The sequence below is a fragment of the Brevibacterium sp. SIMBA_078 genome, assembly GCF_046534565.1.
GTDB lineage: Bacteria > Actinomycetota > Actinomycetes > Actinomycetales > Brevibacteriaceae > Brevibacterium.
This window is the reverse complement of record NZ_JAWRYQ010000004.1, coordinates 115,019-172,541: the sequence shown is the minus strand read 5'-3', so window position 1 is coordinate 172,541 and position 57,523 is coordinate 115,019. Positions and strand designations below refer to the sequence as shown.

The following is a 57,523-nucleotide window of genomic DNA, read 5'->3' as shown; positions in this document are numbered from 1 at the left end:
CATGATCGCCACCGTCGCCGTCGTCGTCGCCACCGGCAACCTCGCCATCGGCGTCGTCGTCGGAGTGTTCGTGGCCAGTGTGCTCTTCGTCCGGAGGGTCGCCCACTTCGTCACCGTCGAACGCACGATCGAGACGACCTCCGCCGAGGCGGTCGCCCGCTATGTGGTCCGCGGCGAGCTCTTCTTCGCCTCCTCGAATGACCTCACCACTCAGTTCCGATACACGCATGATCCCGATCGGATCGTCATCGATATGACGGAATCGCATGTCTGGGATGCATCGACTGTGGCAGCCCTCGATGCGATCGTGACGAAGTACGAGGCGCTGGGCACGACCGTGGAGATCACCGGAATGAATGCGTACACCGAGACTCTGCATACTCGGCTCTCCGGCGGGCTGGGGTAGCTGCCCGGTGAAGTCAGGCAGCTGCGCGATCCGCTGAGGTAGACTGTCCGCAATGTCACAGTCAGCCCCGGATGTCGCTTTCCGCCCGAAAGTGTGGGTTCTTCCGCACTCGGGCACCAACGGCTACATCACTTCGTGGGGCGAGATGCAGTCGGGCACACAGCCGTTCGGGCGCGGAGATCTTCCGCTCCGACCCCTGGTGTGATTCTCCGACAGATCTCATCGTCCGAGCCGACGACGTCCGCTCGAAACACGTACGTACGCTCAGCGTCGACGAACTGAGCTCTGTCTGCACATCCGCTCTTCGGGCCGAGCCATATTCTCTGCCGACTACGAACAGGATCACTGTGACCACCACTTCTGCAATCGCTTTGCCATCAGCCTCACCGACCCCTTTGGGACAGCGCTTATGCCAGGCGCTCCGCAGCGACACCGTCGGCGGTGCGCTGCTCCTCATCGCCGCAGCTGCCGCTCTGATCTGGGCGAACTCACCGGCGTCGGCCGGATACTTCGCACTCCGCGATATCGAGTTCGGTTACGAACCGTGGCATCTGCGGCTGAGCATCGGGCAATGGGCCGCCGACGGACTGCTCGCAGTCTTCTTCTTCCTCGTGGGCATCGAGCTCAAGGCGGAATTCACCCGCGGTGATCTGCGTCGGCTCCGCACCGCCGTCGTCCCGATCACCGCGGCCGCCGGCGGAGTCCTCGTCCCCGCCCTCATCTGCGCGGCGTTTCTGCTCACCCGCCCGGAGCTGCTGCGCGGCTGGGCCATCCCCACGGCTACCGACATCGCCTTCGCCGTCGCCGTCCTCGCGATCGTCGGCTCCCACCTGCCGAAGGCGCTGCGCCTCTTCCTGCTGACCCTGGCCGCGGTCGACGACCTGCTGGCGATCGCCATCATCGCGATCTTCTATACCGAATCCATCGCTGTTCTCCCCCTCGCCGCGGCGCTCGGAATCGTCATCGTCTACGGGCTCATCGCGAGCCGTTTCCGTCGCTTCTTCGTCGACCGTGCCTGGGCCGCGTGGGTCATCCTCCTCCCCCTCGGACTCACCGCCTGGGCGTTCATGCACGCCTCCGGCGTCCACGCGACCATCGCCGGAGTGCTGCTGGGCTTCACGATCCCTGCAGTCGTCGGTCGTGGCTCGAAACGCACAACCGATGCCGACTACCGCACTTCGAGAGACATCGATCCTTCCGCCGACGGCAGGTCCGGAAGCGACCTCGCCGAGGCGCTCGAACACCGACTTCGACCGCTGTCGGCCGGTTTCGCCGTCCCGGTCTTCGCGTTCTTCGCCGCCGGCGTCGATATCGGCGGAACCCCCGGTCTGGCCTCGGCGTTTTCCCACCCGCTGACCTACGGGATCGTGACGGCGCTGATCGTGGGCAAGCCTGTCGGCATCCTCCTCTCCACCTGGTTGGTCACCCGGTTCAACGGTGGGTTGAATCCGGATCTGCGATGGGCCGATCTCACCGGCATCGGGCTGCTTGCCGGCATCGGCTTCACCGTCTCGCTCCTCGTCGCCGAGCTCAGCTTCACCGCCGGTTCGGTCGAACACGATGTGGCGAAGGTCGCCGTACTCAGTGCTTCTCTGCTCTCGGCCGTACTCGCCGCGCTCATCCTCACCGTCCGCAATGCCCAGCACCGTCGCCGGTCTGAGGGGCACCCGCGCCGATCGCAGGTGTGAACGAGCTCGGTGACCAGCGAATCCGCACCAGGCGCTTGCCAGTTCCGTCACAGACTGCCGCACTAGGATTCGAAGCGTCCCTGTTCATCCCCACGATCAGCATCGACAGAGCATTCGACCAACTGAGAAGGACCCTGCCATGGCATTCGACAAATTCCTCGACAAGGCCAAGAACCTCGCCAATGATCCCAAGGTCAAGGACAAGCTCAACTCGGACAAAGCAGAGAAGGTCACCGACTCTGTCCTCGACAAGGCCGCCGGTGTCGCCGACTCCCTGACCGGAGGCAAGCACTCGGACAAGATCAAGAAGGCACGGGACGCCGCCGACAACGCCATCGGCAATGACCGTCAGACCGGTGGTGCTGATCGCCGCGACGAGCAGTCCGGCGGTGCTGATCGCCGCGACGAGCAGTCCGGCGGTGCAGGCCGCAGCGATGAAGTTCGTGAGAATGATGTCCGCGGAGATAATCGTGACGACAATGGTTTCGACAGCGGCAACGGACCTGCCGGAAACCGCTGATCTGCTGTTTCACCCGATCGAGCCCCTGCCGACTGCGGCAGGGGCTCGATCTCTGTTCGGCCGTGTTCAGCATGCGCAGCTGTGTGGCCGGCGGTGCGGCCGGCAGGATCAGATATGCGACCGTGCAGACAATCCGGACTCAGGAATCGATGCCCGGGGCCGGCATGCCTTTCGGATCGGCGTCGATCGTGATCCGTACTGCGTCGATGACGGCAGAGTCGCGCAGCAGCTCCTCACTCGAGACTGCCCACCCATCTCCCCTCTTCTCGCCACAGGACTTGCCGTGCGGAGCGAAGACCTCACAGTCGACCGCGGTGATCGGTGCCGCGGACTCGATGGCGAGGTCTCCGCGGTCCAGGGGACGGACGTATACGACGACGCCGTCGTCCTGGTCGCCGTTCACGTCTGAGGCCGGCACCGCTGCCCCGGCAACCTCGTAGTCAAGGACTCCTCGGTGAGATCCCGCAGTGAGTCTATCCGTGGAGAAGCCGATATCGACGGAATGCACCTCTGTCTCAATGGTCGCCTCCGCGGGATCCGAATCGATGGTTCCCTGCGGATTCGAATAGTGCACCCGCAGGTACGGCGGCAGCAGAGCCTCGGTGACGGGCAAGCGGAAACCATCATGGATGTCACCGCCGAATCCCCATGTCGTCTCCAGCGCCAGGTCGAGTTTCGTATCCATTCGCACCGAGTAGCTGCCGTCGGCGGCGATGCTGACTGTGTGCACCGCCGTCTTGTCCCGCAGCGGGTTCGGCGCTGCGTCTACTCCGCCTGGCGTTGCAATCACAGCCGTCATCGTCGCAGTCACGGCGAGCGCTGCCGTGATGGAGGACGCACGGCGGCGTCCACATCTCTGTTTCATCTCGCTCGTCACTGCCTCTCATGCGCGGGGATCGGGGATGCCGTCATTCCTGCGGGCGGGTTGAAGGCGATGATTTCATGGCTGTCAGTCAGGGACTCCCGCCAGACCACGCGGGTTCCGTCTCCGGCAGCGTCGCCGCTGCTGATCGCACCGCTGTCATCGAATCTCGAGAATGCTTCAGCGTCACAGCCGTCACCAAGATCGAAGTCGACGTTCTCGGCCGGACAGTACACCGGCCCGTTGGTGTCGGTCTCCAGAGTGTGCGTCTTCACTGTGTGGTGCCCATTGCCGATCGCCGGCAGGGGCACTGCGAAGAATTCTTCGCCGGACACGGTCAGGAACACTTCGTCGAGGGAATATTCGAGCTCGACGACATGACGACCTTCGCTCCACCCCACGGCCGCGCCTTGAGAATTCTGCGGACTGAGCGTGAAGTGCACCGCCGGCCGGTCGAAGCCCTGCCGACTCTCTTCATCGACGGCGATGTCCAACTGCCCGAGCGTCTTCGGCGAGGTTCGAGTCGAACCGGCTGCCGTGCTCAGTTCGACTGCGCTCAGCGAAGACACCTTCGGCATCATCGCCAGTCTGTTCTCGGTTTGCGGATTGCGACCCAAGCCCGCATCGCTGATCCACAGCCCCACGGTTGCTCCGTCCTCGGGTGGGGCCTCGAAGATCAGCCTTTGGCGGATCTGCACAGCGCCGTCCTTGTGCGGGTCCACCTCGGTGATGGTCTCCAGTGGAGTCAGCGCGTGTTCGGGCAGGCTTGTGGTCTCAGGGTGTGGAGCCGTATATCGCAGCACCAGCGCCGTCACGATCACGCCGATGACGACGACGGCGACCGCGGTGGACGCGATGCCGATGACGAGGAGCAGCTTGGGGCGGGTCATGACTTCACACTATGGCCGGGGCCCGTCACAGGAGCCGCACATTCGGTGCCAGACCTGGAACAACCTCGTCTGGGAATCGCCGCGGTCAGTGCAGGGGCCGCGCCGCGCCGAGCCCGGATCGGCCGAACCGGTGGCTCTGCTGCCGACGAACGGCAACCGGCGGAGGAGTGTGTGAGAATGGCAGTCTGCGTCAAACTACGCTGTGCCCACCGACCACGACTGCAGCAGGAGGTGCCATGCGATCGCCTATCCCGGATTTCCTCGATGAGACGCTCGAACGATTCCGACCGGACCGGTCCGGGGAGAATGCTGACTACATCCCGGGCCTTGCCTCAGCGGATCCGGAGAAGCTCGCGATCTGCATCTCCACCCTCGACGGCGTCGAGTACACCTCCGGTGATGCCGACTATGAGTTCTCGATCCAGTCGATGTCGAAACCCTTCATCTACGGCCTCGTCCTCGAGCAGGAGGGCCTGGCCGGAGTCCTCGATATGGTCGGCGTCGAACCCAGCGGTGAGAAGTTCAACGAACTCTCCCTGGACAAGAAGTCGGGCCGACCGCTCAACCCGATGATCAACGCCGGGGCGATGACCATCCACTCCATCCTCGGCGATCCCGGTGCAAGCTTGGCCGAACGCACGGAGATCGCGCGCGCCGGGCTCTCCCGCTTCGCCGGCCGTGAGTTGGCGATCGACGAATCGGTGGCCGACGGCGAATGGCGAGAGGCCTACCGCAACGTCGCCATCGCGAACATGCTCCGGTCCTACGACATCTTCTACGACGATCCCGACGACGTGGTCCGCGGCTATATCGAACAGTGCGCGATCACCGTCACCGTCAAAGATCTCGCCATCATGGCCTCGACTCTGGCCGGCGGCGGCGTCAACCCGCTGACCGGCGAACAGGTGCTCTCCCCCAGGGTCAACCGGCAGGTGCTCGCAGTCATGATGACCTGCGGCATGTACGACGCGGCCGGCGACTGGATGACAGAGATCGGGATCCCCGCCAAGAGCGGAGTGTCCGGCGGTGTCTTCGGCGTCATGCCCGGTCAGGTCGGCATCGCCACGTTCTCTCCACGACTGGACAGGCACGGCACGAGCGTCCGCGGAGCGAAGATCTTCCAGGAGCTCTCAGATCGGTTGAGCCTGCATATCATGGATGCTCCGGAACCGGCCCGCTCGATCATCCGCCGTGACCGTCGCTTCGTCGACTCGGAGGGCAAGATGGTCCGCATCTGCAGCCTGCAGGGACTCATCCAGTGGAGCGGTTCGGAGAACGTCCTGCGCACGATGGACGAACCCGGTTCCACCACGAACACCTTCGTCCTCGACCTGCGCCGCGTCAACGAGATCAACTCCGTCGCCCGGAGCATGCTCACCGAGGCCCTATCACGCATGAAGGACGATGGGATCCGCGTGGTCCTGCTCGACCCCGACGACTTGATGCAGTGCAAGGGACCGAACTCCGCGCTTCCGGGCGTGCAGATCCTCGATTCGCTCAAATCGGTCAAGGGACTCAAACGCATCCGCGACGACCGTCGCCGGGAGATGGCCGACCGCTCCAACTGACGGGGCGGTCGGCCTACGGTGATGGTTTGATAAGGTGAGCCTTACTGAACCCCTGCGCCGAGGCGGCTCCGCTCTCCGGAGCCGATCGTGAGCTTCCAGGGGCACCCCGTTTGAGAAAGGCCGCCTGTGACGACCGCACCCAACACCCCCGAACGTACCGCACGACCCGTCCGCCAGCAGGCTGTTCTCACCGTGCTCGAGACGACCGAACTCAGTCCGCACCTGATGCGGATCCGCCTCGGCGGGGACACCTTCGACAACATCGATTCGAACGATGCGACCGACAAGTACGTCAAGCTCCTCTTCGCCGATCCGGCACATGAGCTCGTCCCACCCTACGATCTGACTGAGCTGCGCGAGCAGTCCCCCGAGAAGCTGCCGAGTCGCCGCACCTACACGGTGCGGGAGATCAACCTGGACGAGAAGTGGCTGAGCATCGACTTCGTCATCCACGACGATGACGGCATCGCCGGCCCTTGGGCAAAGAACGCGAAACCGGGTGACACACTGGTCCTGTCCGGCGCGGGTGGAAAGTACGCCCCCGCCGACTCCGACTGGCACCTGCTCATCGCCGACCATTCCGCGATCCCCGCGGTGAGTTCGGCCATCGAGGCGATGCCCACCGGAGCCACCGGTGTCGTCCTGGCCAATGTCGCCGACGACGCCGATCGCATTCTGCCCGAGGCACCGGAAGGCGTCGAGGTGAGATGGGTGGACTCGGACGAGGAGCTCATTGGCGCAGTTGAGGGCCTCGAGTGGCGTGCGGGTACTCCGCAGGTCTTCGCCCACGGCGAGCGCGAGACGATCAAGGCGATCCGCAAGATCCTCAAGGACCGCGAAGTGCCTCGGGAGTCACTGTCGATCTCCGCCTATTGGGCACGCGGCCGCGCCGAGGACCAATTCCAGGCCGAGAAGCGCGAGCCCATCGGCCAGATCGACTGATTTCCCTGCCTGGTCACACCGACCGCTCGAGTTGCAATCGACCGCTCACGCCATAGGGTGAGCGGTCGACAGTCGTGTGTGGTTGGGTGTCAGCTGCGGCGGCGGGTGAGGAAGAAGGCGGCAGTGCCGATGGCGATGAGGCCGACAGCGATGCCGCCGAGGATGAGGTACTGACCGAGGTCGGCACCGGTGCGCGGCAGCGGGTCGCCGTCGGCGTCGCTGGAAGCTTCGGAGCCGTCTGCGCTCGAGCCCGCCTCGGAGGCGCTTGAGTCCGAAGCTGCATCAGGATCGGCGCTGGAGCCTGCGTTCGAGTTGGCTGCCGGGTCGCTTCCGGCGCCGGTTCCCGAATCGCTGCCCGAATCTGATTCGCTGCCCGCATCGGCCTCAGCAGTGTCGTTCGCACCGGCCTCGGAGTCGGATTCGCTGCCGGCTGCGTCGGCCTGAGCATCCTCGTTCGCGTTGTCGTCGGCACCCGCGTTGTCGTCGGCACCGGCGTCCTGATCAGTGCCGGCATCCTCATCGCCACCCGCACCATCGGCACCGGCGTTTTCATCGCCGTCGTCTCCGCCGTTCGCGAGATCGGCCACGGAGTAGAGGCTCGTCGTTCCCGAGACCTCATTGCCGACGACGAGCGCAGCCTCACCCGTCGGTGACTCATCGGCACCGAGGAAGGTGATGCCCTCGGGTCCCAGGTCTCCAGCGCTCGAGAGCAGCGCAGAAGGATCAGCGGCGTCCTCGATCTCGTCTTCGACGGAGACCGAGAAGTCCCGATTGTTGGAGTAGGTCACGAACTTCGGGGCGCCCGGGTCGCTGAGGTCGAAGGCCGCGATTCCGCCGATGCGTTCGAAGCCGACGAACGCGTAGGTCGTCTCCCCCACCTGACCGATGGTCAGCGCCTCGGGCTCGGGGCCCTTGTCATCGCTGCGCCCTTCGAGATTCGACTCAGAATGGTTGGAGTTGAAGAACTCGGGCACCGCCTCGGCGGTCAGCTTCTCGAACTCGTCCCCGGAATCGGCGACGAGCTTCCCGTCGGTCGTCCACACGGAGAACGAACGTGCGCCGAAGGCCACGAGATCCTCATAGCAGTCTCCGGCGTCGTTCAGACCCAGATCGGTGATGATGTTCAGCCGTCCGAGGTCCTCGTCGCCGAGCTTGTCCGCCAGCGGCGAGGTCTCGCAGACCGGCGCGAGGCCGTCCTCGCCGAGGTCCTTGACCCTGGCCGCATCGACGAAGTCACCCCATTCGCGGGAGTCGCCTTCGTTCGCGGTCACGAGGTAGTCGGTGCCGCCGGAGGTGAACGTCGAGATCGTATCGGGCATATAGGCGCCCTTGAGTCCCTCGTATTCCGTGATGTTCACGGTCGGAGCATCCTCGGGATCCCGGTCCGACGCATCGAGTCCGTTGCCGGCCTGGCCATGATCTTTGAGACCCAACGGGAGGATCTCCTCGACAGACGCCGAGGCGATGTCGACGACCGCGATCGCGTTGGCCTCCTGCAGGGTCGCGTAGGCCTTGTCACCGGCGACGGTGATGTACTCGGGTTCGAGATTGCGCGAGATCGGCAGGTCCTCTTCGGGTGTCGGTCCGAAGATCCGCACATCCTCGGGCAGGGTCTTCGCTCCGCCATCCTCGAACTCGTGGAAGTCCGCAGTGTGCACGTCCGAGTCCGACGGCGCGGCCACCTCGGTGGGGAGGTCGATGACGGACACCGACCCTTCGGGATCGGTCGAGAAATCATCGGCCGGTTCGCCCTCGTTCGCGACCAGGGCGTGGGCGCCGTCCGGGGTGACGGTGACCATGTCGGGCAGGGACCCGACGGGAACCTCGCCGAGGATGTCCGCCTCGGGGTTGTTCGCGTCGAAGAACATCACGGTGCCCGGCTGCGTCTTGTCCTCGTCCTCGAGGGCGATGACGCCGAGGCCGTCTTCGCGGATGGAGATCGAATTCGCCACCCCGGTGCCGGTGATCTCGGAGACCTTCTGCGGGTTCGTCGGGTCTGAGGCGTCGATGACGTCGACGGTGGCCGCCTGCGCATTGACGGTGAAGACGGTATCGCCGTGGACGGCGGTGATCTCGGCGGCGGATTCGTCGAACTGTCCGGTCTCGTGGGATCCGAGGAAGCCCATCTCGATCTGTGCGTCCGAAGCCGAGGAGCTGATCGGATCGTCCACTTCTGCGGCGTGAGCGGTGCTCGTGCCTGGTGCCGTGCCGCCGACTGTGAAACCGGTGGCCAACAGGAGGGCGGCCGCCGAGGCCGTGAGCGTCTTCGCGGACAGTGGGATCGTCATCGGTTCTCCGGGATCGATTGGGTGTCGCGGGCCGACTGAACCCGCAAACACCTATTCATAGGCACCCGGAATGGACCGCTTCCGAACCGCAGATGGACGGATGGTGAACTCGTTCACCCCGAACCGGTGCAGTTCGGAGTGAACGGCGGGGTGTCGGAGTGGGAGGCAGGGGTGAGCTCAGGCGAAGTCGAGGCTCTCGGCCACCTCGGCGACCTTGCGCTTCGCCGCGGCATTGAGATCGCGGACCGGCAGGGGCAGGCTGTCTGCACCCACGAGCCCGAGATGTTCGGCGATGGCAGCGGTCACGCGCAGGCTTCCGCCGAACTCGGTGAACAGATCCCACAGCGGCTGCAGCTCGGCCGAGAGTTCGCGGGCGAGCTGCTCATTGCCGAGTTCCGCGGCCCGCGTGATCTCGAGCATCGGCTCAGGGATGGTGCCGCCGACCGCCGTGTACCAGGCATCACAGCGGGCGATGAGGCCCTCGGCACCATGGGCATCGCCGGAGATGCCGATCGTCACCTCGCTGCCGATGGCGGCACGGATCTCGCCGATGCGTTCGTCCCATCCGGCAGGCGAGGCAGGTGCTCCGGGGATCTTGATCGAGGCCACACCCTCGAGTGCGGCCAGACGCGAGTAGAGCTCTGTGGTGAACGTGAAGTGCGTGGTACCGGGGTTGTCGTAGACGACGACGGGCAGGTCGGTGGACTCGGTGACCGTGCGGAAGAGTGCGAACACTTCGTCCTCGGTCAGCGGCTGATAGCTCACCGGTGCCAACAGCAGTCCCTGCGCTCCGGCGGCTTCGGCGGAGGCGACATTGGCCAGAACGTCTCTCGTCCGCAGTGCCCCGACTCCGATGAAGACGGGGATGTCGAGGGAGGATTCGACGCTCAGCTGCGCCACCCGGGCACGTTCGTCGGTGTCGAGGTAGGCGTACGAACCGGTCGATCCGAGCGCCGTGATGGAGTCGACTCCGGCGAGGACGAGGCGTTCGATGAGTCCGACGAAGGCATCCTCGTCGAGGGAATCATCTTTCAACGGGGTCAGCGGAAAGGCACTCAGCCCGGTGAACAGGGACGGGTCGGGGGTGTTCGTCAATGATCCTCCTCGGGTGGACGTGGACCACCGATGGCGCGAACCTCCGGTGGCGACGACGAGCCTCAAGTGGCTGCGGCAGATATGGGCGGCCTGGGGCCAGTCTGCCAGGTCAGTCGAGTGTAGGCAGGTACGTCTCGAACGGGTCGAACTCCGGCTGCGCCGAGGCGACTTCCACGGCCGCCGCACCCACGGCGTTGGCCGCCCTCAGTGCGAGCTCCGGTTCGAGTCCGCTGGTCAGGCCGATGGTCAGCGCCGCGCAGTAGGCGTCTCCGGCACCGACTGTGCTCACGGGGTTCGCGGGGACCGCCTCGGCGAAGGCGATCTGCTCACCTCTCCGCAGCAGCGCCGACCCTTCCGCCCCGTAGGTGACGGCCACGAGTTGCGCGGTCTGCAGCTGCGGCAGCTGGGAGTACTCGTATTCGTTGACGATGATGAGGTCGGCACGGTCGACCACCTCGGCGGGCAGCGAAAGGGCGGGAGCCGCATTGACGGCGAGGAACCCGGGCACGCGGTCGGCGAGCTCGACAATGAGGTCGAGGGAGATCTCGAGTTGGGTGAGCACGGCCTCGTCGGCACCGAATTCGATTCCGTCGAGGCTGACCTCGGCATTCGCTCCTTCGCAGACGGCGATCTGATTCTCACCGTGGGCGTCGACCATGATGAGCGCGGTCCCGGTCTCGGCGGTCGCCTCGGCGATGTCATCGGTTAGGACGCCGGCAGAGCGAAGGGCGTCGAGCATCGCACGGCCGTCGGAGTCGGTGCCGACCGCACCGATCATGCGGGTCCGCGCACCGAGGCGGGCGGCAGCGGCGGCCTGGTTCGCCCCCTTACCGCCGGGAGAACGGGACAGTCTGCCTCCTCCCACGGTCTCGCCGGCGGCGGGAAGTCGGGAAGTGGTGGCGGTGATATCGGCGTTGATGCTGCCGACGACCGTCAGGGAGCAGTCGATGGTCATGGCCCCATTATCGACGATCGAGAGAAAGCAGGCTGTCGACGATCGGGGTCGGGCGGGTGTGGGCAAAACATGGGCACACGGCGGACATGAGAGAAGCCCCGTGATCCATCTGCACAGATCACGGGGCTTCCCGATCGGGGTGAGTAACGGGACTTGAACCCGCGACATCCGCGACCACAACGCGGCGCTCTACCAGCTGAGCTATACCCACCACATGCGCTGCACCATCAGGCGCAGACAGCAAGATACATCTTAACCGCACCCGCTTGACCCGGGCAAACCAGAACCGCCCACGTTTCCCGATGAGACGCAGATCTCATTACATGCAACGATTCAGTAGCGATCTATAACGGTTTCGGAAAACTGGTAGGAGCGACCCTCGACATTCATTAGTATTGACTCGGCCCTGCCCTCGATAGCTGTCAAGGAACCCTGTACATGCCTCGTGCGTTGATCTCCGTCTCCGATGACGGGTTCACCTACACCACCCTCAACGGGGCGACGAGTCGCTATTCGGACACCGGACAGGCCATCTCCTACCTCGGCGACTATGCCAAGGAGACCGCGACTCCCCTGACCGTGACGATCGACGACGGCACGAAGACGACCGAGATCGGCATCGATGAGAATGGCCGAGTCGGGGCGGTTCCCACATATGACACCGGCGCCGAGGAGGTCGCGGACGAATCGTCGAACGCTCCGTCCCCGGATGGGTCGGCTGAGCCGACCGGAGATTCGGAGAACGCCGACCAGAGCACAGACAGCGAGAACGCGAACGGCCGGACCGCCAGCGGACAGAACGGCTTCGCAGCCCAAGACGACTCATCAGGCTCGAACGGCGAGGCCTACCCGATGGGTACGCCGTTCTCCGGACCAGCCACACCGGCCGCGCCGACGGTGAAGAAGACACCGGTGCGCAGACGATCGGCTCGCAACCGCCCGCAGCGGCTGAAGAAGATCACCGTTCCCGGGCTCGTGCTCATCGGTCTGGCGATCCTCATGATCGGCGCATTCGTCGTTCCCAATATCGTCCCCGTCGACTCCCCCGACACCCCGCAGACGATCGGTTCGGAGCAGCAGGTCAACCCCGCCTCCGAGCTCTCCGTCGACAAGACTCAGGACATTGTCCCCAGCTACGACAATTCCCCCACGTGGGAAGCCGAGGTGCCCAAGCGCGCCTCGGTGACAGCCTCCGATCGCGGCGTGCTCCTCGTCAACGACGGCCGCCTCGAAGTCCTCGACGCCGACACCGGCAAGACTCGGTACAAGACGAAGATCGATCAGTCCCCGACCTTCGCCGTCGACACCGTCATCGACGGGCGCCCGGCTCTGCTGTGGCAGGCGGGCGACACCGCCGAGGCACTCTTCGACGGCGAGTCGGAGCCGAAGAGCTACCAGCTGCCGGAGAAGGCCCGCATCACCTCGGCCGGCAAGAGCGTGCTCATCAAATCGGGCAACAAGCTCTCGACCTTCAGTGCCGATGGCCTGGAGAACGTCCCCACCCCGCAGGCGGGTTCGACACCGATGGCCATCGACGACGATGAGCTCTTCAGTTCGGACTGGAATGGTCCGGTCACGGCGAAGAACATCAAGTCCGGCGACGAACGCAGCATCGATCTCGAAAGCCCTGGCGACGAACTGAAGATCATCGACTGGATTTCGGCCGGCCACGGCAAGGCGATCACACTGTGGGGCGAACAGGGTGCCTCGACGAACTCGGGACACAGGATTCAGCTCGTCGTCCACTCCCTTGAGGACGGGTCGATCCTCTCGACCGTGACCACAACGACCGACATCGTCGGTGAGAAGTCCTGGGTGCGCGGACAGGCCGGAGAACGCGCCTATATCGGCCCGTACCTCTTCGACCTGAAGTCGGGCCTGCTGCTCATGGATGTCTCCAGTCGTGACATCCATCTCTCCGAACCGCGCGGAACCATCGTCCCCTGCACGATGGACACGAACACCTCGTGCCTGCTCGCCGGCAAACAGGCGTTCAAGACGGATACCGATCTGCTTGCGGTCGTCGACAAGGGCAACAGCGCCCTGGTGCTCGGCGATGATTCGACCGTTCGGGCCTATCCGAAGAAGTCCGAAACACAGGATCGCTGATTACGCGCCACGGCGAAACACGCCTACGGCTTTAACACATCTGGCCGAGACATTAAGATGGTGCCCGATGTGTCTGAACGTCATGTCCCCTTGACCCAATGAAGTCGGAATCCCCACCGCGAAGGAACGTAGTGCCAGTCTCACACAGGTTCAGCCGCAGAGCCGCCGCAATCGGCTCCGCGCTTGCCCTGGCAGCACTACCGATCTCGGCGACATTCACTCCTGCATTCGCCCAACCGAGTCCCAGTCCCACGGCCGAAGCCAGTGCGAGCGCCGAGGCCGGCGCTCCCGCCGGAGCCGATTCATCTGCCGGCGATGATGGAGGGTCGACGGCAGACGGCACAGACGGTGCCGACGCGGATTCGAGCGGTGCCGATAACGGAATCATCGAGGTCGACGCCGACGACAACTCTGATCCGGATCCCGGTCCTGATGAAGAAGGTGACAAGGCCTGCGCGGATCCAAAGTGGACCTCGGCCAAACCGTGCGCGATCGACGGTGCACTCACCGCCGATTGGAAGATGATCGGCCACGAGCTTTCGGTCAAGCCGAACGACAATAAGCCCGGAACCCTGCCGAAAAGCTGGGTCGGAAAGCCTTTCAAAGCCCCCAAACAGGCAATGAAGCGCATTCCGGCACAGTCGTCCGACACCGATTCCGCGGATTCGACCGCGAACGGCTCGGACACTGACGACAGCGGACAGTCCGTCGCCGAAGCGACCGCACAAGCTTCTGTCCCGAATACCCTGATGTTCAATGAAAACGGCGAGATCGTCGACCCCGACGATAAAGAGAAAGAGCCAGTAAGCTTCGAAAACTTCGATGACGTCAAAGGGCCGCAGCCCAAGTGGAAATTTGGAATCAAAAAGGTCGACGGCGAGAACCAGATAGTCGTCACCGATGGGCAACCGTACCCTGATGATGCCGGAGGCGGGGCAGACGCATCCACCGACCCGGACGGTTCCACTTCGGACGACTCGAATTCCGGTGCTGATAACGGGACGACCGACAACGATTCCTCCGCTTCTGACGATGGCGCAACCTCTTCCGACAGCGCCACCGCCGACAGCGACGCGAGCGGCGGCAAGGCAGCCAGCAAGGGCGGGGTCACCTCCGACGACGGCTCAGCGAGCGGCAGTGAAGCCGACAAGGACGGGTCGTCTTCGGACAGCGACGCCTCTGACGACAGTTCTACCTCGACCGATGGCGGCAACTCTTCGGATTCGGGGTCGAAGGACCGTGCGAATATGTCTGGCAACAAGGACTCCGACGGCCGTGATTCTGACGCCGACACCGGTTCAGGTTCCGACGGCTCTCGCAGCAGCGACTCCGACGGCTCGGGATCGGACTCGGGTTCCGGCAAGGACGACGAGAAGGATTCGGACGACAACGGTTCCGGCTCATCGGTCGGCACCTCCGACGCCGACGGCACAACCCCCGACCCGGCGACCGGCAACGGATCCCCCGACGACGAACGCGAAACCATTCCCGGCAACGCAGGTGACGAATTTCTGCCCGGAGATGACGAGGGCGCAGAACGCCCCGACTATTCGGATCCCGTGCCTCGCAACCCCGATGAGCAGACGCCCAAAGACGATACTGACCTCATCACAGGTGGCGATCAGCCGTCTCCGCGAGCCAATCAGAATCCGGCGACCTCGTTCGGCGAATCCATTATCTCCACGATCGTCAGCTCCTGGCCCATCTTCGTCCTCGCCGCCTCCGGTATGGCCGCGGTCGGGTTCATCATCTACCTCATGGGACGACGCGGAAAACAGGAATGAGGCCGCGTGGACCTATTCGACTCCGAACTGCGAGTCATCGCCGCTGCCGAGCAGCTCGTTAGCGGACTCGGCAGCGATGACAACCACAGCGTTGCCGCTGCCGCGATGGACACCTCCGGTCGCATCTACACCGGCGTCAACGTCTTTCACTTCACCGGCGGACCCTGCGCGGAACTCGTCGTGATCGGTGCCGCCGCGGCAGCGAACGCCGGACCACTGGTCACGATCGCTACGGTCGGCGACCGGAACCGCGGTGTGCTGGCCCCGTGCGGACGCTGCCGTCAGGTCATCCTCGACCTCCATCCCGACGCGCTCGTCGTCGTACCCGACAACACCACTGGCCAGACGTCGATCGCCCCGATCCCCGCCCTGCTCCCCCACTCCTACCGACATCCGGATTCTGATCCCAAACGGCTGCTGAGGTTCCACGCTAGATACTTCGAGGCCGTCGCGGACGGGACGAAGACACTGACGGTGCGGTGGAACGAAGGCCACCGCACGGGTCCGGCTCTGGCGTACTTCGAGAACACCGCGCATGGCACGCTCCCCGTGGAAGTCGCCTCGGTGATGGTGAAGCGACTCGACGAACTGCGACCTGAGGATCTCGACCTCACCCGCCCGAGTGGATTGGAGCGGTATTTCGCCAATCTCCGCGGGCACTACCCGACCATGCCTGCGGACGCGAGCGTCGAGATCGTAAGATTCCGTCGAACCGCGGCCGATATCTGACACTCACAGTGCCCAGCCGCTAAGCTGGACAGCGAAGCACTGTGGCACAAGGTCACAGACGCAGCAAAGCATTCTCGACCGGGAGGACTCGACCCGATGACTGACAACGTCTACACCTCAGATGTGACCGTCGACCAGGCGACAACCGCGCAGCTCGCGGAGTCGATCCGACTGCGCGAGGAGCGCATCGCCGAGAACATCGACGAGCTCGTCGGCCGCATCCACCCGAAGGTGCTGGCGACGCGGGCAGTCAACAAGGCGAAGTCCGAGGTCGTCGAGGAAGACGGCTCCCCCAAGCCCGAGATCATCGCACTCGGTGCCGGTGCCGTCCTCGGTGTGGCCGCCCTCATCGTCGGACTCTCCGGTCGCAAGCGTGGCTGATGCCGCACTACCGATCCGGATGCTCCATGACCGGATCCTGCTCGAACCCAGCGCGGAAGCCGGGGAACGCAAATCCTCGGCGGGCATCGTCATTCCCGCCACCGCCAGCATGGGCAGACGCCTCGTGTGGGGCAAGGTCGTGGCAGCGGGCCCGCATGTGAGGCAGGCCAACCTCGGCGACACCGTCCTCTACGATCCCGAGGAACTCGCCGAGGTGGAGCTCGAGGGACGCGCGTATGTGCTGTTGCGCGAACGCGACGTCCACGCGATCTCCGAACCGGCCGAACAGTCGAGTTCCGGGATGTACCTGTAGGGATCCTTTGGGGTTCGCAGCCCCACGGAAAGGGACTCTGACCTGGGGCTTGCGACCTTCATCACAAAATTGAATATGGGCCGATCTCGGTTTGCATGATCGGCCGACACCTGAGTAATATTAATTCTCGTTGCGCGGCATGCGCGGCACGCACCTCTAGCTCAATTGGCAGAGCAACTGACTCTTAATCAGTGGGTTCCGGGTTCAAGTCCCGGGGGGTGCACAGAGAACTGAGAACCGCCATTCGGATCATCCGGATGGCGGTTTTCTGTTCTCTTTCCCGCGAAGAGATCGTGGGCTGTAGGCCAAGATGTGGGTCTGGACTGGACGTGTCAGCCTCGACACTGCTTTCGGTCCCTGAGAAGCCGATCGTCTCCTCGCAGCCCATCTTGAGTTTCGCCACCTTCGGGGCCCCACTCCATGATAGCCAGGCCCAGGGACTACCGAACAACCACTGGTCCTCGGGTGCCTCGGTATGAAGATACAACAGCAAGTTCAGATAGACTCCCTCCATGCAGAACTTCGCTGACCGTAAGCCAGGTCTCGGTCAAATCGTACGCAGTCTACGAACAGAGTCCGGATCGGCGATGTTTCTGGCGCTGGTCACAGTATTGGCGCTTGCGTGGGCGAACTCGCCGTTATCTGAAAGCTATGTCGCGCTCTGGCATCAGGAGGTCGGCTTCGATGTCGGTCCCGTGGGCATGCATATGACTCTGCACCACTGGATCAACGACGGACTCATGGTGATCTTCTTCTTTGTTGTCGGACTAGAGGTGCGGCAAGAGTTCGCGCACGGATCTTTGCGCGATCGAAGTCGTGCTCAACTCGCTTTGATAGCTGGCGTCGCAGGCGTCGCTCTCCCGGCTCTCGTGTATGCGGTTGTCGTCAGCTTGTCCGGCGGCAGCGGACTTGGCGGATGGGGAGCTGTCGTCGGAACGGATACAGCGTTCATGCTCGGCGCTTTGGCAATAGTGGGTCCACGACTGTCAGGTCAGTTGCGTGTCTTCCTCCTCACCCTGACAGTGGTCGATGACTTCCTGGCAGTATCGATCATTGGCATTGTCTACAGCGATGAGATCAAGTTTGTCCCATTGTTGATCGCTCTAGCCTGCCTCATCGGCTTGTGGGCGCTTGGCCGTTCACGACAGTGGATTACGGGGCCTTATGTGATCATTGTGATTGTTCTGTGGTTCGCCACTGTCTCTTCCGGGGTTCATGCTTCACTCGCGGGCATGATAGCCGGGCTGCTCATCCCCGCCTACCCTACCCAGCGCCACGAGGTAGTTGCTGCCCGCCAGCTTTTCCGTGACTTCTGGCAGTCGCCCAGCGCCGCCTCGGCGCGCGGTGTCAACCGCGGCCTCGCACGGGGGATCTCGGTGAACGAGAGAATGCACGAAGTCCTTCGCTGGCCCACTGCGCTGCTTGTCGTGCCGATCTTCGCACTCGCCAATGCCGGCGTCGACCTCAGAGGTGGATTGCTCGCTGATTCCCTCGGCTCTTCCGTAACCTGGGGAGTCATTGCCGGCCTCGTACTCGGTAAGCTTCTTGGAATTGGCTTTGCCACTCTGCTGGCTGTCCGGATGGGCCTTGGCCGACCGCCAGAAGGGGTGGGAATGGGCAGCGTCTTCGGCGGTGCAGCGCTTTCAGGCATCGGGTTCACCGTCTCTCTGCTCGTCATCGGACTTGCCTTCGGCTCGACAACTGATCTTGGGAGACAGGCGACTGTGGGTGTCCTGGTCTCCATGGTGCTCGCCGTTGCCCTGGGCTGGTTGATTTTCAAGATCGCTGCCAAGCGCTGGGGTGAGGAGACTGCAGATCTGCCGATGGTGCTCGATCCTACGGTCGATCCCGAAGTCGATCACATTCGCGGCCCGCAGGACGCCAAGCTGACACTGGTCGAATATATCGACTTCGAGTGCGAGTACTGTGCACACGCCACTGGCTCCTGGGAGGACCTGCGCGCGCAATTCGGCGACGATCTTCGTTACGTAGTGCGACATCTTCCCCACCACCCACACGGGCCATTGGCTGCAAAAGCGTCTGAAGCAGCTGCAAACCAAGGCGAGTTCTGGCGATGGCTCGATTTCGTATTCACACACCAGGACGCGCTCGAGCGGGAGCATCTCCTTGCCTATGCGGAAGAGCTCGGGCTGAACGTCGATCGCTTCATCCAAGACATGGACAGCGAGGATGTCGCGCAACGAGTCAACCGCGACCTCGTGAGTGCCGAGGCCAGCGGTGCTCATGCCACCCCAACGTTCTTTGTCGAAGGTCGGCGCCTGTTGGGCGACTATGACGCCCGGACGTTGACTGCGGCGCTCGAAGCGAGGAGGCGCGGCACACGTACCCAGGAGGTATCCAGCTGAAAGGATGGTGAGGGGGTCGGCGACTACTACCGAGGCCTGTCAACCCGCGGGTTTCACAGAGGCTCCTATTCTGGTCTCCTTGGCAGCCGCGGGTTCTGTCGCGGACTGGTTGATCCACTCCGAATGGACCTCGAGTGGCGGGCGGCACCCTGTCGCTGGGTGCAGTCGGGTCTTGTTGCACCAGGCCACGACCACGTATTGCGTGTTTGCCCCGTTTGCGACGTCCAGATCGGCCTCGGCACGGACGACGCGCTCGACGGCACGATCCTTGAACTCGTCGGTGTATTTCACTGGCAACAGAGAATCCCCTTCCTCCCATCTCCCTGCCTCTGTTGTCCCTGGGGCGATTCAACTAGGCTGAACCAGCAGGCGAAAAATAAACGCTTTCGCATGCAAGTTCCAGCAGAAAGCTGGATGGGAAAATTATGGAAGGATGCGAGAATAATGGCTGATGGCAATCGCGCAGTAGTGTTCGCAAATCCGCAAGACATGCAGGTCGAAAATCTCGATTTCCCAAAACTGGAGATGCCCGACGGAGCAAAAGCACCGCACGGGGTCATCTTGAAAATCGTCGCTACGAATATATGCGGAAGCGACCTCCACATCTTCCGTGGCTCCTTCCCAGTGCCCCAAGGCATGGTCATGGGACACGAAATGACAGGCCAGGTAGTTGAGCTCGGATCCGACGTCACTTTCCTCAAGGAAGGCGATCTCGTCTCGGTGCCGTTCAATGTCGCTTGCGGCCGGTGTCGCAATTGCCGGGCGCGCAGGACGGAAGTCTGCGAGACTACGAATCCAGATGGCCCCTGCGCAGCCTACGGGTTCAACCTCGGCAATTGGCAAGGTGGACAGGCGGAATACCTGTTTGTGCCCTATGCCGACTTTCAGCTGCTCCGCTTCCCAGACAAGGACCAGGCCATGGAGAAGATCCGCGACTTGGCCCTGTTATCAGACATTCTTCCCACTGCATTCCACGGACTCATGGAGGCCGGCGCCAAGCCAGGCTCGACAGTCTATATTGCCGGTGCAGGACCTGTCGGCCGGTGCGGGGCAGCGGCAGCTCGCCTCCTCGGAGCGTCATGCATCATTGTCGGCGACTACCACAAGGACCGCCTCGATCTGATGAAACAGAACGGCTGCGAGACCATTGACCTCAACGAGGATGTTCCTCTGACCGATCAGATCGAAGCTATTCTAGGCGAGCCCATGGTGGATTGTGCGGTGGACTACGTCGGCTCGGAAGCACATGGAATCGGTCGTGAGGCCGGAGATATGGATCCCGCGCACGCGATCAATCAAGTCATGGACGCTACCCGACCTGGCGGGGCTACTGGCATCATCGGAGTGTACGGACCCGATCCGCTTGCAGAGTCGAAAGCAGAGCAGGAAGGAACTTTCCCACTCGACTTCGGCAAAGCATGGATCAAGTCACCTCGAATCTCGGGCGGCCAGGCACCGATCATGCACTACAACCGCGAGTTGATGATGGCCATTCTCTGGGACCGCATGCCGTACCTCAGCGACATGCTCAACACGAAGATCATCAGTCTCGACGATGCTCCAGACGCCTACGCAAGCTTTGATAAGGGTGTTTCGGACAAGTTCATCATCGATCCGCACGGGCTCATCTCAGCCTGACCTGATCCACCCTCCAGGAGGGTTGCAAGCTTCATTCAACGACATCTGAGAACGGGTTCGGGTGCCACCTTTGGTGGCACCCGAACTGCACTAACTGTCCGATCAGTCTGTCTTCACATCGGTTGACACGTCTTCGCGCGAAGCTAGGTGGTGTCGTGACCTTAGCGAGCCAACTCTGCCACCCGCCAGATTTCAATCGGCCAGCTGGTCAACTCCGAAGAGCTCAAGGAGTGATGATCCAGACTACTGGCAGCACACTCGTAAGCAGGCTTACCTTGGTGTCTCCAACGGCCCCTTCTCATCTAAGCTCAAAGGCACGTCCAAGCTGACTCCTCAGAACGACCGCTGTTCGCAGCTCGAGGTGTCATCGAATCCGGTTCGATAGCACTCAAGAGCCTCAGCTTCCCAATTCAGTCCTGACCGGCGCGGGCATAGGCACCGAGAACCTGTCTCTCCGAATCCCCGAGGTAGACGGCAAGCCTAGCAGCGGCGGCCCCCGGCCCATCAGAGCGATAGATCTCGACCACCTCGCGGTTGCGCTCAATGAAGGGCGCATGGAGGAAGTCGAGGACCTCAACCTTGAGGAAGGCCAGGCGCAGCTCGGCGAGCACATTGGCAAACGAGCGCATCAACCGCCTGCTGTCCGACAGCGAGACGACTGCATTGTGGAACCCCATGTTCGCCGTGCCGACTTCCAGCCAGTTCTCTTCGGCTGCGAACTTCTCGGCAGCCTCGACGGCCGCCTCCATCCTCACCGCGTTCGGGTGATTGCGCGGGGCGTGCTCGAGCACCGAGCACTCGACATGATGGCGCACCCGGTAGATGTCGACGACATCGGCGGTGCTCGGTGACGCCACTGAGACGCCTCGGTGCGGGATATGCGTGACCAGGCCCTGCTCCCCGAGGACCCGGAACGCCTCACGCAGAGTATTGCGCGAAACATCGAATTCCTTCGCCAGCGCGGTTTCGGACAGCCGCTCACCTGGGCGCAGCTCTCCAGCGATGAGGCGGTCAGTGAGCCTGTTGACCAGGGACGAATCGTGATTCACCTCTCCATCCTACTGAAACAGCACCCCGAACTCCCATCCGTCCGTCGACAAAGCGACGAAGAAAAGTGTGACTCCCGTCTATGTTTGTTGAACAATGAGTGCTAGATTGTTTACCACTTCACGTGCGCCAGGACACAGACATCGCTGTCCTCACCCCATCGGCGCACACGAAGGAACAACTGACCACCAGACAGTCGGAGACTCCCATGTCACAAGCACCGGAATCCCAACCGCCGGAATCCTCTTCTACGGATGGGGGCGCCTCGGGCCTTGACAATGCCAAGAGCGAAATCGGATCCAAGATCAGCCGCAGCGCGATCATCGGCGCCATCTTCCTCATGGCCACCTCGGCGATCGGTCCGGGCTTCATCACCCAGACAGCCACATTCACGGCTCAGATGGGTGCGGCCTTCGCCTTCGCGATCTTCGCGTCGATCCTCATCGACATCGCCATCCAGCTCAATATCTGGCGGATGGTGACCTCCTCGGGCAAACGCGCAGCACAGCTGGCTTCCTCGGCCGTGCCGGGTTCGGGCATCCTCCTGTCCGTCCTCATCGTCGTCGGCGGACTGGCCTTCAACATCGGCAACATCGCCGGTGGCGGCCTTGGCCTCAATGCGCTGCTGGGCATCGACCCGAAGCTCGGCGGACTGCTCACCGGCGTCCTGGCGATCGGCATCTTCCTGTTCAAACGCGCCGGAAAGGTCGTCGACGCCGTCGTCCTCGTCCTCGGCGTCGGAATGATCATCCTCACCTGTGTCGTCGCCATCGTCTCGAACCCGCCGGTCGGTGAGGCGCTCAGACAGTCGATCGCGCCCGACACCATCAACTTCGCCACCGTGACCACGATCGTCGGCGGCACCGTCGGCGGCTACATCACCTATTCCGGCGCCCACCGCTACCTCGACTCGGGCAAGACCGGACCGGAGAACGCCGGTTCTGTCATGCGCTCGGCTCTGTCGGGGATCCTCGTCACCGGAATCATGCGCTACGTCCTCTTCCTCGCCATCCTCGGCGTCGTCGCCTCCGGCGTCGCACTCGACCTCGACTCGAGCGTGGCCAACCCCGCCGGCCAGGCCTTCGCCGCAGTCCTCGGCGATGCGGGAATGCGCATCTTCGGAGCGATCTTCTGGGCCGCGGCACTGAGCTCGGTCATCGGCGCCGCCTATACCTCGGCGACGTTCCTCTCGGCGTTCTCCAAGCGTCTCGAAGGCGGTTGGCCGCTGCAGCTGGCGACCGTGTCCTTCATCGTCGTCTCGCTCGTCGTCTACCTCGTCCTCGGCACGGCACCTGCCACACTGCTCGTCTTCGTCGGCGGCTTCAACGGGCTCATCCTGCCGATCGGTCTGACGATCTTCATGTACATCGGCTGGTTCAGGCCGCGCCTGCTGCGCACTGACTCGTACCCGAAGTGGTTGCTCATCATCGGCACCGCGGCAACACTGGTCACGTGGTACACAGCCACACAGTCCATCGGCCCCATCTTCGCCATGATCGGAATCGGAGGGTGACATTGTCTGTCAACAGCGAACTGAGAATCGACCTCAACTCTGACCTCGGGGAGAACGTCCCCGACCGTGTCGTCAGCGACGATGCCGCCATGCTCGGCCTCGTCACCAGCGCCAACGTCTCCTGCGGGTTCCATGCGGGCAATCCGGAAGGCATCCGCGCCACCGTCGGGGCCGCCACGAAGGGCGGAGTCGTCATCGGGGCCCATCCCGGATACGACGACTACGAGGGCTTCGGCCGCCGCGCCCTCGACGTTCCCGCTGCCACCCTGCAGGCCCAGGTCGAATACCAGATCGGCGCGCTCATCGGCCTGACCACTGCCGTCGGCGGAACCGTCTCCTACGTCAAACCCCACGGCGGTCTCTACAACGCGATCGTCCATGATGAGGCGCAGGCGAAGGTCGTCGTCGACGCCGTCAAAGCCGTCGATGACTCGCTGGTCTTCCTCGGACTCGCGGGCAGTGTGGCCAACCGCGTCGCCGCCGAGGCGGGACTGACCGTTGCCGCCGAGGCCTTCGCCGATCGGTCCTACAACCCCGACGGTTCCCTGGTCTCCCGGTCGGAGCCGAACGCGGTCCTCCACGACCCAGAGGCCGTAGCCTCCCGCGTCCTGCGCCTCGTCCAGACCGGGCAGGTCGAAGCCATCGACGGCAGCCACGTCGACGTCGATGCGCAGTCCATCTGCTTCCACGGCGACAGCCAGGGATCCATCGACATGGCCCGGGCCGCCCGTGATCTCCTCGAATCCGAAGGCGTCACGATCGCCGCCTTCGCCGGAGTCGGCAAATGAGCGCTGCAACCACGACCGCCACTGCCACCACCGGCGCCACCGCCATGGACACGATGCGGGCTGCCGGCGCGGAAGCCCGCGCCCGCATCCGGGAAGGATTCGACGGCCCCACCTCGGGGATGGCGCCGGGACTCGTCCAGGCCAACCTCATCTCCGTGCCCGCGGACTGGGCTTTCGACGTCCTCCTGTTCACCCAACGCAACCCGAAGCCGTGCCCGGTCGTCGACGTCCTCGAACCCGGGCAGCTGTCGTCCGCACTGGCTCCGGGCAGCGATATCCGCACCGACATTCCCGGCTACCGGATCTGGGAGAACGGCGCGCTGACCGGCGAGGTCACCGATGCCACCGAGGTGTGGGAGCAGCATCCGGACCTCGTGTCCTTCCTCATCGGCTGTTCGTTCACCTTCGAGAACGGCCTGACCGAGGCGGGCATCCCGATCCGCCACCAGGGGGCCGGTCGCAACGTGCCGATGTACCGCACGTCGACGGCCTGCCTTCCGGCCGGTCGGGTCAGCGGCGACATGGTCGTGTCCATGCGCCCGATCCCGGCCTTCCAGGTCGCCGAGGCTGTGCGCATCACCGACCGCTTCCCCGCCGTCCACGGTGCACCGATCCACATCGGCGAACCCTCCCAGATCGGCATCGAGGACCTCGATGCCCCGGATTTCGGTGACGCCCCGGTCATCGAAGACGGCGACATTCCCGTCTTCTGGGCCTGCGGAGTCACTCCGCAGGCAGCCATCCAGGCCTCGGGAATTCCTTTCGCGATCACCCACTCACCGGGGAAGATGTTCATCACCGACGAACCGGAAGACACCTACCGCCAATGACCTCGACACCGCCGGCTGACTCCCTGACCTTCCATACCGCATCCAGGCGCCACCTCCTCGCCGAATGCGCGGACCTGGGCGCGACGATGGCGCTGCACCACAGCCTCGAAGCCGCCGATCTGCCCGGCGTCACCGAACTCATCCCCGCCGCCCGAACAGTGCTGATCAGTTTTGATCCCGCACGCACGGACGCCGAGTTCCTCGCCGAGGCGGTGCGCGGACTCGGGCGCACCGAGTCGGCCTCGGATGCGACCCGTGAGGTGACGATCGATGTCCACTACGACGGGGACGACCTCGCCGAGGTGGCCGACCTCCTCTCCGTCTCCCCCACCGAGGTGATCAAACGCCACCAGGTCGCGACCTGGCAGGTCGCGTTCGCCGGGTTCGCGCCCGGCTTCGGCTACCTCGCCGGCGACGACGAGCTCTTCAACGTTCCCCGCCGCTCGTCCCCACGCACGCGAGTGCCCGTGGGATCGGTGGCATTGGCCGGCGAGTTCACCGGCGTCTACCCCCGCTCCTCCCCCGGCGGCTGGCAGCTCATCGGACGCACCGATGCGAAGCTGTGGGATCTCGAACGGGAACCACCGGCCCTGTTCGTCCCCGGCACGATCGTCAAATTCGCCGAGGCGGGGCGCGAGACCGTCGAGGTCGCGGGCTCGAGTGCGGGGTCAGGTTCGTCAGGTGCGGCAGGTTCGCCAGGTGCGGCAAGTTCGGCGTCGGATTCTGCGGTGGATTCAGCAGCGGATTCGGCGTCCGATTCGGCGGCTGCTGCCACCCACTCCCTCGAGGTGCTGCGTCCCGGGCTGCAGCTGCTCATCCAGGATCTCGGTCGCCCCGGTTTCGCTTCGATGGGAGTCTCCGCCGCCGGTGCCGCCGATCGCACCGCCTTGACGACTGCCAACCGTCTCGTCGGCAATGCCGAGTCTGCTGCCGGCCTGGAGAGCTTCGGGGGCGCAGTGCTCCTGCGCTCCACGGGTGACGGCGTCGCCGCTGTCACCGGGGCCACCGGAGCGATCACCGTGACCGCTGCCGATGGCACGGTGCTCACGCCCCGCCTCGGCGAGGCCTTTGCCCTGGCCGACGGGGACGAACTCGAGCTCGGACCAACCGAGCGCGGAGTCCGCCGCTACCTCGCCGTGCGCGGTGGAATCGCTGTCGAGACGGCTCTCGACAGCAGCTCCGCCGACACCCTGGCCGGGCTCGGTCCGGCTGCTGTCGACAAAGGCACCACGGTGGAAGTGCACGATCCGCGGACGGCGCCCCACCTCGTCGATCCCAATCCCACGCAGCCAAGGGACCTGCCGCAGGCGGGTGAGACCGTGACCCTGAGCGTGACGCTGGGACCGCGTGAGGACTGGTTCACCGAAGCCGGGATCAAGACTCTGCTGTCACAGGAGTGGACGGTCACCCACGAATCCGACCGGGTCGGGCTGCGCCTGAACGGTGAGGTTCCACTCGAACGTGCCCGAACCGGAGAGCTGCCCAGCGAAGGCGCGGTCACCGGTGCCCTGCAGGTTCCGCCGAACGGTCAGCCGGTGCTCTTCGGACCCGACCACCCGCTCACCGGCGGCTATCCGATCATCGCCAGCGTCGATGATGTCGACCTCGCCGCGCAGCTGCCTCCCGGCGTGAAGCTGCGCTTCACCACCTCTGCCCGACCGACGTCGAACGCCCTCCCGGCCGAGGCGTCCCGCACCGCAGCAGGATCCCGCACCAACGAGAACGAAGGCTGAACAATGTCGAGAATCCTCATCGCCAACCGCGGCGAGATCGCCGTCCGCATCATCCGTGCCTGCGCCCAGCACGGGCACACTTCGGTGGCTGTCTACGCTGATCAGGACGCCGACGCCATGCATGCCCGGTTCGCCGACGAAGCGTTCGCTCTGCCTGGGACGACAGCGGGTGACACGTACCTCAACATCGATGCGATCCTCTCCGCAGCGAAGTCCGCCGGTGCCGATGCCGTCCACCCCGGTTACGGATTCCTGTCCGAGAACGCCGACTTCGCGTCTGCCGTCGAGGACGCCGGCCTCATCTGGATCGGTCCGACCGCGGACACGATCACGGCCCTCGGCGACAAGGTCACGGCCCGTCAGCTCGCGCAGAAGGTCGGCGCTCCCCTGGCACCGGGCATCGACCGTCCCCTGGAGAACGCGGCCGAGGTCGAGTCCTTCGCCGCCGAGGCGGGACTGCCGATCATCATCAAAGCCGCCCACGGTGGCGGCGGACGCGGAATGAAGATCGTCCACGAGCTGACCGAGGTGGCCGGTGCCTTCGAATCGGCGACCCGTGAGGCCGTCGAGGCTTTCGGTCGGCCCGAGTGCTTCGTCGAGAAGTTCCTCGAGCGTCCCCGCCATGTCGAGGTCCAGATCGTCGGCGACGGTCAGGGTCGGGTCGTGGCCGTCGGTGACCGCGACTGCTCCGCTCAGCGGCGCAATCAGAAGCTCATCGAGGAAGCACCCGCCCCGGGACTGACGGATGAGCAGCGTGAGCGCCTGCACCGTTCGGCCGAAGCCATCTGCGCCGAGGTGGACTACCGCGGTGCCGGCACCGTCGAGTTCCTGCTCGCTGCCGATGGGACCATGACGTTCCTCGAGGTCAACACCCGACTGCAGGTCGAACATCCCGTCACCGAGGTGACCTCAGGGGTCGATCTCGTCGCCGAACAGTTCCGCATCGCCTTCGGACAGGGACTGTCGCTGGAGTCGACCCCGCAGCCGGTCGGTCATGCGATCGAGCTGCGCATCAACGCCGAGGATCCCGGCCGCGGGTTCCTGCCGACTCCGGGACGCATCGATGTCCTCGACGTGCCCGGGGGCCTCGGCGTGCGCTGGGATTCCGGTGTGCGTGCCGGTGACACCGTGCAGCCGGCCTTCGATTCCCTCTTCGCGAAGCTCATCGTCCACGGTCCCGACCGTGAGCAGGCGATCGCACGCACCGTGACAGCGGCGAAGGAACTCCATGTCGAGGGTCCGGCCACGGTGGTGCCGTGCTCCCTGGCGATCCTCACCGATGAGGCGTTCACCGGTCTCGGCGTCGACGGTGTCGACGGCATCCACACGCAGTGGATCGAGGCCGAGCTGCTGCCGCGCTTCGAGACTCAGGACCGCCCGGCCCCGGTCGCCGATGGCGAGATGCAGCGGATGTCGATCGAGATCGATGGGAAGCTCACCACGATTGGACTGCCCGCCGGACTGGTCGCTGCCCTCGGCTCGGTCGGTGGGACCGGTCAGGGCGGCACGGGTCAAGGCGGCGAGGCCGGTGGCGCCGGAAACGGTGGAGCCGCCTCGGCGAGTGCCGGAGATGTCACCGCACCTGTGCCGGGCAGTCTTGTGGACTTCCTCGTCGAGGATGGCGCACAGGTGGCGGCCGGTGACGAGGTCGCGGTGCTCTCTGCGATGAAGATGGAGACCCGGGTCGAAGCACCGGTCGCGGGAACGCTGCGCCAGGTCGCGGCGGTCGGCGACGTCGTAGCGGTCGGGCAGGCCATCGCACGGGTCGACTGAGACGGCGAGCCGCCTCGGCGAAAGGATCGGTCGAGGCGGCTGTCTGCATCGGCCTGAGCATCGGGCTCGGCAACGGAATAGAGTGGTGGTCAGCAATGGTTGTCCATCACGGAGACCACCCCAATCAGGAGGAGCATCCATGTCACGTCTGTCGGTCGGCGACACCGCCCCGGATTTCACCCTCGTCAACCAGGACGGGAAGTCCGTCAGCCTCAGCGATTTCCGAGGTCAGCGGGTCGTCGTGTACTTCTACCCCGCCGCTATGACCCCGGGCTGCACGACCGAGGCCTGCGATTTCCGGGACTCGCTGTCGGCACTCAAGGCCGCCGGAATCGCCGTCGTCGGCATCTCCCCGGACAAGCCGGAGAAGCTGCAGCAGTTCATCGAGAAGGAGGGTCTCAACTTCGACCTCCTCTCCGATGAGGACAAGACGATGATGACCGAGTGGGGCGCCTTCGGCGAGAAGAAGAACTACGGCAAGGTCGTCCAGGGCGTCATCCGCTCGACCGTCGTCGTCGATGCCGAGGGCAAGGTCGAACTCGCCCAGTACAACGTCAAGGCCACCGGGCACGTCGCCCGCGTGCGCAAGGAGCTCGGCATCGACGCTGCCTGAGTCGGCTGCCGTGTGGGCGTCGGGCGGTCTGAACTGCCCGTGCTCAACGTGAGCACTGGGGCGGTCCGAGTTTTCAACAACTCGGGCCGCCCCTGCTAATCTTGAGGACGTTGTGGCCGCGTCTGTGGCAGCTTCGGCGCGAGTGGCGGAATTGGTAGACGCGCTGGATTTAGGTTCCAGTGTCTTCGGACGTAGGGGTTCAAGTCCCCTCTCGCGTACGACACGACTGGCCCCTGACCGTGAGCTCCTCAGCTCCGATCAGGGGCCTTCCTCATGCCGAGACCGCCGGCTCAGACTCTGATTGCGGGGTAGCCCGCAGCGCCAGAGCAGTGAGGACGAGGCCGAACAGTGCGAATGCGGCGCCACCGAACCCGCCCCACTGCAGAAGACCTGCAGCAACGGTGAAGCCGCCGAGGGTGGAGCCGATGGCATTCGCCAGGTTGAAGGCTCCGACGTTGACCGCCAGCGACAGCGTCGGCGCAGCACCGGTGTGACGCATCACCAGCGATTGCAATGGTGCAATGGTCGCCGTCGACAAAAGGCCCAAGAGGAGAACGAGGGCGATCATCGGCACCGGGAGCCTTGCAAACAGGGGGAACGCGGACAATGTGATGATGAGTGCGCAGAACACTCCCACCAAGGTTCTGCCGAGTGAGAGATCGGCGAGACGCCCGGCAATGAGGTTACCGACGAAGCCTCCGACCCCATAGGCCAACAGTAGTCCGGGAATTGCGGCGTCGGTGATGCCGCTGATGTCCGAGAGGAGCGGCACCAGATAGGTGAAGACGATGCTCACCCCGGCGAAACCGATGACCGTCGTCGCCACGGCCAGCAGAACCGGCCCTCGCAGGAGGGTTCGAATCTCGTCTCTGACCCCGGTCGCAGGGGCCGGAGTACGCGGCATCGCCGCTGCCAGCAGCCCCACACCGATGATTGCGGCGACGGCCACGAAGACGAACGGAATCCGCCAGTTCGTGTTGCCGCCCAGCAGGGCCCCGAGCGGCACGCCGAGCACGGTTGCGACGGTCAGTCCGGAACCGACGATGGCAATCGCCTGACCCTGCCGGCCGGGTCCCATGATCTCTGCGGACGCGGTGAGCCCGATCGCGAACAGTGTGGCCTGACTGCACGCGGACAGCACTCGACCGATGACAACCAGGGCGTACGTCGGTGCCAGGACTGTCACCACCGTGCCGGCCACAAAGAAGAGTCCCAGGCAGAGAGCGAGTCCTTTGCGGGGGAACTGTGCTGTCAAGACGGTCACTATGGGGCCGCCGATCGCAACTCCGAGCGCATAGGCGGTAACGGTCTGTCCGGCGGTCGCGATGCTCACGTCCAGATCGGCGGCCAGTTGCGGCAGGATACCGGCAACGAGGTATTCAGCAGTTCCGGTGCAGAATACCAACAGGACGAATCCCGCCAGGATGAGAATCGGCCGTTTGAGGAGGTATGCATTTGCTGTTTGTTCGACATTCATACTGATAGGCTGATCCTTCACATCGATGTGAAGGCAAGTGGCTGAAGCAGAAAGGCCGAAACGATGAGGATCTCTGACGTCGCCGAACGAACAGGCATTCCATCCCGATTGCTGCGCTATTACGAAGAAAGGGACCTTCTGGTCCCCTCCCGCAATTCCTCGGGATACCGCGAATACAGCGAACAAGACGTCGCAATCGCGACACACATCCGCCAGCTGCTCGATGCCGGAATGAGCACCGCCGCAATTCGCACTGTCCTCCCCTGCCTGAGGGACAAGGCCGGTCAGCTTGCACCGACCTGCTCGGTCACCGTCGCCGATCTCGAACGCGAACGGGCGCGGATAGAAGCATCAATCGAGTCTCTCACTCAGTCGCGTGATGCCATCAGCCGAGTCATCAGCGCGGGCTGACAAGATCGAATAAGGATTTCGCCCGAAGAGTGCTGCAGGGCCACCTGATGGGCATACTGTGAAATGCAGACTCCGTCCTTGGGCAGCAGCCAGCAAACAGAGAGGTCATACGCGCATGACAGATTTCCAGTCACTCTCCGTCCGCCCCACAGCGCCCGCCGATGAGGCCCGGTGGAAGGAGCTCTTTCGCGCCTACCGGGAGTTCTACCACCTCGAGGAATCTGAGGAGATCGTCTCCCGCGTGTGGTCGTGGCTGACCGACTCCGCCCATGAGTGCCAGGGACTCGTCGCCGAGGCGGACGGATCGATCGTCGGAATCGCCGACTATCGTCGTTTCTCGCGTCCCTCGACAGGCAGCGTCGGCATCTGGCTCGACGATCTCTTCACCGATCCCGAGGCGCGCGGCCGAGGTGTCGGCCGTGCCTTGATCTCCCGGCTGCAGATGATCGCCGCGGCCGAAGGCTGTTCGGTGGTCCGGTGGATCACCGCCGACGACAACGCTCAGGCTCAGGTGCTCTATGACGATGTCGCAGCGAAGACGAACTGGCTCACCTACGACGCGAAGCCGACGGAGTCGTGAGCACGGAGTTGCCGAGTGAGGAGAGGCCGAGCTCGGTGAAGCCGGAAGAACAGGCAAGCTCAGCGAACGCCGGTGCTGACCGCGAGGTGCTGTTGTGCTGCCTGCTGTGGGCGCGCGAAGGACAGGCCGAGGCACTGACAGCCTACGAGAACGGTGTTCTCGCGCTCATCTCCGAGCACGGAGGGCGCGTCGTCAATCGTGCCAAGAGCGACGGGGCTCAGGGGCGTCCCAACGAGGTGCAGTTCTATCGGTTCGAATCCACGGAAGCGCTCGATTCCTACCTCGCAGATCAGCGACGTCAGGCGCGGGCCGCCGAACGCAATCGCGTCATCGCCAGGACGGAGCTGTTCCCGGTCAGCTTTCTTCCGACCGAGTGAGGTCCTGCGCGAAGAGCTGCTGTGCGAGCAGGACCAGCGCCTCGAGCAGCGGTCGGCGCAGCACGCTGCCGAGGACGACTCCGCGGATCCGCTCCTCCAGACTGACTGCGTCGCTGATCGCGTCGAGGTCGGTGCGACCGACGTCTTCAGCGGCCTCGACATAGGCGTCGAGCCGGTCGAGGATCGGAGTCAGGTTCTCCGCAGTCAACATGGCAACCGCCTTCACAGCCGCCCGATAGGCCGGTGATGAGGTCGCACAGCGCCATCCTCGCGCGGTGATCGCGCGGTCGAGTATCGCCGAGGCGGCTGTATCGTCCGTCTCGGCCTCGCCGATGAGCGCGTCCTGGGTGACGCCCATCGCTTCGACTTCCGAGGACGGCTCGTTCACCGCGTCGACGACGGCTCGCGCCTTCGCCAACGGCAGTCCGGCCACCGACGTCAGCGCCCTGATGAGGCGCAGCCGCTCGAGATGAGTGCGATCATAGACGGCTTGATTCACGCTTGTCCGCCGTCCTGGCTTGAGCAGTCCTTCGCGCAGGTAGTACTTGATGGTCGGCACGCTGAGCTCCGAACGGCGCGAGAGCTCCGCCATCCTCATCTCCGACTTCTCCGCGGACTCCGACAACCCAGCTCCTTTTCTTGTTACGGCCGCCGCAACCGCGCGCCTGTGCTCATTCCCTCCTTGCTCGACCCTAGCAGATACCTCTACTATCTATTATCGATAGTTCAGCTACCTATTAAGAGGAGGGGCCATGGATGCCTTGACATTGGCTGCGGTCCTCGCCACCGGCTTCGTCGGTTCAGCGGAATCCGGGTCGGCCGCCTTGGTTCATCCCGTGATCCGTCAGCTGAGGACGGACGATCAGCTGATCATGGAGAGGGGCCTGCTGAAGACGTTCGGCCGGGTGATGCCGGTGGGGATGACCGCGGCGACCGCGCTGGCCATCATCATTGCCATCGATGAGCCCAATACATGGCTGGTTTCGGCCGCAATCAGCCTCGGCGTCGCTCTCGTCGTGACGATCGTCGGGAACGTCCCGATCAATTCCCGGACGGGACGGATCACCGAGGAGACCGCTTCCGAGGGCTTCATCGCCATGCGCAGACGGTGGGATGCCTTCCAGATCGTGCGCGCTTCACTGCAGCTGATCGGATTCGTCCTGGTGGCGGTCGGAGTCGTCGGGTTCGGCTGAGCACCCGTCAACGTTCATCTCGTCGTCAGGGCTGTTCCGGCACGCGCGTCGCAGTGCTCCGACCGCTGAGGTTTCAGTCCATCCGTCGCCAGAGCTCGGCGACTCCGCCGCCCGTCAGCTCTGTCAGTGATTCCGGTCGGCCGGCCATGGCCATGACGAGGTCGAGGACACGACCGGTCACCTCCGGCCCGCTTCCGGTTTCGAAGTCGGCGTCGGCAGCGCTGAGCTTCAGCCCTTTGACCAGGGTTTTCGAGTTCACTGCGAAGTCTTTTGCGGCGAAGTATCGGGCCACCTCGACGGTCGCCTCGGCGCCAGGGGTCAGGTCGAGTTCCAGTGGTCGTGCGATGTCCTGTCCGTGGACGATGACTTCGCCGAGGAAGGCTGCGAAGTCTTTGGTCGGGGCGATCGTCAGAGCGGACGAGTCGCGGAACTTCGCCAGGGTCTCCTCAGGTGAGCCACCGAGGCGGCGCTCGAGCAGTCGCGCGTTGTGCTTTGCCGGGTCGAATCCCGCCCGAACGATGCTGCGGATCCAGGCCCACTTCCCGGTGTTAGCTGCGGCTGTCAGGTGGGCGACGACCTGCTCGACCGTCCAGTCTGCACACAGAGTGGCGAGCGCCCACTGCTCCGTTTCGAGCGTGGAGAGCAGATCGGCCAGGCGCGCGCGTTCCGCGTGGAGGAGGTCCCAGTATTCGGCTTCGTTCATGTGCTCGTCCCCTGTGATTCGTCGCCGGAGACGCTGACGCACCCCTCGTCTTCTCCGTCGAACAGCAACCGGAAGCGTTCGCACACGACCGGCATCTCGAACGAGAACCCGCGCCGGCCATGCTCTTGCCAAAAGCGCTCATGGATCTCGCGCCAGGCGGCCAGGGTTCGGTCGCCCTCCCCTTCCGAATGGGCATGCTCGGCGGTCACCTCGCAGAACGGAACGATGTCGATCGCCGTGGTTTCAATGAGGGCTCTCGGCCGGTCTCGGCCGTCGAGGATGATGCTCAGTTCGCCCACCTCGGGGACGGATTCGTCGTCGGCTTCGATGTCCCACAGCGCCGAGGCGGTGCCCGTCTTGGTCCCAGCCAGCACGAGAGCGAGGAGGTCGTCCGCATGCTCGGGAGTCGCGCCGAAGGCCCATGCTTCAGGCATCCTCTCCGGAAGGTCTGGATTCCGAGTGCGGACCCGCACCCAGAACGAGTCGAGTGTGACATCGAGCCTTGCCGAATGACTCACGACAAGGCCTCAAGCCGATGCTTCAGACCTTGGATCAAGCTAGTCAGCCCAAACTCGAAGGACGCCACCGCTGACGAGTTCTCGCCGAATCGAGGATCCAGCGCACCTCGAATCTCCGCAAATCTGTCTCCGGCCGATTCTTGAGTGATGAGGTCGACCGGAGCGACGATGTCCAGAGCGGAACCGAGGACATAGGCCTCAACGGACCGCATCACCGCCACAGTCCGACCCTGCGGCCACCCCCCTCGACGAAGTCCACCGATCACTGAGTCATACATTTCATACGTTGAGAGGTCTCGAATCGAGGTCGTGGCCAACAATCGAATGAGGTTCGGATGGTCGGCAAAGGCCCTAAGATACGACCGGGCCCACAGCTCCAGAGCTCTGTCCCACGGCACGCTCTCCGACGATTCCTCGATCCCAGAAAATACTTGAACGTCGATTCCGGCCACGATACGTGCGCGCATCAATTCGATGAGTTCACCTCGGCCGGAGACATGGTTGTACAGAGAGGACACCTGCCTGTCGACGCGAGCCGCCAGAGTTCGCATAGACAATGACTCTTCTCCGAGGTCGTCGACAAGCGCGAGCGCGGCATCAACCAGCCGATCCTGATTCAATCTCACAGAATGCTCGCTCTCAATTTCGCACTTCCCTCCATCTTTCGAGCAGTGTATCGTGTTCCCAGTCACACACGAACACTGTTCGTGTAAACGCCGGTGCGACCGGCCATACGCAATGGAGCAGGAGGACGGCGGCCTTGACGACACAGCACTTCCACAACGGCACGGTCTGGCTAGGTGCCGGTGCCGAACCTGCAGACTCCCTGGTGACCCGAGACGGCATCGTCGTTGCCACTGGTTCACACGCGGTGGCTCCCGTCCTCGATCGCGTCTCGTGCCACGACGGCGCAGAGTTTGAGTCCATCGATCTCGACGGCGGGTTCCTCATGCCGTCCTTCGGCGACGGCCATGCTCATCCGATCTTCGGTGGCATGGAAGCAGAGGGCCCACAGGTGAGATCGTGCACGAGCGTCGAAGAGATCATCGCCGAAGTGAAACGGTACGCGGAGGCTCATCCCGACGACGACTGGATCACTGGTGCCTCATATGACGGCAGCCTCGTACGCGACGGACTCTTCGAGGCCGAATGGCTCGACAGAGCCGTGTCCGACCGACCGGTCGTCCTTCGTGCTTGGGACTACCACACCGTGTGGTGCAATTCTCGAGCATTGGAACTCGCGGGAATCACCGCCGCAACCCCGGAGCCGCAGATAGGCGAGATTCCTCGCCGAGACGACGGCTCGCCGCTGGGCACTCTGCGTGAATGGGGTGCAGTTGATCTGATCGACGCCGTTCGTCCGCCACGCCACGATTCCGTCCGACTCCGCGCTCTCGATCGGGCAGCCGATTATTACCTGGCTCGAGGCGTCACTTGGGTCCAGGACGCCTGGGTGGAGCCAGCCGATGTCGAGACCTATGTGTCCGCCTCTCAGCAGAAACTGCTCAAACTGCGATTCAACCTCGCGTTCTACGCCGATCCCCGCCGCTTCACGCAACAACTGCCCGAAATGCTCTCTGCGCGCCAAAGGATCGAGGAGCTTTCGGATCCATTCCTGACCGCTCAGACCGTGAAGTTCTTCGCCGACGGAGTCATCGAGAACGAAACCGGTGCGCTCATCGAGCCCTACTGCTCCTCCCTTCACAACCACGGCATGCGAGTCTGGGAAGGAGATTCGCTGGCAGAGGCGGTCTGCGAGGTCGACGCGGCAGGTTTTCAGATCCACATCCACGCCATCGGCGACGCGGCCGTTCGACAGGCATTGGATGCCATCGAGTACACAATCCGGCACAACGGTGCCCGTGATCGACGACCGGTGATCGCGCATGCCCAGATCATCGACTCTGCCGACCTGTCCCGCTTTGCTGAACTCGGCGTCATCGCGAATATGCAGCCTCTGTGGGCCCAGCTCGATGACCTCATGACGGTACTCACCGTCCCCCGGATCGGCAGCGAACGCGCCGTGGCGCAATATCGGATGCGCAGTGTCCTCGACAGCGGCGGGCACCTTGCGTTCGGTTCGGACTGGCCCTGCACTTCAGGGGCGCCGCTCGAGGGTCTCACCGTTGCCGTGAGCAGACAGACCGACGACGGTGAGCCCGACGGCGGGTGGACTCCCGAAGAGATCCTCGACATCGAACGCTCTCTCGACGCTTATTCGACTGCGGTGGCCCACCAAGCATTTGCAGACCATAGATCCGACGAGTGGGGAGTGATCCGCCCGGGCGCGAGCGCCGACTTCATCGTTCTCGATTCGGATCCTCGAACATTGCTTCCACAGGAACTCTCTGCCGCCCCAGTTCGCCGCACATACCTGCGCGGCGTGGCCGTCCATTCAGCGGACTGAATCGAAAGGACAATGATGTCCCATTCCAATCACAGCGCCACCGCTCAAGACACCTCCGAGACCCACCTGAAGCGTGCGCTCGGAGTACCTTCACTCGTCTTCTTCGGTCTCGTCTATATGGTTCCGCTGACAGTCTTCACGACCTACGGAATCGTCACTCAAGTCACCGGCGGCCGCGTCCCAGCTGCCTACGTCATCACGTTGCTGGCAATGGTGTTCACCGCCAGGTCATATGCGAAGATGGCCGCCGCGATGCCCTTTGCCGGTTCGGCATACACGTACACGCAGAAGAGCTTCGGAGCTGGAATCGGCTTCGTTGCCGGCTGGGCGCTGCTTCTCGACTATCTGTTCTTGCCGATGATCAACTATCTGGTCATCGGCATCTACCTCAGCGCAGCATTTCCAATGATTCCGGCCTGGGTCTTCGTCGTCACTGCCATTGTTCTCGTCACGGTCCTCAACGTCATCGGAATCGTTTCCGTTGCGCGGGCCAACATCGTCATCATCGCCGCTCAAGCTATTTTCATCGTTGTCTTCGCAGCACTGGGCATCGCTTCATTCACCGGATCCGGTTCTGTCGACCTAGCGGCGCCTTTCACCGGTGACGGCTCTGCACCCGGATTCGACAACGTCATGGCCGGCGCAGCTATTCTGTGTCTGTCCTTCCTCGGCTTCGATGCGGTCTCGACTTTGTCCGAGGAAGCCAAGGACGCGAAGAGAGCAGTCCCCCGCGCGATCGTCATCGCCACTGTCACCGGCGGCCTCATCTACATTGTTCTGTCGTACCTGGCTCAGCTGGTCTATCCGTCGAATCAGTTCGCCGATGTCGATTCAGGCGCGCTTGACGTCATGGCGGCGGCCGGCGGCGAATTCCTCACCGCCTTCTTCACCGCCGCCTATGTCGCCGGAGCATGCGGCTCAGCTCTGACCTCGCAGGCATCAGTCTCACGCGTTCTCTTCGCGATGGGTCGAGACGGCGTGCTCCCGAAAAGCTACTTCGGCCGCTTGTCACCGCGCTTTCACACACCCACGATTGCGACTCTCACAGTCGGCGGAGTCTCTCTGCTTGCGCTCGCCGTCGACCTCGCATTCATATCGGAGATGGTCAGCTTCGGTGCTCTGATCGCGTTCTCAGCAGTGAATCTGTCGGTCATCAAACACTTCATCATCGACGAGAAGAATCGTGGTTCACGTGCTGTTCTCAGTTCGATCGTTCTACCGGGAATCGGATTCTGTCTGACCCTGTGGCTGTGGACGAGCCTGTCTCCGCGAACTCTTCTCATCGGCGCAATCTGGCTGATTCTCGGAATCGGATACCTCGCTTTCGTCACACGAGGTTTCCGTCGGCCGACACCGATGCTCGACCTGGCAGACTGACGCCTCCGCACCCAGCTTTCCGAATTCGCCGTTGACTCCGCCGACTCCGAACAGCCGGAGGTCATGGCACGGGCCTGACGCAATCGCGCTTCGTTGATCGCCTGCGGGACCGGGACTTCACCGTCCAGACCCCGCAGGCGATGACTCACCCGGCGGCCATCCACGCTCCTCACACCTGCCGGGCTGTGGGGACATCCAGCAGTCCTGGAAAGCAGCATCAGCACCGCAGAAGCCTCTGCCGGGCGCGGCCTCAGGTTTGGTACACCCTGCTCCAAAATGCCCCCCGAGGGACCTGATCAGCTGAGAGGAACCTATACAAAAACGGCTGTCGACGCCGGTGGTCTGCCGTCACGTACGCTGCACCGTGTATCGCCGTGCCGCTCACCATCCCGCAGAAAAAATACCCCGCTTCTTGTAATAGTGTGTGTCACACACTATCGTGTGATACATGAACGAGGATGAAGACAAGGCACTGGCCACCCACGAACAGGAGCTGCGACGCGGCACCGTGGTCTTCGCCAGCCTCGTCGCCTGTCGACGGCCGCAGTACGGCTACTCGCTGCTGACGACGCTGACTGAAGCAGGCATCGCCACCGAGGCCAACACCCTCTACCCCCTGCTGCGACGGCTCGAGAAACAGGGCCTGCTCACATCGGTTTGGAACACCGAACAAGCCCGCCCCCGCAAGTACTACACACTCACCGACAGCGGCGCCGAAGTCGCCGCCGCACTGCACAGCCACTGGCTCGAACTCAACTCCAGCATCACCCAGCTCTGGAAGGACGGCACACCATGAGTGCGCTCACCGAAATCTACGTCGACAACGTCACCCGCCACCTCCCCGAAGACTCCCGGCCCGACATCGCCGCCGAGATCACCGCCACGATCGACGATATGGTCGACGCCCGCCTCGGCGAGGATGCGGACACGTCCCCGGATCACACGGCCGCCGTCGAACGCGATGTCCTTGAGGAACTCGGCGACCCCGTCGCGCGGTCGCGGGAGTACTCGAACTCGCCGCAGCACCTCATCGGCCCGAATTCCTACCCGGTCTTCGTCTGGGCGCTGCGCTGGGTCCTGCCCGTCGTCGGTCTGCTCGCCGTTCTCACAAACGTCGTGACCACCATCGCCATCTCCCCCGGAGTCCAGATCGGAGAGATCATCGGCAAGGCGGCGGGCAACACGGTCATCGCCCTGTTGACCGCATTCGCCGCGATCACGATCATCATCGGCCTCGGCGACCGCGGAATGGACGGCGGCGCAGCCAATTCGCTTCGGAAACGGAAGCCGGGCACGTGGACGGTTGATGATCTCGACCGACGTGATTCCCACGGCAAGCAGATCCGCGCCGAGGCGGGGCTCGGGCTGGTCTTCATCGTCGCCCTGGCAACGGTCCCGCTCATCCCGACGACCCTGCTCTACGTCGGTCACCTCAACGATGGGGAGACGTTCATCAACCCCGATCTCGGCGTCGGATGGTTGGTCGGCTACTGGGCGTTCCTCGCGCTCATGGCCGTGGTCGAGATCATCAAGTTCACGACCGCCTCGGCGAAACCGACCGTGGCCCTCTTCGGCGGAATCGTCGACCTCGCGATGGCTGTCTTCCTGACCATTGCGCTGCTCACTCAGCCGGTCCTCCACCCCGAGCTCACGAACACCGCGAACGCCGACGTCCAACAGATCATCACGGTCATCGCGATCTGGATCATCACCGCCTGGGACCAGGTCAGCACCTGGCGAATCTATCGCCGCAATCGTCGGTGAGGTTGTGCGATCGGGACGGACACCAGCCCACCCGATCGCGCAGCTGCTGAGAGATCTCAGTCGCGGCGACTGGCGATGACCGTGAACTTCTTGTTCCGGGCCAGCTGCCGACTCGGTCCGATGATCGATTCGAGACGATCCCGGTAGCGCAGGTGCGAATTGAACACCGTGAGCACCTGCCCGCCCGGAGCCAGATGTTCGGCGGCCGTGGCCATGAGCGCCGCGGCCGTCTCGGTCTCGATTGCCGTTCCCTGATGGAAAGGCGGATTGAGCAGGATCAAATCGAATTCGCCCAGGCCAGCGAGCGCCGGCTCCCCCGAGTCCGCGGCATCGCTGAGGATGATGTCGACGTCGACCCCGTTCGCCTCCGCTGTGGCCCTCGCCGAGGCGACCGCCGCCTTCGACACATCGATGCCGAGTCCCGTATTCGCTCCCGAGGCCCGCATCGCTGCTGTGAGCAGCCAGCCGTTGCCGCAGCCGAGGTCGAGCACGGATTCCGGCGCCTCGTCGTCAAGCAGTCCCAGCAGTGAGTCGATGAGCAGCGCTGAGCCCTCATCGCTCTTCGTCCCGGAGAAGCAGGCCCCATGTGCACGGACTTCGAACTCGCCGACGCCGCGATGGGAGATCACCCCGCGGCGTGGGAACTCCGGCAGGCTCGGCGAGGACAGGGGGCGGCTGCCGATGATCATCCGGTGCTTGCCGACCCCGGGCGAGACATCGACTCGGCCGAAGCCGCGGGCAAGTTCCTTGTTGACGCCGCGACTCATCGCATCGCTGCGGCCGATGACGATGATGGTGCTCACGAATGGCTGCAGCACCGCGATCGTCTCGGTGAGCGCATTCGTCGCCTTCGGAGCGTTGACGACGGCCCACGTCTCCCCCACACCGAGTTCGGCCAGTCCCGCGATCTCACTGAGCTCGCTCACCGCCAGTACGGGGGCCGCCTCGGTGACGGCCTCCCCGGCGAATTCGCCGGCTCCGGCCAGGGACTCGACCGCCGCGGCCAAGGTACGTGCCTCGTCGAGACGGTCGTTGTATGTGCATACCTGAGTCAGACGGCTGAGCAGGGTCGCCTGCAGACCGTGCGCATCGTCGACGAGGATGAGGTTCTCGGGGACCTCGGCTGAGAGTTCGGCGGCGACGAAGGTGCCTTCGGTGTCTCGGCCCGAGACGTCGAGGGCTCCGCAGCGACGACCGATGACGTAGTCGATGAGCATCCGCGCCTGCGGCAGACCGGGCAAGTCGCTCAGCTGGGGGAATTCCGCCAGCAGATCCCGGCTGCGGTGGGCGGCGGCAGAGTCAGAGGGCAGCAGGGAGGCGGACATTCGATCAGTCTAGACTGAGCGGACCGGTCGCCGCCTCCTCGCGGGTGTGCCGCTCAGCCTTCGGCGTCGTGGTCGGTCTCGATGAGCTGCTTGAGGTCGGCCAGTGCTTCGTCGGCTCCGTCACCCTCGGCGCGCAGAACGACCTTCTGACCGTATTCCGCGCCGAGGCCCATGAGGGAGAGCACGCTGGCCGCATCGAGGGCGTCCTCGGCCGGTTCTCCCTCCAAGGCGATAGTGATCTCGAGGTCATAGTCTGCGGCGGCCTCGGCCAGCAGTGCTGCTGGACGGGCGTGCAGGCCGACGGTGCTTCCGACTGTTGCGATGGTCTCTGCCATGAGTTGTCCTTCCTGATCAGACCGGCCGTGGTTCGGCCTGCCCGGTGTTTCGGCGTTTCCTGTTGGTGGTGTCTGTGGTGGTGCTGAGTATGTCACGGGGTCACTCCCCCGACGGCCGGACTCACAGGCCGAGCTCGTCGAGGATCGGCAGCTCGGCTCGCACCGCGGCCTTCGCCTCGCTCGGGCTGCGCGCCGCAAGTGCGCTGCCGGCGATCTGCTGTGCCCGCTCCAGGGAGACACCGGACAGCACCTCGGCGACGGCAGGCAGCGCTCGGGGCGCCATGGACAGGCTGGTGACTCCGAGACCGACGAGCACGACGGCCAATGCCGGATCGGCTGCGGCCTCTCCGCACACGCCCACCGACTTCTCCGCCGCAGCTCCTTGGGCGGCGGCCATGCCGATGAGCTGCAGGACTGCCGGCTGCCAGGAGTCACTGAGTTCGGCCAGACCGCCGAGCATGCGGTCGGAGGCCATGACGTACTGGGTGAGATCGTTCGTGCCGATGGACGCGAACTCGACTTCCTCGAGGATCGTGGCCGCCTGCAACGCTGCTGAGGGAACCTCGACCATGACACCGGCAGTGGGGAGTCCTGCCGCATGGACGAGTTCGGAGAACTGCCGGGCCTCGTCTGCGGTGGCGATCATCGGAGCCATGACGTGGACGGTCACCGCATGCTTCGAGGCCGCCAGCGCGATTGCCTCGAGCTGACGTTCGAGGACGCCCTGAGCCCTGCGGTTGGTCCGGAAGCCACGTACACCCAGGGCCGGGTTCGGTTCATCGGAGTCGGTGAGGAACGGCAGAGGTTTGTCGGCTCCGGCGTCGAGGGTGCGCACGACGACCTTGTGATCGTCGAAGGCCGCGAATACCTGCCCGTAGGCTTCGGCCTGTTCTTCGACGCTGGGTTCGGTGTCGCGATCGAGGAAGCAGAACTCGGTGCGCAGCAGACCGACGCCTTCGGCACCGGCGGCCGCCGCTGCCCGTGCTTGAGCGCCGTCTCCGACATTCGCACGCAGCGGAATCCGTGTGCCGTCGCTCAGGAGACAGGGTCCGGTGAATGACTGCAGCCGACCGGCTGTCTCCGTCCACGCCTCGACGAGGCCGGTCTCTGTCGCACCGGGTTCGGTGCGCAGGACGCCGGTACCGCCATCGAGGAAGACCGGTGTGCCGCCGGTGATGTCGCGGACGCCGGAGGCCGCCACCACGGCGGGAATGCCCAGCGACCTGGCGAGGATGGCCGTATGGCTCTGCGGTCCGCCCTCTGCGCAGACGAGTCCGACGACCAGCTCCGGTTCGAGTGTCGCGGTGTCGGCGGGAGCGAGATCCGTGGCGATGAGCACGAAGGGCTCGGCCGCGTGTGGAATCCCGGGTGCGGGCACTCCGCGCAGATGGGCGACGAGGCGGGCACGGACATCGAGGACGTCGGCTGCGCGTTCGGCCATATAGCCGCCGAGCTTCTCCAGCTGCGCGGCGGTCTCGGCGGCCACCGTCCAGATCGCGGTCTCCGCGTCGGTCTCGGACAGGCGTTTGATCGCCGTCTTCACCAAGGTCGGGTCCTTGGCCATGAGTGCCGTGGCTTTGAGCACGTCACGGGCGTCTCCGGTGACGGATTCGGCTCGCTCACGCAGTTCGGCGTGGACGGCGGCCGAGGCCTCACGGATCCTGTTCGCCTCCGCCTCGGGATCGGCCGGAGCCGGCTTCGCCACGGGTGCGGACACGGGGTCGGGCATGGTCAGCGCCGGGGCGATGACCCGTCCGGGTACGACTCCGATGCCTGAGAACTCTGCGGACATCCCCATTCCTTCCTGTCTTGCCTCTTCGGTGAGAGCGGTCAGACTCGTGTGGCGTCAGCGTTCGACGATACCGGTTCGGCCTGCTCAGCCTCACCGGCCGAACCGGATCCGGTGGTCGGACCGGTCGACGCGGCTGCAGTCGTCGCCGATGCGGACCGGTCGGCCGCCTCGGCGAAGCCTGCCTTCCCGCCCTTGCGGACGAAGATCTTGAGCGCGAGCACCAACACGGCGCTGATGAGCGTGCCGACGACGACGGAGAGCAGGAACAGCAGGAACGAGTCGATGGCGAAGAAGACGAACACTCCGCCGTGTGGGGCCTGGCTGGTGACGGAGAAGGCCATCGTCATCCCGCCCGTGACGCTGGCACCGACGACCGACGCGGGGATCACGCGCAGCGGATCGGAGGCGGCGAAGGGGATCGCGCCTTCGGAGATGAATGCGGCGCCGAGCAGCCAAGCGGCCTTTCCGTTCTCCTTCTCAGCTTGAGAGAAGATGCGCGGGCGGACGGCGGTGGCCAGTGCCATGGCCAGGGGCGGAACCATGCCGGCGGCCATCACCGTGGCCATGATCTCCCACGGCACGGGGTTGTCGACGGAGCCGGCGGCGAGGCCGGCGACGGCGAAGGAGTACGCGACCTTGTTGACGGGGCCGCCCAGGTCGATGGCCATCATGGCGCCGAGGATGAGCCCGAGGACAACGGCGGCGGTTCCGGTCATCGAGCTCAGCCAGCTGTCGAGGCCCTTGGTCAGGGCGCTGATCGGTCCGCCGAGGACCATGAACATCAGGCCGGAGGAGACGAGGGAGGCGACCAGCGGGATGATGACGACGGGCATGAGTCCGCGCAGCCACCTCGGTGCGGCGAAGGAGCCGATCCAGTGGGCGATATAGCCGGCGAGGAGTCCGCCGATGATGCCTCCGATGAACCCTGCGCCCATGAGCACGGCGACGGCGCCGACGGTGAAGCCGGGAGCGATTCCGGGGCGGTCGGCGATGCCGTAGGCGATGTATCCGGCCAGGGCGGCGACGAGGAAGCTCATCGACAGGTTGCCGATCTGGAAGGCCACGGCGCCCAGGTAGGCGCCGACGGGTCCGAGTGCCAGGTCACCGTATTCGGTGGGCAGGTTCCACAGGGAGTTGCCCAGGACGATGTCCTCGGCGTAGTCGGGGATGTCGAATCCGCCGAGGAGGAACCCCAGTGCCATGAGCAGTCCGCCGGCGGCGACGAAGGGGATCATGTAGCTGACACCGGTCAGCAGCACGCGTTTGAGGTGGGCGCCGATGCTTTCGCGAGAGTTTCCTGCCGAGGACGATTCGTCGGCGGAGGCGTGAGCGGCGGCCAGCCTGCGGCCGTTGGGGGCGTCCGCCTCGGCGAGGGCTTTCGTGATGAGGCCCTGCGGATCATCGATTCCGGCCTTGACCGGCACCTGCACATAGGGTTTGCCGGCGAAGCGGGCCTTGTCGCGGACATCGACGTCGACGGCGAAGACGACGGCGTCGGCGGAATCGATGACGGACTGGTCGATCGGGGTCGTGCCGCTCGATCCCTGGGTTTCGGTAACGACGTCGATGCCCATCTCGGACCCGGCCTGGGCGAGGGCGTCGGCGGCCATATAGGTGTGGGCAATTCCCGTCGGGCAGGCCGTGACGGCGACGACGCGGCGAGGGTGGTCGGTCGAGCCTGCGGTGGTCTCAGTGGGTGCCGCCTCGGTGCTGGCGGGGTCCGCAGCGGCACCGGCGGTGGATGCGCCGGTGGGGGCCGCCTCGGTGCCGGTCTGCTCTTCGGTCGTCTCTCGCAAGCCGAGGGCGGTTTCGACGAGGTCGACGACTTCCTGCTCGGTCGTCGCCGCGCGCAGGGAGGCGACGAAGTCCTTCTTCACCAGCGACCGCGCGAGTTTCGACAGGAGCTTGAGGTGGTCCTTCCCGGCGCCCTCCGGGGCGGCGATCATGAACACGAGGTCGGCGGGGCCGTCCTTGGCACCGAAGTCGACCGGCGGGTTCAGGCGGGCCATTGCGAGGCTGGGTTCGGTGACCGCCTCGGTGCGAGCGTGCGGGATGGCGATACCGCCGGGAACGCCTGTCGGGGTCTTCTCTTCGCGGGCGATCGCCGCGGCCGCCAATCCGTCTGCGGAGTTCGCGCGGCCCTGTTCGGAGATCGTGGCGGCCAGGGCGCGGATGACAGCGGACGACTCCGTCCCCTGATCCGCGTCGAGGACCACCAGGTCTGTTGTGATGAGCGAAGTCATCGTGCCTCCTCGGCTTCGGGGGCTGTGCCCTCATGTCGGTGGGAAGTGTCGTCGGAATGCGTGTCTGTAAGTGCTGTGGGACTGCCTGCCAGCGGTGCTGCGGGTGTCTCTAGTGGCGTCAGGGTCACCGCGTCGGTCCGGGCGTCCGCCGGGCTCGGCACCCCGGTTCCGCGCAGACGGGCGGCCGCAGCTCCGTAGGCGACGGCTCGGGCCAGGGCCGCCTCGGGTTCACGGCCGGCGGTCAGACCCAGCAGATACCCGGCAAGGGTGGAGTCGCCCGCGCCCACGGTGCTCACGACCTCCATCGGCGGATGCTGGGCATGCCAGGCGGTGTCCGGCTGGGCGAGGACTGCGCCGCCGGCGCCCAAGGTCGCAAGGATCGACCGCGGGCGGGAGCCGCGCGCGTTGAGCAGGGTCGATGTGGCGCGGGCCGCGAGCTGCGGTGAGGATTCCAGCCGGTCGGCGATCATGTGCAATTCGCCGGTGCCGAGGGGTTCGACGGGTTGGAACGGCTCGGCGGCGTCGCGTGAATCGGACGCACCGCAGTCGCTGTGCGCTCTGGCATCATCGCGGATGCCGGCGGCGTGCAGGAGCCCCGCGGCGTTGAGGAGCTCGGCGAGTTCTTCGGCGTTCGGTTTGATGAGATCCGGTGAGGCCATCAGGGCCGCAGTCAGAGGAGCACCGGAGGTGTCGACGGCGATCAGCGGCGGACTGTCCAACTCGCGGATGCGCTCGATCGCGCGGGCGTAGAAGTCATCGTCGACTCCAGGAGGCAGCGAACCGGCCAGGACGACCCAGCTCGCACCGGCTGCCTGCTCGGCGACGAGGTCGAGCAGTGCGTTCTGAGTCTGCGAACTCAGGGGCGAACCTGGTTCGTTGATCTTCGTGGTCGTACCGTCAGGTTCCGTGACAGTGATATTGGACCGCAGCGGTGTGCCGGTGGGAACGGAGCGATGGGCCAGTCCGATCGCGTCGAGTCCGGTGAGCACCGGGTCGTCGAGGTCTCCGGGCAGGACCGCGAGGGTGTCACGGTCGGCGGCCGCCACGGCACGGGAGACATTGACTCCCTTGCCGCCGGGCTGCTGTCCGGCCCAGACGGCACGCTGTACCTGGCCCCGGAGAACCGGTCCGGACAATTCGATGGTCCGGTCGAGGCTGGGGTTGGCTGTGAGGGTGAGGATCACGGAGTGACGACCTCGACTTCCGCGGTCTCCAGATCGGCCGACAACGGCTCTTCTGGCGTCTCATCGGTGATGAGGACATCGATCTGGTCGAGTTCCGCGAATCGCACCAGAGAGACGGCATCGAACTTTGCGGAGTCGGCGAGCACAGCGACCCTGCGTCCGGAGGACACAAACGCCGACTTCGTCGCCGCCTCGTCATGGTCGGGCGTGGAGACGCCGTCACCGCTGAGTCCATTGGTGCCGAGCACCGCGAGATCCACTCGATGGCCTTCGACGGCCGAGATCGTCTGTGGTCCGACCATGGCCCGCGTGACCGGGCGGAACCGGCCGGGGAGGACGAAGATCTCGACGCCGGGCGCACCGGCCAGACTGTCGATGGCGGACAGGGAGTTCGTGATGACACGCAGCTGTCGCGGCGTCTGTCCGGCGACGAGGCGGCCATGGGCTTCGTCGGCGATCGCACGGGCGAAAGCCGCGCAGGTCGTGCCGCCGTCCACGGAAATGCTCATCGTCTCCTCCAACAGGCTCAGCGCGGACCGGGCGATCGCGGTCTTCGCATCGAGATTGTGGATCTCACGATCGTCGAAGGTCGGCTCTTCGAGGCTGTGGGGACGGCACGGCACCGCGCCCCCATGGACGCGCTGGAGGACTCCGGCCTTTTCGAGGGCGGCGAGGTCGCGTCGGACGGTTTCCGTGGTGATGTCGAAATCGGCGGCCAGGTCGGTCACATTGACCCTGCCCGCTTCGCTGACCAGCTCAGCGATGCGGCGTTGCCGTTCTTCAGCGAACACGTCCGGCCTTTCCCTTCGCGCGGCGCATCGTCGATTCGGACGAATAGCCACGTGGCTATCTGTTGGTTTGATCGATCTTAGGACTCTATTCACACACCGTCAATCACATTCCAACATTTTTCCAACCATTCCCACATCGGATTGTGGTCGACCGGGCAAGGAGGCTCACCCGAGGCGGGGAGGCCGATGAATGACGAGTGCCCCGGAACTCAGCGTTCCGGGGCACTCGTCGTTCACGGTCAGGGTGGGCCGCCTCGGCGATAGGGGCAGCAGTAAAGCGATCAGCTGCCGATGCGTTTGTACGCCGAGGAGTCGGCGTTGTCGATCGTCGAGTGTTTGCGGTTGTCGTGCATGAAGGCCACGGCAACGAAGCCGACGATCGCGATGACGACGACGTAGACGGCGAACCAGGTGCCGATTCCCGCGTTGCGGAACCACAGCGCGACGTACTCGGCGGAGCCGCCGAACAGCGAGTTGCCGACCGCATAGGTGAAGCCGACGCCGATTCCGCGGATGTGGGCGGGGAACATCTCGGCCTTCACGATTCCGGAGATCGAGGTGTACATGCTGATGAACGCCATGGCGATGACGATGAGGATCCCTGCGGTGAGGACGGAATCGGCCTTGCCGATCATGCCGAGCAGCGGGATGGGCAGCGCGATCATTCCGATGACGAAGATGAGCATGTTGTTCTTGCGGCCGATCTTGTCCGAGATCTTGCCGGCGATGGGCTGCATGACGACGAAGATGAGCAGGCAGATGGTCATGAGGTCGGCAATGGAGCCCTTGTTGAACACGGCTTCACCCGGGGTGCCTTCGTTCTGCAGCAGCAGGAACTTCTGCATGTAGGTGGTGAAGACGTAGAAGACGAGCGATCCGACGCTGGTGATGCCGAGCACGACGAAGAAGGCGCGCGGGTGGCGCAGCACTTCGCGGAAGCTGCCGGAGTTCTCGTCCTTGCGGGTGTCCGCCGAGGTGGTCTCCTCAAGACCGCGGCGCAGCCACAGGGAGACGATCGCGGCGGCGGCGCCGATGGCGAAGGGCAGTCGCCACCAGCCGGCTTCGATCTGATCGGTGCCCAGAGTGTGGGTCATGATGACGGCCAGCAGGCTGGCCAGCAGCTGACCACCGATGAGGGTGACGTACTGGAAGGAGGAGTAGAAGCCTCGCTTGCCCTCGGTGGCGACCTCGGACATGTAGGTGGCGGTGGCGCCGTATTCGCCGCCGACGGCCAGGCCCTGGATCATGCGCACGATGAGCAGCAGGATCGCGGCCCAAGAGCCGACGACCGCGCTCGTGGGCAGCAGCGCCATCATCAGCGAGCCGGCGCACATGAGCAGAATGGAGATGAGCATCGAATTCTTGCGCCCGAGGCGGTCGGCGGCGCGACCGAAGATATAGCCGCCGATGGGACGCATGAGGAAGCCGACGAAGAAGACGCCTGCGGCCTGCATGAGGGACAGCGCCTGGTTGTCAGCAACGAAGAACTGATCGGCGAAGTACACGCTGAAGAAGGCGTAGATGTAGAAGTCGAACCACTCGACGAGGTTGCCCGACGATGCCGCCATGATGGCCTTGACCGTCTGCCATTCCGACTTCTTCTGCGTTGGGGTCTCACCGGCTTCTGCCTGGTCGAGATGCGTATTCTGATCTGTCAATGCTTCTTCTTTCTCGCTCGTACACGGCGCAAAAGCGCCCAAGTCACCTTACTGCCGCATCGACGGAACCGACGATTCGGTCGGTAATTGAGATCTGCACTCGGATGGCCGATTCCGCGAGGTTTTCGCGCGATTTCCGCGCGGTTACAGAACAGAAATCGTTCGATGGTGACGGGCCCACTTGTGGCGAGGTGAGGAAGATCTCAGCCGAAGCTCCCCGATTTCCTCGTCGCAGAGTGAGCTGCCGCCCGTCCGAACAGGGCGGATATGCTACTAATTGAGAGAGCTTCGTCCAATGTCGCACCAGGAGAGATCATGACAATCCTCGTCGGTTATTCCCCCTCGCCCGAAGGCAAGGCCGCTGTCGAATTCGGCATCGAACAGGCCCGCGCATTCGACGATGTCCTCGTCGTGCTCAATGCCGGAATCGGTGAGACTCCCGACGAGCGCGGCGTCGCCACCAGCAAAGACATCGAGGAACTCAAGGAGACGCTGAAGTCTTCCGAGGTCTCCCACGAGATCCTTCAGTTCCTCCGCGGCAATGATCCCGTCGAAGAGCTCCTGGCGCTGGCCGAGGCGACCGCCGACACCCGCATGATCGTCATCGGATCACGCCGCCGCTCCCCCGTGGGCAAGCTCATCATGGGCTCGACGGCCCAGCGCATCATCCTCGACTCCGACGTCCCCGTCGTCTCCGTCAAGGTCGACCGGAGGAAGAAGTAGTCGCGCGCCGGTTCGCTGGAACGAGAATGCCCCGCACTGTCGTCAGTGCGGGGCATTTTCGATGGGATCGCTGCTTGGGTCGGCGTTCAGCCGGGCCCGCAGTCGGTTCGCCGACCGACTTCAGTCATCAGCGCGAACCGGTGCGTCCCATGCGTCCAGGTCGGATTCGCTCCAGTCGCCGTAGGTCGGATTGGGTAGGACGATCCATTCGGTGCCGAACTTCGCACGGTTCTTCTCCACCAGTTTCCTCTGCTCGTCGACGGACGCATCGGCGAATGCGCCATCGAAATCGTGCAGGGTGTCACCGAGCTGCATGAGCAGGGTGTGGTTCGCCTCGACATTCGCACGCCGTTCATCCTTCGGCGGGCCAAGCAGCATCACGTGTTCGTCATCGGCCTGGGGCAGGCCCAACTTGGCAATGGCTTCGACATTCTTCGCCCGATTCTCTTCCGTCCGGTCCGAGACGTAGTAGATGTCAACTCCGAGCTGGTCGGCATGTTCGAAGAATTCCAACGCACCGGGGATCATTGTCGGCTCCCCGTTCTCCTCCCAGTCGTCCCAGGTGTCCCAGCCGCTGAAGTCATGGCACTTGGCGATATCACGAGCCAGCAGCTTCGAATTGTCGATGGCAGTCTCGTCGAGGTCGGTCATGATAGCCAGATCTTCCCCGTCCGGGGCCTTGGAAACGGCCTTGTCGAGCTGACGCGCAGCCATCTCATAGGTCTGTCCCTGCAGTGCCATCGCCTCAGCGCTCTGCTGCTGCCACTTCACACCCATGGTGTAGGCCGAGACGTCGCAGTCATCCGCCGCTTCGTCGCCCGATACCGGACCCGAATTGAGGATGTATCCGATCACCCCGACGATGAGCACGAGCAGAATCGTCAGGGCAGGAACGAGGGCTTTCTTCATTCATCTTCTTTCTTCAGTGTTCCTCTCTGCGGACAATTGTCAGTTCAGGCGGTTATCAGTCGTCGTGGCTGGCACGGCCGCTCGACGGTTCCGCAGCCTGGGAGCGTCGGATCAGTCCCCTGCGATGGCGGCGACGAGGGCGTCGACGTCCTCGGTCGTCGTGTCGAAGGCGCACATGAGGCGGACGATGTCCTTCTCCAAGGGCCAGTCGGCGAAGGCGAACGTCTGTCGGGCACGGGCGGCCACCTCGGCGGGCATCCGGACGAACACGACGTTCGACTCAACTCTCTGCACGATCTCGATGCCGTGGACACGGCTCTGAGCGACCGCCTCGGCGAGGCTGTCCGCGAGATACAGCGCCATCTCGTTCGAGCGGGAGGCGGAGTTCCGCCACAGGTCGCCTTCGTACAGGGCGTTGAGTTGTGCGGAGAGGAAGCGCATCTTCGAGGCCAGCTGCAGATTCATCTTGCGCAGGAAGCGCATTCCGTGGCCGATGTCGGGGTTGAGGACGACGACCGCCTCTGCGCCGAGCAGGCCGTTCTTCGTCCCGCCCAGGCTGATGATGTCGACGCCGACCGCGGTCGTGATGTCGCCGAGTCCGACGCCGAGGTGGGCGGCGGCGTTGCCCAACCGGGAGCCGTCGACGTGGACGATCATGTCGAGCTCATGAGCGGTGGCCGCGATCGCGGCGATCTCGTCTGGGGTGTAGGTCGTGCCCCATTCGGTGGATTGGGAGATCGATACGGCCAACGGCTGCGCATTGTGTTCGTGGCCGCGACCGATGATCGCACCCTTGATCGTCTCGGGGGTGAGTTTGCCGTTCTCGGTCGCGACGCCGACGATCTTGAGTCCGCCGACCTTCTCCGGGGCCCCGGTCTCGTCGTAGTTGATGTGCGCCGAGGCGGCTGTGATCACCGCGGCCCAGCGCGGCAGCGCCGACTGCAGGGCAAGAACATTGGCGCCGGTGCCGTTGAAGACGGGGAACGCCTGGGCCTCGGGCCCGAAGTGGTGGGCCATGATGTCGTGGAAGCGCTGTGTCCAGGGATCTCCGCCGTAGCCGGGAGTGTGGCCGACGTTGGCCTCGGCGATGGCGGCGATGACCTCGGGGTGGACTCCGGCCCAGTTGTCGGAGCCGAAGTTGCGAGGGTGCGCCTCGGGGCTGGTGTCGACAGGTGGGGCGGCGGTGCCGGTGTCGGGGAGGATGTCCGCGGGGTTCGTCGACTGCGCTGTCTGATCAGATGTCTGGGAGTTCACGATCTCAGACTAGTACGTGGACCGCGACGCGTGCAGTGCAGTCCGGGCACGCTAATCACCGGCGGTTGTACTCAACGCCGGGGATTGCGCTCGTCACCGTCGGCCGTCGTCATCATCCGCTGTCTCTGGACCTGGGCGATGGCTTCGGCCCGTTGGAACCCGTTGCCCCCATTGTCGACGTGCACCACCGTCGCACCGGTCCACCGGCAGTCGACCGCCGATGCTCGAGTCCAGAATTCGTCCCAGTTCTCGAGCTTCCAACGATCACGCGAGAGCCCGCGAGCCTCGACCCTCCGGCGCACGGACTCTCCGTCGACAGCCACTCGCACGACGATCCACTCCGCATCCGGCCACTCGTGCGCACCGGCGTTGGCTGTGAGGAAGTCGGCATCTGGCAGGTACCGGCCGAAGGGTGCATCGAGGACGACGCTGTGCCCCAGACGCAGATTGTCCCCCGCGATCGCCAACAGCGTCTGATATTCGAGGTCCATCACCCGGTCCTGATAGACAGGGTTGTCGTCACGCCCAGCTGGATCGGTGCCTGCAATCTCGAGGAGAGCCTCGGTGAGTGGCCCGCAGACCACGTCCTTATCGAGGAAGACGGCCCCGAATTCGGCGGCAATTGCCTTACTCACGCTCGACTTCCCACTGCCGGCAGGACCGATGACGATGAAGATCTGCGGCCGCTGTGACTGACTCAATGCGCCTCCCGGCTGCGGTCCTTGACGAAGAAGCCATAGGAGATCGCACCGACGATGAGCAGAATCGCGCCGACGAGGAAGACCGAGTTGAAGTTCCCCGTCGTGTCGACGAGCCAACCGGTGACGACCGGGGCGAGGGCCGCGCCGATGAAGCCGCCGAAATTCTGGATCGCACCGAGGGAGGCAACCTGTTCGCTCGGCGCCACATCCGAAGCCAGCGTCCACAGGCAGCCGATGGGCACCTGGGAGAAGAAGTAGCCGAGGCTGAGGAGCGCGATGATCAGCGGCACGTTGTCGAGGTAGGCCGTTGGGAACACCGAGGCGGCTGCGAGGACCGCTCCGCCGACGATCGGCACCTTCCTGGCCACAATTGCGGGGCTGCCCCGACGGATGAGGACTCCGGAGAACCACCCGCCGGTGAGCACGCCGAGGACGCCCATGAGGAAGGGCAGCGCGGCGAGCCATCCGGTCTCCTGCAGGCTGAACCCGAGGTCAGTCTCGATGTAGCTCGGCAGCCAGGTGAGGTAGACCCAGACCGTGTAGAAGATGCCGAAGGCGCCGATGATCATGAAGTAGGTGTTCGGCTTGGTGAACAGCGTTCCCCAACCGACCTTCTCAGCTCCTTCGACAACGGTGTCAGCCTCGGCCGTTGTGGCCTCATCAAGCTGTTCAGCGATCTCATCGGCGGAGGCATCTGCAGAGTCGTCACCCTTGAGAATGTGTTCCTCACGCAGCGTCGGATCCCGGTAGATGCGCAGCCAGATCAGCATGACGATGATGCCCAGGGCACCTACGACGATGAACATCCCGCGCCAAGACATGGTGAGCAGCAGGAAGGTCAACAGCGGCGGGGCCAGGGCATTGGCGATCTGAGAGCCCGTGTTGACGAGTGCGATGGGGAATGCGCGTTCCTTGGCAGAGAACCACCGTTCGTTGACCTTGAGCCCGGCAGTGAAGAACGGAGACTCGGCGACGCCGAGCGCGACTCGAAGTGCGTAGAGCAGGCCGAAGGAGTTCGCGGCCGCAGTGACCATACCGACGAGCGACCAGGCCCCGGAGGCGAAGGCGAACATCTTCTTCGCCCCGAACTTGTCCACGAGGTAGCCGGCCGGAAGATTGGCGATCGCATACGGCCAGGAGAACGCCGAGAGCAGCAGACCCATCTGGGTGGCACTGAGATCGAACTCCTCGGCGATGGTGGAGTTGCCGATGCTGAGCGTCGACCGGTCGAGGTAGTTGACGATTCCGCCGATGACGAGGAGGGCGACGAAGATCCATCGGATCCGGCGCGGGTTGCTTGACTTCGCCGTGCGGCGGGGGCTGGCCACGGCGCTCATCCCTGATCTCCGCGTCCGCGCGCCGAAGCGATGGCCGCGAGCATAGTGCGGGCAGCGGTGGTGACGTCACCGTAGTCTCCGCTGCTGCGGGCCGCCTTGGTCACTGAGCTGCCGACGCCGATCGCCGCGGCACCCGCGTCGATCCACTCTGAAACGTTCTCGGGGGTCGCGCTGCCTGCGGGCAGGATCGGCGCTTGGGCCAAGGGGGCGCGGACGGTCTTGAGATATCCGGGACCCGAGATCTCGGTCGGGAACAGTTTGACGATGTCAGCACCGGCGCTGAGGGTGTCGACCACCTCGGTGGGGGTGAACGCACCGCTGATGCTCACCGCCTGGTAGCGGTTGGCGACCTCGAGCATCCCGCTGTCGAGGTTCGGGCTCACGAGCATCTGCGCACCCGCCTCGATGCAGCTGTAGGCCGACTGCGCGTCAAGGACGGTTCCTGCTCCGATGACGACGCCCTGAGCGGAGTACTCTTCGCTCAGCGCTGTGATGATGCGCTTGGCGCCGGGCACCGAGAGCGTGATCTCAAGGGCACGGATTCCGCCGGCGATCGCCGCATGGGCGACGGCGAGTGCTTCGTCTTCGGAATCGAGTCGGATGATGAGCACGGCTCCGGTGTCATGGATGGCTCGGAGGGCCTCGAACTTCGTTAACATATTCACGCACGCTATCACATATATTCACATGTCTTGGGAATCGATGTGAACATGTGTGCATTGTTGGTACTCTAGAATCGTGCCCCCACATCCGAAGCCCTCCGCCCCGCTGATTCCCGATCAGCGACAGCACGAGATCGTCGAGCTGCTCCGTGCCTCCGTGGCGCTCAGCGTGCGTGAACTCACCGAGACGATGAACGTCTCACATATGACGGTGCGTCGCGATATAGCGGCACTCGAAGAGGCGGGTCTGGTCGAATCGGTCCCTGGGGGCGTCCGGCTGATCGGCTCTCCGCGCCAGCAGACACCCGTAGAGCGGGCACCGCGCACCGAGCTCGAGACGCCGGCGAAGCAGGCGATCGCTCGAGCGGCCGCCGCTCATGTCCGTCCGGGTTCGACGGTCTTCCTCGATGCCGGGACCACCTGCGAAGCAATCGTCGAACGCCTCCTGACGATCAGCGGTATCACCGTCGTGACCAACGACTTCCTGTCGGCCATGCGGCTCATGGCCGAAAACGTCATGGCGATCCACACCGGCGGCACCATCGACAGCAACAGCGGCTCCTCGAGCGGCCCCCTGGCAGCTGCGACACTGGACGCGCTGTCGATCGACGTGGCCTTCCTCAGCGCTGGCGCCTGGGACCTCGCCCACGGGCTGACCACCTCGGAGACAGACAAGCTCACCCTCAAACGCGCGGCGGATCAGGCGGCGGAGCGCACGATTCTAGTAGCCGATTCGTCGAAGTTCGGCACTCATGCCAGGTTCAGGGCCCTCAACCTCGACGAACTCGACCTCATCATCACCGATGGCCGTCTGCCCGAGAAGGAACGCACCCGCCTCGAGGACTCCGGAATCCACCTCGAGTACGCCTGAGACCTGCGCTCCTCGGGCATCACCCACCGGCAGCTCCACAGACTCCCGTTGCACCGGGGTGTTCCGCCGCCGCCGAGACGAATTGTGCCGAATGCGGCGTTCTGCCTCCAACGGTGTGGGGCGCTCCCCACAAGTGAGGTTTGCTCCCGGTCCGGCTCAGTGCCGGAAGCAACAGGCACGAACCGATCAGGCACGGGCCGACATTCGGGTCCGAACGCGCTCGGTCCGGATGAACTCGGCCCGAACACACAACAGCGCGCCAGGAGTGCCTCCGTACATCACTTCTGACGTACGGAGGCACCTCTGGCGCGCTGGTCTCAGCTTCGACCGGACCGCGCCGGTGTCAGCCTCGGCCGGTTCGCACTGGGACTCAGCCGAGGAGTCCGCGCATGAGCTCGGCGGTCTCGGTCGGGGTCTTGCCAACCTTGACACCTGCAGCTTCGAGGGCTTCCTTCTTGGCCTGAGCGGTTCCCGAGGAGCCGGAGACGATGGCGCCGGCGTGGCCCATTGTCTTGCCCTCGGGAGCGGTGAAGCCTGCGACGTAGCCGACGACCGGCTTCGTCACGTTCTCCTTGATGAAGGCGGCTGCGCGCTCTTCGGCGTCTCCGCCGATCTCGCCGATCATGACGATGGCTTCGGTCTCCGGGTCGGCCTCGAATGCTTCGAGCGCATCGATGTGCGTGGTGCCAATGACCGGGTCTCCGCCGATGCCGATGGCGGTCGAGAAGCCGAGGTCACGCAGTTCGTACATCATCTGGTAGGTCAGGGTGCCGGACTTCGAGACGAGGCCCAGCTTGCCCTTCTTCGTGATGTTGGCCGGGATGATGCCGGCCAGCGACTCACCGGGGGTGATGATGCCCGGGCAGTTGGGTCCGATGATGCGGGTGGCGTTTCCGGCCGCCTGCGCACGGGCCCAGACCTCTGCCGAGTCCTGCACCGGGATGCCCTCGGTGATGATGACGAGCAGACCGATCTTGGCGTCGATGGCCTCGATCGCGGCGTCCTTGGAGAATGCCGGCGGCACGAAGGCCACGGACACGTCGGCACCGGTGGCTTCCATCGCCTCGGCGACGGACCCGAAGACAGGGAGTTCGACCTCGTTGCCGGCCTGGTCGTTGTGCTTCACAGTGGTGCCGGCCTTGCGGGCATTGACACCGCCGACGACGTTCGATCCGGCGGCGAGCATGCGGGCGGTGTGCTTCGAGCCCTCTCCGCCGGTGATGCCCTGGACGATGATCTTCGAATCGGAATTCAGGAAGATAGACATTGTTGTAAAGACCTTTCCTTACTTGGCAGCAGCCAGTTCGGCGGCCTTGTCGGCTCCACCGTCCATCGTGTCAGTGAGCGTGACGAGCGGGTGCGCGGCCTTCTGGAGGATGGCGCGTCCCTCTTCCACGTTGTTGCCGTCGAGGCGGACGACGAGCGGCTTGGTGGCCTGGTCGCCGAGGATCTCGAGGGCCTTGACGATGCCGTCGGCCACGGCGTCACAGGCGGTGATTCCGCCGAAGACGTTGACGAAGACGGACTTCACCTGATCATCGCCGAGGATGACGTCGAGTCCGTTGGCCATGACCTCAGCCGAGGCGCCGCCTCCGATGTCGAGGAAGTTCGCGGGCTTGACGCCGTTGTGGTTCTCACCTGCGTAGGCGACGACGTCGAGGGTCGACATGACCAGGCCCGCGCCGTTGCCGATGATTCCGACCTCACCGTCGAGCTTGACGTAGTTGAGGTCGAGCTTCTTGGCCTTGAGCTCCAGCGGGTTCTCTGCGCTGATGTCGCGCAGCTCCTCGTGCTCCTTCTGGCGGAAGTCGGCGTTGTCGTCGAGCGAGACCTTGCCGTCGAGGGCGATGATGTCACCGGCACCGGTCTTGACCAGCGGGTTGACCTCGACCAGGGTGGCGTCTTCCTTCTCGAAGACGGTCCACAGGCTGGTCAGCACGGGGGCGACCTTCGCTGCGGTCTCGGCGTCGAAGCCGGCCGCCTCGGCGATCTCTGCTGCCTTGGCATCATTGATGCCGTCGATGGCGGAGACGGGGATCTTGGCGAGCGCTTCCGGACGTTCCACGGCCAGCTGCTCGATCTCCATGCCGCCTTCCTTCG

At 64.4% G+C, this 57,523-nt stretch carries 54 protein-coding genes and 3 tRNA genes (2 of these 57 cut by a window edge); 31 read left to right on the top strand and 26 right to left on the bottom strand.

Annotated features, from left to right (window positions below):
* The 4 genes from SB749_RS15650 to SB749_RS15635 form a co-directional block, all read left to right on the top strand.
* A protein-coding gene (locus tag SB749_RS15650; RefSeq protein WP_410711121.1) for a SulP family inorganic anion transporter crosses the window boundary here: on the top strand, positions 1-406 show its final stretch. It extends 1,115 nt beyond the left edge of the window; only the last 406 of its 1,521 coding nucleotides appear in the window; its start codon lies beyond the left edge, outside the window; the stop codon is at positions 404-406.
* Between the two features lie 52 nt (positions 407-458).
* Positions 459-611 carry a hypothetical protein gene (locus SB749_RS15645; RefSeq protein WP_410711120.1) on the top strand — a complete coding sequence of 51 codons (153 nt, stop codon included), beginning with the start codon at positions 459-461 and terminating at the stop codon, positions 609-611.
* 142 nt (positions 612-753) lie between these two features.
* Positions 754-2,094, top strand: a complete 1,341-nt coding sequence (gene nhaA, locus SB749_RS15640; RefSeq protein WP_410711119.1) for a Na+/H+ antiporter NhaA — start codon at positions 754-756, stop codon at positions 2,092-2,094.
* 139 nt (positions 2,095-2,233) lie between these two features.
* Complete coding sequence (locus tag SB749_RS15635; RefSeq protein ID WP_410711118.1) at positions 2,234-2,614, top strand: antitoxin; 381 nt, start codon at positions 2,234-2,236, stop codon at positions 2,612-2,614.
* Positions 2,615-2,753: 139 nt separating this feature from the next.
* Here the strand turns inward: SB749_RS15635 and SB749_RS15630 are convergent, their stop codons facing one another.
* Positions 2,754-3,479 (bottom strand): hypothetical protein, encoded by a 726-nt coding sequence (locus SB749_RS15630; RefSeq protein WP_410711117.1) that lies wholly within the window; start codon positions 3,477-3,479, stop codon positions 2,754-2,756.
* A gap of 8 nt (positions 3,480-3,487) precedes the next feature.
* Positions 3,488-4,366, bottom strand: coding sequence for a hypothetical protein (locus SB749_RS15625; RefSeq protein WP_410711116.1), 879 nt, complete (start codon positions 4,364-4,366; stop codon positions 3,488-3,490).
* 236 nt (positions 4,367-4,602) lie between these two features.
* Between SB749_RS15625 and SB749_RS15620 the strand changes: the two genes are divergently transcribed.
* Both SB749_RS15620 and SB749_RS15615 read left to right on the top strand, forming a co-directional pair.
* Positions 4,603-5,934 carry a glutaminase gene (locus SB749_RS15620; protein WP_410711115.1) on the top strand — a complete coding sequence of 444 codons (1,332 nt, stop codon included), beginning with the start codon at positions 4,603-4,605 and terminating at the stop codon, positions 5,932-5,934.
* A 126-nt stretch (positions 5,935-6,060) separates the two neighbouring features.
* Entirely contained in the window at positions 6,061-6,876 is an 816-nt protein-coding gene (locus SB749_RS15615; RefSeq protein WP_410711114.1) for a siderophore-interacting protein, read from the top strand.
* Between the two features lie 89 nt (positions 6,877-6,965).
* On the opposite strand, the gene SB749_RS15610 is transcribed toward SB749_RS15615, so the two are convergent.
* The 4 genes from SB749_RS15610 to SB749_RS15595 all read right to left on the bottom strand — a co-directional run bounded on the left by SB749_RS15610 (position 6,966) and on the right by SB749_RS15595 (position 11,425).
* Positions 6,966-9,164: a choice-of-anchor I family protein gene (locus tag SB749_RS15610; protein ID WP_410711113.1), complete on the bottom strand. Its 2,199-nt coding sequence runs from the start codon at positions 9,162-9,164 to the stop codon at positions 6,966-6,968.
* A gap of 177 nt (positions 9,165-9,341) precedes the next feature.
* Positions 9,342-10,259 (bottom strand): dihydrodipicolinate synthase family protein, encoded by a 918-nt coding sequence (locus SB749_RS15605; RefSeq protein ID WP_410711112.1) that lies wholly within the window; start codon positions 10,257-10,259, stop codon positions 9,342-9,344.
* Positions 10,260-10,368: 109 nt separating this feature from the next.
* Positions 10,369-11,214, bottom strand: coding sequence for a PfkB family carbohydrate kinase (locus SB749_RS15600; RefSeq protein WP_410711111.1), 846 nt, complete (start codon positions 11,212-11,214; stop codon positions 10,369-10,371).
* A 138-nt stretch (positions 11,215-11,352) separates the two neighbouring features.
* A tRNA-His gene (locus SB749_RS15595) sits at positions 11,353-11,425 on the bottom strand.
* Between the two features lie 227 nt (positions 11,426-11,652).
* Between SB749_RS15595 and SB749_RS15590 the strand changes: the two genes are divergently transcribed.
* The 8 genes from SB749_RS15590 to SB749_RS15555 all read left to right on the top strand — a co-directional run bounded on the left by SB749_RS15590 (position 11,653) and on the right by SB749_RS15555 (position 20,534).
* Positions 11,653-13,323 (top strand): hypothetical protein, encoded by a 1,671-nt coding sequence (locus tag SB749_RS15590; RefSeq protein ID WP_410711110.1) that lies wholly within the window; start codon positions 11,653-11,655, stop codon positions 13,321-13,323.
* Between the two features lie 131 nt (positions 13,324-13,454).
* Positions 13,455-15,107, top strand: a complete 1,653-nt coding sequence (locus SB749_RS15585) for a hypothetical protein (RefSeq protein WP_410711109.1) — start codon at positions 13,455-13,457, stop codon at positions 15,105-15,107.
* 6 nt (positions 15,108-15,113) lie between these two features.
* Complete coding sequence (locus SB749_RS15580; protein WP_410711108.1) at positions 15,114-15,836, top strand: ASCH domain-containing protein; 723 nt, start codon at positions 15,114-15,116, stop codon at positions 15,834-15,836.
* Positions 15,837-15,932: 96 nt separating this feature from the next.
* Positions 15,933-16,217, top strand: coding sequence for a DUF3618 domain-containing protein (locus tag SB749_RS15575; RefSeq protein ID WP_062862037.1), 285 nt, complete (start codon positions 15,933-15,935; stop codon positions 16,215-16,217).
* The gene (locus SB749_RS15570; protein WP_039209700.1) at positions 16,210-16,530 is read left to right on the top strand and encodes a GroES family chaperonin; all 321 of its coding nucleotides are present in this window, start codon (positions 16,210-16,212) and stop codon (positions 16,528-16,530) included. The genes SB749_RS15575 and SB749_RS15570 overlap by 8 nt, the downstream gene beginning before the upstream one ends.
* Before the next feature lie 150 nt (positions 16,531-16,680).
* Positions 16,681-16,753: transfer RNA gene (locus SB749_RS15565), tRNA-Lys, on the top strand.
* Between the two features lie 289 nt (positions 16,754-17,042).
* Positions 17,043-18,896: a Na+/H+ antiporter NhaA gene (gene nhaA, locus SB749_RS15560; protein ID WP_410711107.1), complete on the top strand. Its 1,854-nt coding sequence runs from the start codon at positions 17,043-17,045 to the stop codon at positions 18,894-18,896.
* Positions 18,897-19,340: 444 nt separating this feature from the next.
* Positions 19,341-20,534 (top strand): alcohol dehydrogenase catalytic domain-containing protein, encoded by a 1,194-nt coding sequence (locus tag SB749_RS15555; protein WP_410711349.1) that lies wholly within the window; start codon positions 19,341-19,343, stop codon positions 20,532-20,534.
* A gap of 410 nt (positions 20,535-20,944) precedes the next feature.
* Here the strand turns inward: SB749_RS15555 and SB749_RS15550 are convergent, their stop codons facing one another.
* Positions 20,945-21,583 (bottom strand): GntR family transcriptional regulator, encoded by a 639-nt coding sequence (locus SB749_RS15550; RefSeq protein WP_167197760.1) that lies wholly within the window; start codon positions 21,581-21,583, stop codon positions 20,945-20,947.
* Between the two features lie 206 nt (positions 21,584-21,789).
* On the opposite strand from SB749_RS15550, the gene SB749_RS15545 reads away from it, so the two are divergent.
* From SB749_RS15545 to SB749_RS15515, 7 genes are all read left to right on the top strand, one after another.
* Entirely contained in the window at positions 21,790-23,094 is a 1,305-nt protein-coding gene (locus SB749_RS15545) for an NRAMP family divalent metal transporter (protein ID WP_410711106.1), read from the top strand.
* Between the two features lie 2 nt (positions 23,095-23,096).
* On the top strand, positions 23,097-23,882 hold the full coding sequence (locus SB749_RS15540) for a LamB/YcsF family protein (protein WP_410711105.1): 786 nt from the start codon (positions 23,097-23,099) through the stop codon (positions 23,880-23,882).
* Between the two features lie 44 nt (positions 23,883-23,926).
* Positions 23,927-24,712 carry a putative hydro-lyase gene (locus SB749_RS15535; protein WP_410711348.1) on the top strand — a complete coding sequence of 262 codons (786 nt, stop codon included), beginning with the start codon at positions 23,927-23,929 and terminating at the stop codon, positions 24,710-24,712.
* A complete protein-coding gene (locus SB749_RS15530; RefSeq protein ID WP_410711104.1) occupies positions 24,709-26,445 on the top strand; it encodes a carboxyltransferase domain-containing protein in 1,737 nt (578 codons plus the stop codon). The genes SB749_RS15535 and SB749_RS15530 overlap by 4 nt, the downstream gene beginning before the upstream one ends.
* Positions 26,446-26,448: 3 nt before the next feature.
* Positions 26,449-28,218 (top strand): biotin carboxylase N-terminal domain-containing protein, encoded by a 1,770-nt coding sequence (locus tag SB749_RS15525; RefSeq protein WP_410711103.1) that lies wholly within the window; start codon positions 26,449-26,451, stop codon positions 28,216-28,218.
* Between the two features lie 139 nt (positions 28,219-28,357).
* Positions 28,358-28,831, top strand: a complete 474-nt coding sequence (gene bcp / locus SB749_RS15520; protein ID WP_135808734.1) for a thioredoxin-dependent thiol peroxidase — start codon at positions 28,358-28,360, stop codon at positions 28,829-28,831.
* 136 nt (positions 28,832-28,967) lie between these two features.
* Positions 28,968-29,049, top strand: a tRNA-Leu gene (locus SB749_RS15515).
* 53 nt (positions 29,050-29,102) lie between these two features.
* Here the strand turns inward: SB749_RS15515 and SB749_RS15510 are convergent.
* The gene (locus tag SB749_RS15510) at positions 29,103-30,308 is read right to left on the bottom strand and encodes an MFS transporter (RefSeq protein WP_410711102.1); all 1,206 of its coding nucleotides are present in this window, start codon (positions 30,306-30,308) and stop codon (positions 29,103-29,105) included.
* 63 nt (positions 30,309-30,371) lie between these two features.
* Here SB749_RS15510 and SB749_RS15505 point away from each other — a divergent pair, with 63 nt between their 5' ends.
* The 3 genes from SB749_RS15505 to SB749_RS15495 all read left to right on the top strand — a co-directional run bounded on the left by SB749_RS15505 (position 30,372) and on the right by SB749_RS15495 (position 31,676).
* Entirely contained in the window at positions 30,372-30,719 is a 348-nt protein-coding gene (locus tag SB749_RS15505; RefSeq protein WP_135808732.1) for a MerR family transcriptional regulator, read from the top strand.
* A 115-nt stretch (positions 30,720-30,834) separates the two neighbouring features.
* The gene (locus tag SB749_RS15500; protein WP_410711101.1) at positions 30,835-31,299 is read left to right on the top strand and encodes a GNAT family N-acetyltransferase; all 465 of its coding nucleotides are present in this window, start codon (positions 30,835-30,837) and stop codon (positions 31,297-31,299) included.
* Positions 31,296-31,676, top strand: coding sequence for a hypothetical protein (locus SB749_RS15495; protein WP_410711100.1), 381 nt, complete (start codon positions 31,296-31,298; stop codon positions 31,674-31,676). The genes SB749_RS15500 and SB749_RS15495 overlap by 4 nt, the downstream gene beginning before the upstream one ends.
* On the opposite strand, the gene SB749_RS15490 is transcribed toward SB749_RS15495, so the two are convergent.
* Positions 31,654-32,301: a MerR family transcriptional regulator gene (locus tag SB749_RS15490; protein WP_410711099.1), complete on the bottom strand. Its 648-nt coding sequence runs from the start codon at positions 32,299-32,301 to the stop codon at positions 31,654-31,656. The two genes, SB749_RS15495 and SB749_RS15490, sit on opposite strands and share 23 nt — an antisense overlap.
* A 127-nt stretch (positions 32,302-32,428) precedes the next feature.
* On the opposite strand from SB749_RS15490, the gene SB749_RS15485 reads away from it, so the two are divergent.
* Positions 32,429-32,869, top strand: a complete 441-nt coding sequence (locus SB749_RS15485) for a DUF1772 domain-containing protein (RefSeq protein WP_410711098.1) — start codon at positions 32,429-32,431, stop codon at positions 32,867-32,869.
* Positions 32,870-32,942: 73 nt separating this feature from the next.
* Here the strand turns inward: SB749_RS15485 and SB749_RS15480 are convergent, their stop codons facing one another.
* The 3 genes from SB749_RS15480 to SB749_RS15470 all read right to left on the bottom strand — a co-directional run bounded on the left by SB749_RS15480 (position 32,943) and on the right by SB749_RS15470 (position 34,716).
* Positions 32,943-33,572 (bottom strand): maleylpyruvate isomerase family mycothiol-dependent enzyme, encoded by a 630-nt coding sequence (locus tag SB749_RS15480; RefSeq protein ID WP_410711097.1) that lies wholly within the window; start codon positions 33,570-33,572, stop codon positions 32,943-32,945.
* Positions 33,569-34,006 (bottom strand): ASCH domain-containing protein, encoded by a 438-nt coding sequence (locus SB749_RS15475; protein WP_410711096.1) that lies wholly within the window; start codon positions 34,004-34,006, stop codon positions 33,569-33,571. Before SB749_RS15475 ends, SB749_RS15480 begins: the two co-directional genes overlap by 4 nt.
* An 80-nt stretch (positions 34,007-34,086) precedes the next feature.
* Entirely contained in the window at positions 34,087-34,716 is a 630-nt protein-coding gene (locus tag SB749_RS15470) for a TetR/AcrR family transcriptional regulator C-terminal domain-containing protein (protein WP_135808726.1), read from the bottom strand.
* A gap of 134 nt (positions 34,717-34,850) precedes the next feature.
* On the opposite strand from SB749_RS15470, the gene SB749_RS15465 reads away from it, so the two are divergent.
* The 4 genes from SB749_RS15465 to SB749_RS15450 all read left to right on the top strand — a co-directional run bounded on the left by SB749_RS15465 (position 34,851) and on the right by SB749_RS15450 (position 39,638).
* Positions 34,851-36,497, top strand: a complete 1,647-nt coding sequence (locus SB749_RS15465; protein WP_410711095.1) for an amidohydrolase — start codon at positions 34,851-34,853, stop codon at positions 36,495-36,497.
* A gap of 12 nt (positions 36,498-36,509) precedes the next feature.
* Entirely contained in the window at positions 36,510-37,874 is a 1,365-nt protein-coding gene (locus tag SB749_RS15460) for an APC family permease (RefSeq protein ID WP_410711094.1), read from the top strand.
* A 448-nt stretch (positions 37,875-38,322) separates the two neighbouring features.
* A complete protein-coding gene (locus tag SB749_RS15455; protein WP_410711093.1) occupies positions 38,323-38,670 on the top strand; it encodes a PadR family transcriptional regulator in 348 nt (115 codons plus the stop codon).
* The gene (locus SB749_RS15450) at positions 38,667-39,638 is read left to right on the top strand and encodes an HAAS signaling domain-containing protein (RefSeq protein ID WP_410711092.1); all 972 of its coding nucleotides are present in this window, start codon (positions 38,667-38,669) and stop codon (positions 39,636-39,638) included. Before SB749_RS15455 ends, SB749_RS15450 begins: the two co-directional genes overlap by 4 nt.
* A 56-nt stretch (positions 39,639-39,694) precedes the next feature.
* Here the strand turns inward: SB749_RS15450 and SB749_RS15445 are convergent, their stop codons facing one another.
* From SB749_RS15445 to SB749_RS15415, 7 genes are all read right to left on the bottom strand, one after another.
* Complete coding sequence (locus SB749_RS15445) at positions 39,695-40,963, bottom strand: class I SAM-dependent methyltransferase (protein ID WP_410711091.1); 1,269 nt, start codon at positions 40,961-40,963, stop codon at positions 39,695-39,697.
* 53 nt (positions 40,964-41,016) lie between these two features.
* On the bottom strand, positions 41,017-41,298 hold the full coding sequence (locus SB749_RS15440) for an HPr family phosphocarrier protein (protein WP_025778672.1): 282 nt from the start codon (positions 41,296-41,298) through the stop codon (positions 41,017-41,019).
* A 121-nt stretch (positions 41,299-41,419) separates the two neighbouring features.
* Entirely contained in the window at positions 41,420-43,090 is a 1,671-nt protein-coding gene (gene ptsP, locus SB749_RS15435) for a phosphoenolpyruvate--protein phosphotransferase (protein WP_410711090.1), read from the bottom strand.
* A 38-nt stretch (positions 43,091-43,128) separates the two neighbouring features.
* Positions 43,129-45,333 carry a fructose-specific PTS transporter subunit EIIC gene (locus tag SB749_RS15430; protein ID WP_410711089.1) on the bottom strand — a complete coding sequence of 735 codons (2,205 nt, stop codon included), beginning with the start codon at positions 45,331-45,333 and terminating at the stop codon, positions 43,129-43,131.
* The gene (locus SB749_RS15425) at positions 45,330-46,517 is read right to left on the bottom strand and encodes a 1-phosphofructokinase family hexose kinase (RefSeq protein WP_410711088.1); all 1,188 of its coding nucleotides are present in this window, start codon (positions 46,515-46,517) and stop codon (positions 45,330-45,332) included. The genes SB749_RS15430 and SB749_RS15425 overlap by 4 nt, the downstream gene beginning before the upstream one ends.
* Complete coding sequence (locus tag SB749_RS15420) at positions 46,514-47,308, bottom strand: DeoR/GlpR family DNA-binding transcription regulator (RefSeq protein WP_410711087.1); 795 nt, start codon at positions 47,306-47,308, stop codon at positions 46,514-46,516. The genes SB749_RS15425 and SB749_RS15420 overlap by 4 nt, the downstream gene beginning before the upstream one ends.
* A gap of 281 nt (positions 47,309-47,589) precedes the next feature.
* Positions 47,590-48,966: an MFS transporter gene (locus tag SB749_RS15415; protein ID WP_410711086.1), complete on the bottom strand. Its 1,377-nt coding sequence runs from the start codon at positions 48,964-48,966 to the stop codon at positions 47,590-47,592.
* A 315-nt stretch (positions 48,967-49,281) separates the two neighbouring features.
* On the opposite strand from SB749_RS15415, the gene SB749_RS15410 reads away from it, so the two are divergent.
* Positions 49,282-49,689: a universal stress protein gene (locus SB749_RS15410; protein ID WP_410711085.1), complete on the top strand. Its 408-nt coding sequence runs from the start codon at positions 49,282-49,284 to the stop codon at positions 49,687-49,689.
* A gap of 120 nt (positions 49,690-49,809) precedes the next feature.
* On the opposite strand, the gene SB749_RS15405 is transcribed toward SB749_RS15410, so the two are convergent.
* The 5 genes from SB749_RS15405 to SB749_RS15385 all read right to left on the bottom strand — a co-directional run bounded on the left by SB749_RS15405 (position 49,810) and on the right by SB749_RS15385 (position 54,549).
* On the bottom strand, positions 49,810-50,598 hold the full coding sequence (locus tag SB749_RS15405) for a 5'-nucleotidase, lipoprotein e(P4) family (RefSeq protein ID WP_410711084.1): 789 nt from the start codon (positions 50,596-50,598) through the stop codon (positions 49,810-49,812).
* Between the two features lie 111 nt (positions 50,599-50,709).
* The gene (locus tag SB749_RS15400; RefSeq protein ID WP_410711083.1) at positions 50,710-51,852 is read right to left on the bottom strand and encodes a threonine aldolase family protein; all 1,143 of its coding nucleotides are present in this window, start codon (positions 51,850-51,852) and stop codon (positions 50,710-50,712) included.
* 71 nt (positions 51,853-51,923) lie between these two features.
* Positions 51,924-52,553 (bottom strand): AAA family ATPase, encoded by a 630-nt coding sequence (locus SB749_RS15395; protein ID WP_410711082.1) that lies wholly within the window; start codon positions 52,551-52,553, stop codon positions 51,924-51,926.
* Positions 52,550-53,890, bottom strand: coding sequence for an MFS transporter (locus tag SB749_RS15390; protein ID WP_410711081.1), 1,341 nt, complete (start codon positions 53,888-53,890; stop codon positions 52,550-52,552). Before SB749_RS15390 ends, SB749_RS15395 begins: the two co-directional genes overlap by 4 nt.
* Positions 53,887-54,549 (bottom strand): bifunctional 4-hydroxy-2-oxoglutarate aldolase/2-dehydro-3-deoxy-phosphogluconate aldolase, encoded by a 663-nt coding sequence (locus SB749_RS15385; RefSeq protein WP_173151989.1) that lies wholly within the window; start codon positions 54,547-54,549, stop codon positions 53,887-53,889. Before SB749_RS15385 ends, SB749_RS15390 begins: the two co-directional genes overlap by 4 nt.
* A gap of 79 nt (positions 54,550-54,628) precedes the next feature.
* On the opposite strand from SB749_RS15385, the gene SB749_RS15380 reads away from it, so the two are divergent.
* Positions 54,629-55,423, top strand: a complete 795-nt coding sequence (locus SB749_RS15380; protein WP_410711080.1) for a DeoR/GlpR family DNA-binding transcription regulator — start codon at positions 54,629-54,631, stop codon at positions 55,421-55,423.
* 370 nt (positions 55,424-55,793) lie between these two features.
* On the opposite strand, the gene sucD is transcribed toward SB749_RS15380, so the two are convergent.
* Together sucD and sucC are read right to left on the bottom strand one after the other, a co-directional pair.
* The gene (sucD, locus tag SB749_RS15375; RefSeq protein ID WP_139468939.1) at positions 55,794-56,690 is read right to left on the bottom strand and encodes a succinate--CoA ligase subunit alpha; all 897 of its coding nucleotides are present in this window, start codon (positions 56,688-56,690) and stop codon (positions 55,794-55,796) included.
* Positions 56,691-56,708: 18 nt separating this feature from the next.
* Positions 56,709-57,523, bottom strand: the 3' portion of a protein-coding gene (gene sucC / locus SB749_RS15370; RefSeq protein ID WP_410711079.1) for an ADP-forming succinate--CoA ligase subunit beta. Its footprint extends 355 nt past the window's final position; only the last 815 of its 1,170 coding nucleotides appear in the window; the start codon falls outside the window, past its right edge; the stop codon is at positions 56,709-56,711.

Coding starts and splice junctions, on each gene's coding strand:
- SB749_RS15620 (WP_410711115.1), top strand. CDS start 4,603: ATGCGATCGCCTATCCCGGATTTCCTCGATGAGACGCTCGAACGATTC.
- SB749_RS15545 (WP_410711106.1), top strand. CDS start 21,790: ATGTCACAAGCACCGGAATCCCAACCGCCGGAATCCTCTTCTACGGAT.
- SB749_RS15455 (WP_410711093.1), top strand. CDS start 38,323: ATGAACGAGGATGAAGACAAGGCACTGGCCACCCACGAACAGGAGCTG.
- SB749_RS15625 (WP_410711116.1), bottom strand. CDS start 4,366: ATGACCCGCCCCAAGCTGCTCCTCGTCATCGGCATCGCGTCCACCGCG.
- SB749_RS15500 (WP_410711101.1), top strand. CDS start 30,835: ATGACAGATTTCCAGTCACTCTCCGTCCGCCCCACAGCGCCCGCCGAT.
- SB749_RS15635 (WP_410711118.1), top strand. CDS start 2,234: ATGGCATTCGACAAATTCCTCGACAAGGCCAAGAACCTCGCCAATGAT.
- SB749_RS15590 (WP_410711110.1), top strand. CDS start 11,653: ATGCCTCGTGCGTTGATCTCCGTCTCCGATGACGGGTTCACCTACACC.
- SB749_RS15630 (WP_410711117.1), bottom strand. CDS start 3,479: ATGAAACAGAGATGTGGACGCCGCCGTGCGTCCTCCATCACGGCAGCG.
- nhaA (WP_410711107.1), top strand. CDS start 17,043: ATGCAGAACTTCGCTGACCGTAAGCCAGGTCTCGGTCAAATCGTACGC.
- SB749_RS15385 (WP_173151989.1), bottom strand. CDS start 54,549: ATGTTAACGAAGTTCGAGGCCCTCCGAGCCATCCATGACACCGGAGCC.
- ptsP (WP_410711090.1), bottom strand. CDS start 43,090: ATGTCCGCAGAGTTCTCAGGCATCGGAGTCGTACCCGGACGGGTCATC.
- SB749_RS15390 (WP_410711081.1), bottom strand. CDS start 53,890: ATGAGCGCCGTGGCCAGCCCCCGCCGCACGGCGAAGTCAAGCAACCCG.
- SB749_RS15530 (WP_410711104.1), top strand. CDS start 24,709: ATGACCTCGACACCGCCGGCTGACTCCCTGACCTTCCATACCGCATCC.
- SB749_RS15460 (WP_410711094.1), top strand. CDS start 36,510: ATGATGTCCCATTCCAATCACAGCGCCACCGCTCAAGACACCTCCGAG.
- SB749_RS15450 (WP_410711092.1), top strand. CDS start 38,667: ATGAGTGCGCTCACCGAAATCTACGTCGACAACGTCACCCGCCACCTC.
- SB749_RS15645 (WP_410711120.1), top strand. CDS start 459: ATGTCACAGTCAGCCCCGGATGTCGCTTTCCGCCCGAAAGTGTGGGTT.
- SB749_RS15485 (WP_410711098.1), top strand. CDS start 32,429: ATGGATGCCTTGACATTGGCTGCGGTCCTCGCCACCGGCTTCGTCGGT.
- SB749_RS15600 (WP_410711111.1), bottom strand. CDS start 11,214: ATGACCATCGACTGCTCCCTGACGGTCGTCGGCAGCATCAACGCCGAT.
- SB749_RS15445 (WP_410711091.1), bottom strand. CDS start 40,963: ATGTCCGCCTCCCTGCTGCCCTCTGACTCTGCCGCCGCCCACCGCAGC.
- SB749_RS15480 (WP_410711097.1), bottom strand. CDS start 33,572: ATGAACGAAGCCGAATACTGGGACCTCCTCCACGCGGAACGCGCGCGC.
- SB749_RS15410 (WP_410711085.1), top strand. CDS start 49,282: ATGACAATCCTCGTCGGTTATTCCCCCTCGCCCGAAGGCAAGGCCGCT.
- SB749_RS15575 (WP_062862037.1), top strand. CDS start 15,933: ATGACTGACAACGTCTACACCTCAGATGTGACCGTCGACCAGGCGACA.
- SB749_RS15610 (WP_410711113.1), bottom strand. CDS start 9,164: ATGACGATCCCACTGTCCGCGAAGACGCTCACGGCCTCGGCGGCCGCC.
- SB749_RS15535 (WP_410711348.1), top strand. CDS start 23,927: ATGGACACGATGCGGGCTGCCGGCGCGGAAGCCCGCGCCCGCATCCGG.
- SB749_RS15405 (WP_410711084.1), bottom strand. CDS start 50,598: ATGAAGAAAGCCCTCGTTCCTGCCCTGACGATTCTGCTCGTGCTCATC.
- SB749_RS15555 (WP_410711349.1), top strand. CDS start 19,341: ATGGCTGATGGCAATCGCGCAGTAGTGTTCGCAAATCCGCAAGACATG.
- SB749_RS15475 (WP_410711096.1), bottom strand. CDS start 34,006: ATGCCTGAAGCATGGGCCTTCGGCGCGACTCCCGAGCATGCGGACGAC.
- SB749_RS15430 (WP_410711089.1), bottom strand. CDS start 45,333: ATGACTTCGCTCATCACAACAGACCTGGTGGTCCTCGACGCGGATCAG.
- SB749_RS15505 (WP_135808732.1), top strand. CDS start 30,372: ATGAGGATCTCTGACGTCGCCGAACGAACAGGCATTCCATCCCGATTG.
- sucD (WP_139468939.1), bottom strand. CDS start 56,690: ATGTCTATCTTCCTGAATTCCGATTCGAAGATCATCGTCCAGGGCATC.
- bcp (WP_135808734.1), top strand. CDS start 28,358: ATGTCACGTCTGTCGGTCGGCGACACCGCCCCGGATTTCACCCTCGTC.
- SB749_RS15440 (WP_025778672.1), bottom strand. CDS start 41,298: ATGGCAGAGACCATCGCAACAGTCGGAAGCACCGTCGGCCTGCACGCC.
- SB749_RS15510 (WP_410711102.1), bottom strand. CDS start 30,308: ATGAATGTCGAACAAACAGCAAATGCATACCTCCTCAAACGGCCGATT.
- SB749_RS15525 (WP_410711103.1), top strand. CDS start 26,449: ATGTCGAGAATCCTCATCGCCAACCGCGGCGAGATCGCCGTCCGCATC.